Source organism: Reyranella sp., assembly GCF_004297265.1.
Classification (GTDB): Bacteria; Pseudomonadota; Alphaproteobacteria; order Reyranellales; family Reyranellaceae; genus Reyranella.
On record NZ_SCUT01000010.1, the window covers coordinates 1 to 55069 of the forward strand.

The window sequence follows — 55069 nt, forward strand, 5'->3', positions numbered from 1 at the left end:
GTTTGCCATCGCGCCACTGCTGCGCCATCCAGTCGGCCGTCACGCGCGTCGGCATGGGTTTCAACACCAGCACAAGCCGGCCGGTGCCGCGGCCCTCGCCATCAACGAGGCTCTCCTGAGTGCTGTCCAACTCGACCCGCTTCATGGCCTGCCGGATCGCTGCATCGGTAAGACTTGCCATCCTTCTCACCACCCTCACCAAACTGGGAGCGGCAACGAGGGTGCAGGGGTCGGCTACTGGGGGCGGTAGGCCCTCGCATCCCGCGAAAAACCGCTCCCATTTATGCCTCTAACCGACCCCAGTCGACAAGCGATAAGTTCCGTGTTTAAGCGGTTTCTAGCGTGATTGAGCGTGATCAGTCGGGTCGAGTAGGGTGGTTATGGACCAGGATCAACGCGGCGGCATTCAATGCCAGCGCGCGCTTCACCACCTCGCGGGGATAGACCGGCGTGTGGTCGATGGTGCCGCGCTGCTGGACCTCGTCGGCGATCAGCACGTTCTTTCGGTCGAGGAAGAGGATGCGGAACTGCTCAGTCTTCTCGTGTGCCAGGGCGGCGTGGCAATAGTCGATCAGTTGCTGCCAGTTGGTCAGCACCGGCATGTCCTTGACCTTGCGCTCGGCCAGCCGTCGCCCGACCTCGCGCATCGCCTTGAAGTGGACGAGCGTGCGCTGATCGATTTCGAACTCCCGCAACTGCGCCGGCTCGGCGGCGAACACGTCCCCGAGGGTGCCGAATCGTTCCAGGAGCGCCTTGGCCAGCGGTTTGGTGTCGATCCGCTCGATCGAATAGAAGAGCAGCAGCTCCAGCAGCTCGTAGTCGGCCAGCGGCTCGACACCGGCCTTCATCACACGCTCACGCACCCGGCCGCGATGGCCGTGATAGTGCGGCTTCGGGGGCGCCGCCTCGCCGCTGTTGTGGCCGGCCGGGGCCGCCGGCACTGCTTCGAGGGCTGCGGCTAGCCGGGTCGTCGGATCCTCGCCCGCGAAATCCCAGCACTGGTCGAGGCGGTTCCAGGAGCCGCCCGCCTCACGCAGCAGGATGCGGTGAGGGAGCGTGTTGCCGCTCACGCGCCACAAGCCGTCGGTGGATTGCAGGCGGAGACCCTGGGCCAACAGTGTCAGCAGCGCCGCGTCGTCGGGACCGGGGGCGGGAGGGGGCGCCTCGACGGGCTTGAGGTGAGGGCGACTCTTTGCCATGCCGCGCAACCTTGCCGGGTGAGCAAGGCAAAATCGCGGCGCTCGCCGACTTCCGTTGCGTTTGACGGCGCCAATCGTGGACCTGTCCGGTGCGGCTGCCTAGCTCGGAGCGCAGACCTCGCGGACACACGAGCGAAGCCAGCGGTGTGCGGGATCGGCGTCCATCCGCGGGTGCCACAACATGGAAACGGTGAATTCAGTGGTCGGCATGGGGAGTGAAAAGCTGGTCATCCCGTGGCGCAGATTGGCGGTGTGGCGCTCCGGCACGGTAGCTATCAAGTCGGTGTCGCGTGCCAGGGCGAGCGCCGCCGAGAAGTCGCTGACGATCGTGCGGACATGCCGCTTGAGGCCAGCAGGCAGGAAGGGCAGGTCGACGGCGCCGGTTTCCAGGCCGCTTCTCGATACCACGACATGAGGGCTTTTCCGATAGGCGGCGCGGCTCAGGCCGCCGGCGTCGAACGCATGACCCTTCCGCACGACACAGACCAACCGGTCTCTGAACAGCGCCTGGGCGCGCACCTCCGGCCCAAGGGCTTCCTCCACGACGCCGGTTTCCAGGTCGACCAGTCCCTCTCGCAAGGGAGTGCTGTCCTTGTTCGGCTTATGGATGAAGTTCAGTCGCACGCCAGGCGCCTCGATTTCCACCCGCGCCAGGAGACGAGCGCCGAAGTTTTCGATGAAGCCATCGCTCGTCCTGAGCGTGAAGGTTCGTTCGACTGCCGCCAGGTCGATCAGTTCGTCCGGGCGCAGCACGGACTCGACGTCCTCGACTAGGCGGCGGACCCGTTCCTGGAGCGCAATGGCTTTGGGCGTCGCCACCAACCCCCGGCCAGCTCGGACCAGAAGCGGATCGCCGGTGGCTTGCCGCAGGCGCGCCAGGGCTCGGCTGGTTGCCGACGGGCTGAGCCGTAGTCGTCTGGCGGCGCCCGCGACGCTCCCTTCGGACAGGAGGACGTTGAGTGCGACAAGAAGATTGAAATCCACGATCCGCATTTCCCGACCTGGACACGTTCGTAGATATATAGCGTCAAACGCAATGATTGTGTGCAAACCGTGCGCGTTCCGCCTCACCGGACACGCGCATACCCTGTGGTTAGCATCAACCACGGGAAACGGTCATGAGCGTCAATTCACGACAGGACTTCATCGAAGGCATGAGGGCCGCCTGGGGGCCGCTGACCAGTGAACTGGTGGCTGCGAGCCGCGCCCTGGCCCAGCGCTTGTTGCAGGCATCTCCTTCCGAGCCCTGGCTGGCGGAACTGCTCCGGGAGCGTCCGGCGAACCAGGAGCTTTACCGGGACCTCGACCATGGCTTCGTCCTGCTCGCCCACACCGAACACGCCGGTCTCTATCGGCCGCCGCACGATCACGGGCGCAGCTGGGTGATCTACGCCGTTCTGAGCGGGGAGATGGAAATGCGCACTTATGCCCGCGTGGATGATCCGGAGAGGGGCGTGCGGCTGGTTCTGCGCGACAGCACCATCGTTCGTGCCGGTCAAATCCAGGTCTATCTCCCGGGTGACATCCACGACACGCGTTGCCTGACGGACCAGGCCATGCAGTTCCGCTTCACCGAACGCGACCTGCGTGTCGAGGACCTCCAGGAGCATCGCCTGAGGCGTTACCAGCAACGGAACGGCGTATGGACGGTGGAAGCGAAATGATGGCTGTATCCGCGAGATCGTACTGTCGGCGCGGTGGCGGCGACCCAATGTTGTGCCACCGCAAGCCAGGGCGTGTGGGGAAGGGAAATCGCGGCGACTGAAGCTTGTGATACGATGCAGGCATGTCCAACCCAGCGTACCCGGCCAACATCTTCGCCGAGATCGACGCGGCCTCTGCCGCCTTCGCCGAACAGGAACGGATCCCGGGCGTGGCCCTGGGCATCGTGCAGGAGGGCCGCCTCGTCCATACGGTGACGACCGGTCTCGCTGACCGCGAGGGCGGCCGGCCTGTGGAGGCGGGCACCGCCTTCCGCATCGCCTCGATGACCAAGAACATGACGGCGCTGGCGATCCTGTCGCTGCGCGACCGGGGTTGGCTGCAGCTCGACGCGCCGCTGGCGCACTACGTGCCGCAGTTCGGGGCGGTGAAGCCCGCGACCCGTGACAGCGCACTGGTCACCGTGCGCCACTTGCTCACGCATACCGCGGGCTTCGTCACCGACGATCCGTGGGGTGACCGCGTACTCGGCATGTCGCCGGCCGAGCTCGACCGGGTGATCGCCACCGGCCATCTGTTCGCCCGCCCGCCAGGCCTCGCCTTCGAATACAGCAACCTGGGCTACGCGCTGCTGGGGCGCGTACTGACGAACGTGAGCGGCGAGCCCTACCAGGGCTATATGCGCCGCACCTTCCTGGAGCCGCTCGGCATGGCGCACACGACGTTCGATGCGCCGGCCGCCGCGGCGCGCGGCGGCTATGCCTGGGGCTACCGGCTGGACGTGGATCAGGACGGTGGGGAGACCTGGTCGCGCGAGCGCATCGAGCCGGACGGCGAGGTCGGCGCCATGGGCGGCCTCGCGACCACCGTGCTCGACTATGCAAGCTACGTGTCCTTCCTGCTGGGTGCCTGGCCGGCGCGCGACGAGCCGGAGTCCGGCCCGGTCCGCCGCTCGAGCGTGCGCGAGATGGTGCTCTGGCACGCCCCGCCCTTCGTGCCGGAGACGCCGCCCGGCGCCCGCTCGGGACAGCCCAGCGCCTATGGCTACGGCCTCACCCATTCGACCGACGCGCTGCTCGGCATGCGTGTCCATCACGCCGGCGGCCTGCCGGGCTATGGCTCGCACGTGCTGATGCTGCCGGAGCGCGGCTGGGGCGTCTTCGCCTTCGGCAATCGCACCTACGCCCCGATGTCACGCCTGACGCTCGACGTCGCGGAGAGGCTGCACGCCGCTTCGCCGCCGCTTCCCCTTGCGCCGCCGTCGCCGGCGCTCGCGCGGGCCGTCGATGCGATCGTCGTGGCCTATGCTTCCGGGCGCATCGAGGGTGGCGACCGGCCGTTCGCGGTGAACTTCCTGCTCGATGTGCCGGCAGCGCTGCGCGACGCCGAACTCGCATCGCTCAAGCGGCGGCTGGGGGAGGGGCGTCTCGAACGCATCGAGCCGATCCATGCGCTCGCCGGCCGTTTCGTGGTGGCGTGCGCCAAGGGCAGGCTGAACGGCACCGTTACCCTGTCGCCCGAGGCCGACTCAGGCATCCAGAAGCTGGTCCTGACGGCTGCGGAGGCCTGACGGAGTCGCGCGCTTGCCGCGCACCTCGGCCTCCTCGTACTCGGCCGCTGCGATGGCCCGGTCGAGCGCGGCCCGCAGGGCCTTGGCCGATTCGAGCGTGATCTCGACGCCGGCGCGGGCTCCGGCGTCGAGGTGCCTGTTGAAGAAGTCGAGAGTGATGACGTCGCCCAACGGCGCATGGCGGGCGTGGTCGTAGGCGACCACCGCCTGGGTCAGCGGGAACCATTCGTCGCCGCGCTTGGCCATGCCTTCGGCCTCGGTGATCTCGACGATCGAGGTGCACATGGACAGGCTCCTACTTCGCGAGATGGGTCTGGAAGAAGGCCCAGACCTTGCTCCAGCCGTCCATCGCCTGCTCCGGCCGGTAGAGCGGCCGATGCCAGTAGAAGAAGCCGTGGCCGGCGCCGTCGTAGCGATGGAATTCGTACGCCTTGCCGTGCTTCTTCAGCTCGGCCTCGTGCTGGTCCACCTGCTCCGGGCTGGGGGCACGGTCGTCGTTGCCGAAGAGGCCGAGCAGGGGGCAGGAGAGATCCTTCGTCATGTCGATCGGCGCGACCGGCGTCTTGGCGTTGAGCTCCTCCTTGCCCATCACCACGCGGCCGCCCCACAGCTCGACGCAGGCGTCGACGTCCTTCTTCTGGCAGGCATAGATGAAGGCGTGCCGGCCGCCCGAGCAGGATCCGAACAGGCCGACCTTGCCGTTATGCTCGGGCTGCGCGCGCATCCATTTCACCGCGGCCCCGGTGTCCCCTACCATCTGGGCGTCGGCGATGCCGCCATCGGCGCGCACCTTCGCGGCGACGTCGTCGGGATTGCCGTCGCTGCCGCCGCCCTCGCGTTCATAGAGGTTTGCGCAGATGGCGATATAGCCATGATGCGCGAAGCGCCGCGTCGTCTCGATATAGAGTTCGCTCCAGCCGGGCAGGTGATGGATCAGCACGACGCCGGGGAAGGGACCCTTGCCCTCCGGCTTCGCCACGTAGGCGGTGATCGGTGTGCCTTTGTCGCCCTCGAGGGTGACGTTGGAGCAGGTCATGCCACGGTAGAACGACATCGGCTTTCCTTCCCATCGGTGTTGCGTGCGGATGCCGATCTTGGCACGCGCCCAGCACGCCGCGCCAGGCTAGGGAAGCGGGGCGTCGCGTTAGGCCGTCGTTGCCTGCAGTGTCTTTGCCTCGAGGTCGTAAGGCGGCTTGGCGAGTTCCTTCGGTGACAGCGTGAAGAACTCGACACCCGTCTCGGTGATGCCGACCGAGTGCTCGAACTGGGCCGAGAGCTGCTTGTCGCGGGTCACCGCGGTCCAGCCGTCGCTCAGGACCTTCACCTGCCAGGTGCCGGCATTCACCATCGGCTCGACGGTGAAGAACATGCCGGGCTTCAGCACCGGGCCGGTGCCCTTTTTGCCGTAGTGCAGGATGTTCGGCGCATCGTGGAAGATGCGGCCGAGACCATGACCCGAGAAGTCGCGCACGACCGAGAAGCGCTGCGCCTCGACATAGGTCTGGATCGCATGGCCGATGTCGCCGACATGCCCGCCGGGCCTGGCCGCCGCGATGCCGCGCATCATCGCCTCGTAGGTGACATCGCACAGGCGCCGCGCCTTCACGCCGACATCGCCAGCGAAATACATGCGGCTGGTGTCGCCATACCAGCCGTCGAGGATGACGGTGACGTCGATGTTGACGATGTCGCCGTTCTGCAGCCGCTTCTCGCCCGGAATACCATGACACACGACATGGTTGATCGAGGTGCAGATCGATTTCGGGAAGCCGCGATAATTCAGTGGGGCCGGGATCGCCTTGTGATCCAGGATGAACTCGTGGCAGAGCCGGTCGAGCTCCTCCGTCGTGACGCCCGGTTGGACGTAGGGCGTGATGAAGTCGAGAGTCTCGGCCGCCAGCCGGCCGGCCCGGCGCATGCCGGTGAAGCCTTCGGGTCCGTGCAGCTTGATGGTGCGCTCGTCGCGGCGCCAATAGTCGGCGCTGTCGTCGACGATTTCGCGTGAATTGGTCATGGGTCCTATTTGGCATGCGATACCGGCGGTAACAAGGCCGGCACGACCGCTTGGCCGCGTGCTTTGCGTCCGCTACGGTCCTGAAACCAAACGATAATTACGCAGGCCTTGCATGTCAGACCCGGCAAAAATCGTCACCGCCTGCATCCTCGTGATCGGCAACGAGATCCTGAGTGGCCGCACCCGCGATTCCAACATCCAGTATCTCGCCACCGAACTCGGCAAGCTCGGCGTCCGGGTGATGGAAGCCCGTGTCATTCCCGACGTCGAGGCGACCGTCGTGGCGACGGTGAACGAGGTCCGCGCGAAGTTCGATTACGTGTTCACCACGGGCGGCATCGGCCCGACCCACGACGACATCACCGCGGACTGCATCGCCAAGGCATTCGGGGTTGGCATCTCCGAGCATCCGGAGGCCGTGGCCCGCATGACGAAGCACTATGGTGATCCGGCGCTGTTCACGCCGGCCCGCCGGCGCATGGCGCGGGTCCCGCATGGCGGCGTGCTGGTCGACAATCCGGTCTCGGTCGCGCCCGGCTTCCAGATGGAGAACGTCTTCACCTTCGCGGGCATTCCCAAGGTCGCCGAGGCGATGTTCCAGTCGATGAAGCACCGGCTGGTCGGCGGCACGCCGGTCCTCTCACGCACCGTGCGTACCAACCTGCCAGAAGGGATCATCGCCGAGCCGCTGGGCGCCCTGCAGAAGCGCTACGAGGATATCGACATCGGGTCCTACCCGGCTTTCCGCAACGGCAAGCCCAGCGTCTCGCTGGTCCTGCGCGGCACGGATGATGCAAGGCTCGTCCTGGCGGTGGCCGAGCTGATGGCCACCATCCGCGCCATGAACGGCGAGGCCGAGGAGTTCCTGACCTGACGCGCACTGCGCCGCCCCCTCACCCAACCTCTCCCCCTAGCGGGGGAGAGGAGCCTGAGTTTCATGTTCCTCTCCCCCATTCACATGGGGGAGAGGTTAGGTGAGGGGGATCGCCCGGCACGTCACCTCATGGTCCGTGCTGATCGCGCTCACCGTGCCGGTGACGGCATTGATGCTGTGGTTGCATGCGCCGGCCGCGCTGATGCTGGGACCGCTGCTCGCCGGTGTGGCCTTCGCCTCGTGGGGCGGCAAGGTGACCTATCCCGTCCCGGTCTTCGCGGTGGCGCAGGGCATCGTCGGCAGCATGATCGCCAGGATGGTGCCGCTCACGATCGTCGGCGACATCCTGGGGCACTGGGCGTTGTTCACCGTCGGCGTCGTCTCGGTCGTCGCCGTCAGCACGTGGGTCGGCTGGCAGATGACGCGCTGGCAGATGCTGCCCGGCACCACGGCGCTGTGGGGCGTGAGCCCGGGCGCCGCCTCGGTGATGACCTACATGGCCGAGGCCTACGGCGCCGACATGCGCATGGTGGCCTTCATGCAGTATCTGCGCGTCGTCATGGTGGCCGCTGTTGCGGCAGGGGTGGCGCGTTACTTCGGCGGTGCCTCGCAGCATGCGCCGGATGCGATCGTGTGGTTCCCAGAAGTCGCCTGGCTGCCGCTGTTCGAGACGCTGGCGCTGGCGGCGGTGGGCTCATGGCTGGCGCGACGGCTCAACATCCCGGCCGGCGCCTTCCTGGTGCCGCTGGTCGGCGGCATCGTGCTCACGCATATGGGCTGGCTGCGACTCGAACTGCCGACCTGGCTGCTCGCCGGCTGTTACGCGCTGGTCGGCTGGAACGTCGGCCTGCGCTTCACGCGCGCGTTGCTGGTTCACGTGCTGCGTCAGCTGCCCGGCATCCTGCTATGCATCTTCGTCATGCTGGCGATGTGCGGCGGCGTCGCAGCCTTCATGGTGTTCGCCGCCGGCATCGACCCGCTCACCGCCTATCTCGCGACCAGCCCCGGCGGTGCCGATTCAATCGCCATCATCGCGGCCTCGACCGACGTCGACGTGTCGTTCGTGATGGCCATGCAGACGGTTCGCCTGCTCGTCGTGCTGTTCGCGGCGCCTTACCTGACCAAGGTCATCGCCGACCGGATCGGCGACCTCGGAAAGGGCTGACGATCACGTATTCGCCGACCGGTGCACCGTCTTCGTGCGGGTCGCCAGCAGCCTGTCGATGCGGCGGCCATCCATGTCGAGAACCTCGAAGCGCCAGCCACCCACGACGACGGTGTCGCCCTCCTTGGGCAGGCGACGCATGGCGGCCAGCACCATGCCGGCGACGGTGTGGAAGTCGGCGGTGCGCTTGGCTGTGATGCCCAGCAGCTCACAGAGTTCGTCGGCCGGCATGCTGCCCGCGACCAGCCACGACCCGTCGTCGCGCTCCTTGGCCTCCGGTTCGGCCGGGCCTTCGTCGGTCTGGAAGGCGCCGACGATGGCTTCCAGGATGTCGGCCGTCGTGACGATGCCCAGCAGCTCGCCGTATTCGTCCTGCACCAGGACCATGTGGGCGGGTGAGTTCTTCCGCGTGTCGAGCATGTCGAACCCGTCCATCGTGTCGGGCACGACGGGCGCGGGCCTGACGAGGGCACGCGGATCGGCGGTGCCGTCGCGAATGAAGGCGTCCAGGAGGTCGTTCTTGCGGACGACGCCCGCGGCGTCATGATGGCACGTGCGGGCCGGTCGCCCAGCCGCATGACGGCGCTGATCATGCCGCGCTCGCGCGGTTCGATGGCGCCGGAGGATTCGCCCTCGGCGATCAGCGCCTTGATTTCTTCCGCCGTCACCGCGGAGTCACCGCTCTGCCGTCCGCCCAGCAGGCGGAGGATCGCCTTGCCCGACACGTCGAGCAGCCATACGAGCGGGGCGGAAATGCGCGCCAGCATCGCCATGCCGGGCGCCACCGTCGCCGCGACGGCCTCGGCGTTGCGCAGCGCGATCTGCTTCGGCACGAGTTCGCCAACGATCAGCGACAGATAGGTGATGAGGGCGACGACGCTGCCATAGGCCAGCGGTTCGGCGAAGCGCTGGGGCATCCCGGTGTCGGCCAGCACCGTCGTGAGACGCGCGCCCAGCGTCGCGCCGGAGAAGGCGCCGGCGAGGATGCCCACGAGGGTGATGCCGATCTGCACCGTCGAGAGGAAGCGGCCGGGATCCTCCGCCAGGCGCAGTGCCGCGGCGGCGCCGCGCGAGCCGCCCTCGGCCATGGCCTTCAGCCGGCTCCGGCGCGCCGAGACGACGGCCAGTTCGGACATTGCGAGGACACCATTGATGAGGATGAGGACGACCGCGATCAGCAGTTCGAATTAGACCATCGCTTCAGTCTATCTGCGATTCGGGTCCGGACGAAGGTGCGACAGGGCGCGGGTTTTGCAGGGGGACGTGCGGGAAATCGCCCCAAAACCCCTCAATTGAAATCGTGTACCTTCGTTCCATGACCGCTTTGCATGACATGACCGCCGGCGAGTTGCTCGCTGCCTACAAATCCAAGTCGCTGTCGCCCGTCGAGGCCACCGACGCCGTGATCGCCCGCATCGAGGCCTGGGAGCCGAAGCTGAAGGCGCTTTATGCGCCTGATTTCGAAGGCGCGCGCAAGGCCGCCAAGGCGTCCGAGGCGCGCTGGCAGAAGGGGGCGCCGCAGGGTGCGCTGGACGGCGTTCCCATCACCATCAAGGAGAACATTGCCACCAAGGGCGTTCCGGTGCCGCTCGGCACGGCGGCGACCGAGCTGGTGCCCGCCGCCGCCGACGCGCCCGCTGCGGCGCGCGTGCGCGAGGCGGGCGCGATCATCCTCGCCAAGACCACCATGCCAGACTACGGCATGCTCTCCTCGGGCCGCAGCTCCTTCCATCCGCTGACGCGCAACCCGTGGAACCTCGCCTGGAATCCCGGCGGCTCCAGCGCCGGCGCGGGGGCCAGTGCGGCGGCGGGCTATGGCCCGCTGCATCTCGGCACCGACATCGGCGGCTCGGTGCGCCTGCCGGCGAGCTGGAACGGCATCTTCACCCTGAAGCCCAGCCTCGGCCGCGTGCCGGTCGATCCGCCGTTCTTCGGCCGTGCCATCGGGCCGATGACGCGCGCCGTCGCGGACTCATGCCTGCTGATGGCCGAACTTTCCAAGCCCGACTGGCGCGACCACATGAACCTGCCGCCGGCCGACATCGACTGGAACGCCGGGCCGCTCGAACCGAAGGGCCTCAGGATCGGCCTGCACATGGACGCGGGCTGCGGCATGCCGGTCGAGCCGGAAACGAAGGCGGCGATCGAGGCGGCGGCGAAGCTGTTCGCGGCGGCCGGTGCGCATGTCGAGCCCGTCGCGCCGTTCATGACCCCCGCCATGCTCGACCTCCAGGATACCTTCTGGCGGGTGCGGAGCTGGGTCGATTTCTCGGCGCTGAGCCACGCACGCCAGGCGAAGGTGCTGCCCTTCATTGCCGACTGGTGCCGCGCCGGCGCCGATGTTTCGGGGCCCATGGTGATCCGTGGCGTGAACAACTACATGGCCATCCGCGCCGCCACCGTGAAGGCGACGCAGCCGTTCGACTACGTGCTATCGCCGACCTCGCCGGTGCCCACCTTCCCGGCCGAATGGGAGATGCCCTCCAACGACGTGAACCGGGCGATGGACCACATCGGCTTCACCATGCCCTACAACATGAGCGAACAGCCGGCCGCCTCGATCAACTGCGCCTACACGAAGGAAGGCAAACCGATCGGCCTCCAGATCTCGGGCCGCCGCTTCGACGATTCCGGCGTGTTGCGTATCTCTAAGTGGTTCGAGAGCGTGCGCGGCGCGCAGAAGAAGTGGCCGGAGCCGCCGACCCCTTAAGAAGTCCCGTCGTCCTGAGCGCAGCGCCCCCTCGGATGCCTCGGGGCAGGCTCCGTCGCGTAGTCGAAGGACCTCTCTTATGCGTCAACCTGTCGTTTACATCCTTGCAAGCGCGATGGGGCGGGCGCTCTACATTGGGGTCACGACAGACATGTCGCGACGCCTGGAGGAACATCGGCTTGGGCGTGTTGCTCACACGGCGAAGTACAGGATTGATCGCCTGATCTACCTCGAGCCTTTCGAGACGGCTCCCGACGCAATCGCCCGGGAGAAGCAGTTGAAAGGCTGGACCAGGGCGAAGAAGATCGCCCTGATCAATCGCTCGAATCCGGACTGGCGCGATCTCGCCGGCGAGATCGGCGGTTAAGAGAGGTCCTTCGACTTCGCGCCTTCGGCGCCGCGCTCAGGACGACGGGGATGTAGTTGAAGGCACGGCAAAAACCCCTCGGTATCCTGATGCTCGATACGCGGTTTCCGCGGATCGTGGGGGATGTCGGGAATGCGGCGTCGTACGACTTCCCGGTGATCTTCCGGAAGATGGAGGGCATAGGGTCGGCGGACGCGGTGGCGGCGCATCCCGATCGGGCGCGCGTGCTGGCGGCATTGAAGGCGAATGCCGAGGCGCTGGCGGCGGAAGGGGTTGTCGGGCTCGGCACGAGCTGCGGGTTCCTCGCGCTCTATCAGGACGATCTCGCCGCCGTGTCGCCGGTGCCGGTCGCGACGTCGGCGCTGTTGCACATCAAAGGGCTGAAGGACCGCAAGGCCGGCGTGATCACCGCCTCGGCCAAGAACCTGACGCCGGGGCATCTCGCGGCGGTCGGCGCGCCGGTCGATACGCCGGTGATCGGGCTGCCCGAGGGCAGTTCGTTTGCCGGCACCTTCCTGCGCAACGGGCTGACGCTCGATCGCGAGGCGGTCGAGCGCGAGGTCGTCGCCGCGGGACGCGATCTTCTGGAACGGTATCCGGATGTGGATACGGTGGTGCTCGAATGCACCAACCTGCCGCCCTACAAGCCGGCGCTGGAACAGGCGCTCGGCCTGCCGGTGCTGGACGTTCTCGATCTGCTGAAGGACTTCTACCGCGAGGTCAGCGCGCGGCGTTGACCATCATGTCCGGCAGGAAGCTCACCAGGCCCGGAAAGAAGTAGAGCAGCGCCAGGCACAGCACCATGGTGAGGAAGAACGGCAGCGAGACCTTGCCGATCCAGAAGATCGATTTTCCGGTCATGCCCTGCAGCACGAACAGGTTGAAGCCGACCGGCGGCGTGATCTGGGCCATCTCGACGACGATGGTGATGAAGATGCCGAACCAGATCTTGTCGATGCCGGCCTGTTCGATCATCGGCAGCACGATGGCGGCGGTCAGCACGATCATCGAGATGCCGTCGAGGAAGCAGCCGAGGATGATGTAGAGCACGGCCAGCACCAGGATCAGCATGCCGGGCGTCAGACCCATTGCGGCGATGGTCTCGGCGAGGTGGCGCGGCAGGCCGGTGAAGCCCATGGCCAGCTTGAGGAACGAGGCGCCCGCCAGGATCAGCAGGATCATCGAGGTCAGGCGCGTGGCGCCCATCACGCTGTCCCAGAAGTTCCGGAGCGTCAGGCGCCGCTGCCAGAAGGCGATGGCGAAGGAGCCGATCACGCCGAAAGCGGCCGATTCGGTCGCGGTGGCGACTCCCGAATAAATCGATCCCAGCACGAGCAGGATCAGCAGTACGACCGGGATCAGCGAGCTCGATTCGCGCAGCTTTTCCTTGAGCGGCATCGCCGGATCGGGCGGCGGGATCTTCGTCGGATTGAGCAGCGACCAGCCGGCGACATAGGCCATCATCAGGCCGGCCAGCAGGACGCCCGGGATGATGCCGGCCGCAAACAACTTGGCGATTGAGACTTCGGCCTGCACGCCATAGACGATCATGATCAGTGACGGCGGGATCAGCAGGCCGAGCGTGCCGGCGCCCGACAGGCTGCCGATGGCGATGGCGTCGGGATAGCCGCGGCGGCGCAGCTCGGGCACGGTCATCTTGCCGATCGTGGCGCAGGTCGCGGCCGAGGAGCCCGAGACGGCGGCGAAGATGGTGCAGCCGATGATGTTGGTGTGGACCAGCCGGCCGGGCAGGCGGCGCATCCAGGGCGCGAGGCCGCGGAACATCTCCTCCGATATGGCTGTGCGGAACAGCACCTCGCCCATCCAGATGAAGAGCGGCAGCGCCGTCAGCGTCCAGGACGACAGGTCGGAGAAAACGACGGTCGCCATCGCGTCGCCGGCGGGCTTGGCCGGCGCGAACATCCACATGACGGTGATCGACACGCCGATCATGCTCATGCCGATCCAGATGCCGGTACCGAACAGGAAGAAGAGGGCGCAGATCGCGAGCAGCGCGATCTGGGCGTCGATGCTGCCCATCAGCGCTCCAGGTGGGCGGCTTCCTCGCCCGAGGGTTCTTCCATGAGGGGGCCGCCCGTCGCGACCACGACGAGCTGTTCGACAACGGCGATGCACAGGACCACCGCACCGAGCGCCATGCCGACCTGCGGGATCCACAGCGGGATGACGATCAGCCCGGTCGAGACGTCGTTGATGTCGTAGGATTGCCAGCAGAGCTTGACCGAGAACCAGGCGAGATAGCCGGTCAGGAGGCTGCCGAGCACCAGGCACCAGATCTCGGCAAGGCGCCGCGGCATTCCCTGCAGGCGCTGCAGGAACAGCGTCACCCGGATGTGCTCACCGCGGCCGAAGGTCGAGGCGAGCGCCAGGAAGGCCGAGGCGAGCATGGCGTAACCCGCGAACTCGTCCGCCGAGCGCGCCACGTAGGTGATCGGGTTGGGCAGGCCGAAGGTCTGCTCGATCCACAGGCCGACGCCCGGGCCGACCGAGTAGAGGACGAAGACCAGGAGCAGCACCATGAAGATGCCGCCCAGGATCCCCGTCACCTCGTAGAGTGTCTTCAGCGCGGACCGCACGGGAGCGGACGGCCTAGTTCTTGTTGTAGGCGTCGACCACGGCCTTGCCATCGGCGCCGGCCTTCTCGAGCCACTCGGCCGTCAGCTTCTTGCCCAGCTCCTTGTATTCGGCGGCGAGCTTGGGCGAGGGCGGCTGTACCTTCATGCCGTTCTTGGCGAGAGTCTCGAGGAAGCCGGCGGAGAGTCGCTCGGCTTCGGCCCAGCCGGCGGCTTCGGCCTTGGCGGCCTCGGCCAGCACCACTTTCTTGGTCGCGTCGTCGAGCTTGTCGAACGCGGCCTTGTTCAACAGCACGGCATTCTTCGGCAGCCAGGCCTGGGTGTCGTAGAAGTGGGTGAGCTGCTCCCACACCTTGGAGTCGACGCCGGTGGCGCCCGAGGAAATGAACGAATCGACCTTGCCGGTGGCCAGTGCCTGGCTGAGTTCGGCGGCCTGGATGGTGATGGGCTGGGCGCCGGTCAGCTCGGCGATGCGCGAGGTGCCGCGATTGTAGGCGCGGAACTTCATGCCCTTCATGTCCGAGAGCTGGTTCACTTCCTTCTTGGCGTAGAGGCCCTGGGGCGGCCACGGCACGGCGAACAGGACCATCATGCCCTGGGCGGCGGCCTTCTTCTCCAGCACCGGCTTCTGCGCCGCCCACAGCTTCTTCGCTTCGGGGAACGAGCTCGCCAGGAAGGGCACGACGTCGACACCATAGACCGGGTCTTCATTCTCGAAGTTCGAGACCAGGATTTCGCCGATCGGGGCCTGGCCCGTCTGCACGGCACGCTTGATTTCGGGAGCCTTGAACAGCGAGGCGCCGGGATGAACGACGATTTCGAGCTTGCCGCCCGAGCTCGTCTTCACGGCGTCGGCGAACTTCTGGAGATTGACCGTGTGGTAGTTGGTGGCGGGGTAGGCGGCCGGCAGATCCCACTTGGTCTGGGCGAAAGCGGGCGTGGCAAGCAGGGTCGCGGCGGTGGCGAGTAGAAGTCTGCGCTTCATGGTGAAATCTCCCGAAAAGGTCCCCCGGCGCTGATCGTTACAACGGCCTCAACGGGGCAGCAAGCGGCGGTAGAGCGGCTGCAGCAGGGTGGGGATGATATAGATCGGGAACTGCACCGCGGCGATGAACAGGAAGATGTCGGGATCGGCCGTCGCCGGCAGGACCGCCATGAGCAGCGCATTGTGCCTCCCGCCCGAGCAGTAGCCGACCGTTAGCGCACTCCGGCGGTCGAGGAACGGCCAGGTTGCGACCGCCATCACCAGATTGCACAGGAGCATCCCTCCGAAGGAGCCGGCGACGAAGCCCGCGAGCTTCACAGGCTCGGTCAGCGCGCGGGCGACGACGCCATCCATCAGCGGGATGGCAAACACCATCAGCACGACCACCGAGATCCCATCGAGGGTCGGGCCGGCCGCGACGAGGCGAGGCCCCAGCCAGCGACGGATGACGAGCGCCCCGACCAGCGCGATGGCGACGATCATCGCCAGCCTCAGACTGAGGTCGAGCAGGCCGATCTTGAGATCGAAGCCCAGCAGCCACAGCGCCAGCGGCGGCAGCGTGAAGGGCACCAGGAAGTTGGTGAACAGCGAGAGCAGCAGGGCGAGCGAGGAATCGAGGCGCAGGAAGGTGGCCGTCGTCGCTGCCGAAATGATGCCGGGCGCCATGGCGCTGAGGCAGAGCGCGGTGACGAGGCTCGGCCACAGGCCCAGCCCCTGCCAGACCGGCCAGACGACGAGCGGCACCGCGACGAGGTTGAGCACCGCCAGCAGAAGTGCGGGGCCGGGCCGGCGCAGCAGTGCGGAGAGGCGGTCCCAGTCCATCCGCGCCAGGGCCAGCATCAGCAGGATCACGACCAGCGGCAGCAGCAGCGGCCGCGCCGCGGCGGCGAGGTCCTGGAACAGCAGGCCGAGCAAAAGCGAGAAGGGCAGGAAGGTGGTGGCGCGACCTCCCATGCGCTGCATGACCACGAGGAGCGGATTCATTGAAGCCAGCGTAGCACGTGCTAGCCTGCCGCCGATGAACACTCCGCGCGGCGTCTGGCTCGACGATCTCACCCGGCAGGAAGCCATTTCCCGGTTCGACGGCAATACCGTCGTCGTCATTCCGGTCGCGTCAGGCGGTCCGGACCTGCCTCACCTGCCGCTCAAGACGGCGACGGTGATCGCCCGTGCGCTCGGGCAGAAGCTGCTGGAGCGGCTGGCGATCGTCATGGCGGCTGTCGTGGATGCCGATTCCATCCGGCAGAGGAACATGCTGGGCCAAATCCTGGCGGCGCGCCTGGACGGGCTGCGGTCGCTTGGCGCGCGGCGCCTTGCGATTCTCGACGTGGGTCCTTCACACGACACACCGTTCGACATTGCAGGTGATGTGCTGTTTCTGCGCGCCTGCGATCGATCCGACCCAGACGAATACATCACCTCTTGCATGATGGCGCTGGACCCGCGGAGCGTTCGAATGTCGCTGTTGCCCGCCGGCTCGCGCAGCGACGCCTTCGGCGGCGAGCGCGGCATGTCGGGCGAGGTCGATGCCATCGCCGCGGCCCTCGTTTCGAGGTGGCCCAATCTCGGTTGACGGTACGATACCTTACGCTATAGCGCTTGCAGCCATGCCGCTGCACTGGACCGTCGACTCCAAGGAAAAGCTCGTGATCGCGACCGCCGAAGGCGCTGTCACCCGTGCGGAAATCGAGAAATACCTCACGATGATGAACGGCGCCGGCGCCTCGTCTTACCGCAAGCTGTTCGACTGCAGTCGCGGCGATACCGCGATGACCGCGGAGGACATGCTGGCAATCGGGGTCCAGATCCGCGCACGACATGCCAATGTCGGAACGCTGGGACCGCTCGCCATCGTCGTACCTCCAGCCAAGTCCGAACGGGTTTCGCGCGTGCTGGGGATCCTCGCCGCGGCCGACCGCCCCATGCGGATCTTTTCCGATGCAGAAACGGCGCGGCGCTGGATCGGGAGCTTGCCGAAGTAGGCGGCGCAGCGCGCCGTTATCGGCTATGGTTGCGGCTCAAGCGCAAGCAGGAGTTTTCATGAGGTTTTTCGGACTGTCGGCCTTTGCCGCCGTGTCGCTGATCGTCGCCACCGCCGGTGCACAGACGGCGATCCAGGCGGGCGAATGGGAGACGACGGAAAAGACCACGATGGAAGGCGTGCAGCCGATGCCGTCATCATCCAAGAAGATCTGCCTCGCGGCCGACGAGGCCCAGCTCGAGCGCCTGCTGTTCCCGACGCCGGACGAGATCAAGCAGCATGGTTGCAAGTATGAGCCGGGCGCGAAGAAGGCGGGCGTGCTCGCCGCCACCCTGACCTGCCCGCCGAACGACCAGACGCCGGGTGTGACCGCCAAGGCCGAGATCACCTACACACAGACCAGCTATCAGGGGATTGGACAACTCGAGGCGGCCGACAAATCCGGCACGACGGTCAAGGGCAAGAGCGAGCTGAGCGGCAAGCGCCTGGGCGATTGTCCGAAGTAGCGTGGTCGCCGTTCAGGCGCGGTCGCGGCCGAAGAGGCGCGTCAGCCGCAGTTCGAGGGTGCTGCGCACGAACGGTTTCATGATCAGTTCCGTGCCGGGTCCGAGCGGCGCCGCGTTGGGCTGGGCATAGCCAGTCATCAGCACGATGCGTACGCCGGGGCGCACCTGGCGCACGTAATCGGCTACCTGCCAGCCATCGGTACCGCCCGGCAGACCGATATCCGTCATGAGAAGGTCGACCGGATGACCCGCGTCGACGTGACTGCGCGCCGCCATGGCGTCGGCCGCCGTCGCGACGTCGAAGCCGAGCTGACGAAGTGATTCGGCGACGTGCTCGCGGACGCCCTGTTGGTCCTCGACGACCAGCGCATGACGGGCCTTACCGTCGAACTGACCCCCGTCTGGCACCGTGTCGCGGACGATGGCGGTGCCTTCGGGCAGGCGCGGGAAGGACAGGCGCACCGTCGTGCCCTTGCCTTCGGTCGAAACCAGGTCGAGCGATCCGTCCGACTGCGCCATGAAGCCCGCCACTTGGGCGAGGCCGAGACCGGTCCCCTCGCCATGACGCTTGGTCGTGAAGAACGGCTCCATGGCACGCCGCTGCGTCTCCTCCGACATGCCGATGCCGGTGTCGGATACGGTGAGGAGAACGCGATCGCCGCGCGAGAGGGTGCGGATGACCAGCTTGCCGCCGCCCGGCATGGCGTCGCGTGCATTCACCGCGAGGTTCAGCAGCGCATTCTCCAGCTGGTTGGAATCGATCGTGACCAGCGGCAGCTCCTCCTCGAGGTCGATCTCGAGTTCGATGCTCTCGCCGATCGTGCGGTGGAGCATGTCGATCAGGCCGCCGACCAGAACGTTCAGGCTGGCCGGCTTGGGATCGCTGGGCTGGCGGCGGGCGAAGGCCAGCAGGCGGTGCGTCAGTGCTGCGGCCTGGGTCGCCGCCTGCATCACCAGATCGGCGCGGCGATGCTGCGCCTTTTCGTCGGCCGGCAGGGCCTTCTTCAGAGCCTCGGTCGATCCCAGCACGACCGTCAGCATGTTGTTGAAGTCGTGGGCGATGCCGCCGGTGAGCTGGCCGATCGCCTCCATCTTCTGGACCTGCCGCAGGGCAGCCTCGGCCTGCTGGCGCTCCTCGATCTCGGCGCGCAGGCGGCGGTTGGCCTCGGTCAGCGCGCCGGTGCGCAGCGTGACCTCGCGCTCCAGCCAGGCATTGGTGCGCTCCATGGCGTCCTGCTGCGTCTTCTCGACCGTCAGATCGCGCAGCACTAGGATGAATCCCTGGGCCGGGCCGCCGCGCGCCCGCAGCGGCGCCATCACGCAACTCGCCCAGATCGGCCGTCCGTCCTTGCGCAGATGCCATCGGTTGGAAGTCACGGTCGCTTCCGTCGAAGCGCGCCTGCGCTCGGCGTGCGGCACGTCGCCGGCGACGTCCTCGGGCGTGTAGATGCAATCTGCCGACTGGCCCAGCACCTCCACCTCGGCCCAACCCAGTACGCGGTGGGCACCCTCGCTCCAGCTCTGGATGATGCCGTTCTGGTCGACCGTGACGATGGCGTGGTCGACCACGCTCTGCACGATCATGCGGTAGAGCTCGTTGCTCTGTTCCGCCGCCTGTTCGGCGCGCTTCAGGCGCAGCAGGGCACGGATGGTGGCAAGCAGTTCCGAAGGCTCGACCGGCTGGCTGAGATAGGCGTCGGCGCCGCTGTCCAGCCCGACCGCGCGGTCCTGGGGAGCTACGAAGGAGGCCGAGATCTGCAGGACAAGAAGGTGGATGTCCTGCTTCTTGATGAGGCGGCAGACCTCGAAGCCGTTGATGTCGGGCAGCTTGACGTCGAGCAGGACGAGGTCGGGCCGTTCGCGCCGCGCCACCTCCAGCGCCTCGATGCCGGTGCGCGCCTCGATGACCTCGTAGCCGCCCTGGCGCAGCAGCCGCGACTTGATGTATCGGCCGGACTCGTTGTCGTCGACGTTCAGGATCAGCGGCTTCAAGACGAACCGCCTTTCTTCATGGCCTGGACGACGTGGCCGGCGAGGATGGCGCGCGACAGGTTCGACTTCGAGAGGATACCCACGGCGCCGCGCAGCCGCTCGTGGTGCTCGGGTCCGAGCAGCGAGGAAGTGAGGATCAACACCGGAATGTGTGCGGTGGCCGGATCGCCCTTCAGGGAACGGAAGACCTCGAAGCCGGTGAGGCCGGGCAGATGGAGGTCGAGCAGGATGAAATCCGGCATCTCGACCTGCGCCAGCCGCAGGCCTTCGGTGCCGTCCGCCGCCTCGATCAGCGCCCACGGTCCCTCGCTGCGCAGCATGTGCGTGAGGACGTAGCGGGTGCTCTCCTCGTCGTCGACGATCAGCACCTTGCCCACACCCTCGGCCACCACGGCGCTCTCCAGCGACGTGCCGGGTAGCACGGCGGGGATGTCGAGCGTGAAGGTCGAACCCTGGCCGGCCTCGCTCTCGACCGTGATGACGCCACCCATGACACCGGCCAGTTTGCGCGAAAGCGGCAGGCCGAGGCCGGAGCCCTTGGTCCGGGTCTGAAGCGGGTTTCGGATCTGGACGAACTCGTCGAAGATCCGCTCGCGCTCGTCGTCGGGAATCCCGATGCCGCTGTCGCGCACCACGAACTCGACGCGGCCCGGCACAGGCGTGGCGACGGTGACACTCACTTCGCCGCGCTCGGTGTATTTGAGGGCGTTGGAGACGAGATTGCGCAGGATCTGCTGGAGCTTGCCCTCGTCGGTATAGAGAACGAGGCCGCCGGTGAGGTCGCGGAAGACCAGATCCACCTCCGTGCTGGTCTGCAAGGGCTTCATGATGCCGCGCAGGGCGGAGAGCAGCTCGGCCACCTCGACCTTGACCGGGTGCAGGTCGATACGGCCCGCTTCGACCTTGGCGAGGTCGAGCAGGTCGTTGACGAGGCGGGTCAGCGTGTCGGCCGACTGTCGGACATAGGAGAGTTGGCGCTGCTGCTCCTCGTTCAGTGGCCCGTCGGTCTGGTCCGCCAGCATGCGGGTCAGCGCCGTGATGGAGTTGAGCGGCGTGCGCAGTTCATGGCTGACGGCGGAAAGGAACTGGCTCTTGACCTCGCTGGCGCGCTTCAGCTCGTCGGCACGCTGCTCCAGTTCGGCATAGAGCGCCAGGACGCCGCGGTTCGTGCTGTCGAGCTCGGCGTTGAGTTCCGCGAGTTCCGCCCGCGCGGTCTCCAGATCGGCCATCGTCGTGAGCAGGTCGCGGTTCTGAGCCAGAACCTCCTCGACCAGAACCTCCGGGCCCGATCCTGCAAGATCTGCCGCCACCCGCCCGATCGACAGGCCGTCGGCGCCCGAGCCGCGCGGCAGGTACTTGCCGAAGCGCACCAGCGTGCCGCTCGTGCCGCTGTCGATCTCGAATTCGTCCATCAGGCGGCGCGTGCCGATCAGGCCGATGCCCATCCCGGTGGGCGAGACGTAGGTGCCACCCAGGATGCTCTCCAGCCCGGAAATTCCCGGCCCCTGGTCGCGGAAGGTCATGGTGAGTGACTGCGCCGGCGGCTCGCCCAGCAGGGAAAAGGACAGTCCGCCGCCGCCGCCGTAGCTCACGGTGTTGCGCGCCACCTCCGAGACGGCGGTGGCAATCGAGGTCTGCGACTGACGGTCGAATCCCACGAGCCGCGCGATCTGGCGGGCGCGCTGCCGGGCGCGCACGATATCCTGCTCGGTGTCGAGCCGCATGCTGTAGAGCGTGGCCTCGCTCACGGCGCCCGCCTCAGGACCAGTACGGTGGCGTCGTCTCGGCCGCGCGTGCCGTCCCGGTAGAGGACCGCCGCGATCAGGGCCGGGTGCCGCGCCGCCAGACCGGGATATCGGTCGAGCGACCAACTGGTCCCGATCCCGTCGGAATGCAGGATCACCACCAGTCCCTGACCGTCGCATGGATAGACGAACTCCCTGAGCTGCCCCGCGGTGTGGCCCGCGATTCCGTTCATGGAGACGAAACGGCGGACCTGGCCGCCCGCTGCGGCGAGACCGGCGATGTTTCCGAGGCCGCTGAAGGTGAGGGAGGACGCTACGAGATCGACGTTGGCGACGCCGATCGCGGCACCACGCGTTCCCCGCAGGCCGGCATGGATCCGCTGGACCGCCATGACGGGTGACGCGACCAGACCCTTTTGGAACAGCTCGCAGGCGGCGTTGGCCGCCTGCTGGGCCGCGACGCCATGTCCGAGCCCGTCGACGACGAGCAGGGAAACGACGCTTCCCGAGCGCACCACCGAAACTCCGTCGCCGCACACCAGTTCCTCGGGTTTCGGCACGGACACGGAGCCGACGACAGCGAGTTTCTCCACGGGCGCGCGCCGGCCCGGCCAGAGCCGGACATAGATCGCGGTGCCATGGCCCGGTTCCGGTCCGGTCTGGGAGTGGATGTCGAACTCATCCGCCTGCCGGCGGATCGCGCCCAGGCCGACGCCGGCGGAGCCGTAGGTCGAGACGCCGTCGCTCATGCTGTGCGCGATGTCCGCCATGCCGGGCCCGCGGTCGATCGAGATGAGTTCCAGCCCCTTGCGGTCCTCAGCGCTCACCTCGCGCAACAGCAGGTGGCCACCACCGCCATGCCGGGCCACGTTGGTGGCCATCTCCAGCGCGACGAGGGCGGCGCGGCCGATATCCTGCTCGCTGAAGCCGCAGGTTCGCGCCACGCTTTCCACTTCGCGGCGGGCGGCGTTGGCATGGCTCGCGTCGGGCACGGGCAGGAGGCGGTTCATCGCTTCCACCGGGCGATTGTGACCGTCGTGCCGGCACCGACCGTGCTCTGGATATCGAAGTCGTCGACCAGGCGGCGCGCGCCGCCCAGCCCATGGCCGAGCCCGTTGCCGGACGTGAAGCCGTCCGTCAGGGCCTGCTGGATGTCGGGGATGCCCGGGCCGCGATCGCGGAAAACGACGCGCACGCCCCGGCGCTCACCCAGGACGGTCTCGATATCGGCATGACCGCCCTTGCCGTAGTCGAGCGTGTTGCGCGCAAGCTCGCTCGCCGCTGTGATCAGTTTGGTCTGGTCGACCAGCGACAGGCCGATCTCTGTCGCGCGCGCACGGACCTTCTGGCGGACCCGCACGACGTCATCGCCCGAGGTGATCGGCAGGGTGTCAGTCGTCGTCTGCATCGTCCGCCGCCTGGCCCGCGGCCGACACGCCGCCGATGAGGGCAAGTCCACGCTCGGCATTGAGCGCAGTCTTAACCCCGGGCAGGCCGAGGCCGAGTTCGACCAGTGTGATCGCGACCTCGGGACGCATGCCGACGACCACCGTGTCGGCATCGAGAAGGCGGGAGACGTTGGCGATGTTGGCCAGCATGCGGCCAATGAAGCTGTCGACGATCTCGAGCGCCGAGATGTCGATCAGGACGCCGCGGGTGCGATGCTGGACGATCTTCTCGGTGAGATCGTCCTGGAGGCGCGTCGCCAGTTGGTCATGCATGTCGACCTGGATCGTCACGAGGAGCGCCGATCCGATTTTCAGGATGGGAATGCTGTCCATGACGCCGGCCTCAGCCGCGGGCCTCGGCCGGTGGCTCCTGTGGGGCAGAGGGCGATTGCAGCTTCATCTTGCTAACGACACGTCCCGTCCGCCTCAGCGCCAGCGCCAGCGCGTCGGCCAAGGTCGCCTTGGACACAACATTCAGTTCGACGCCTAGTTGCACGATGGTTTGCGCGATCTGCGGGCGAATGCCGCTGATGATGCAGTCCGCACCCATCAGCCGGGCGGCCGAGACCGTCTTCAGGAGATGCTGGGCGGTCAGCGTGTCGACCATGGGCACGCCGGTGATGTCGATGATGGCGATCTCCGCCTCGGTCTGGACGATGGTCTCCAGCAGATTCTGCATCACGACCTGGGTGCGGCCGCTGTCGAGGGTCCCGATGAGCGGCAGCGCGACGATGCCGTCCCAGAGCTTCACCACCGGTGTTGAGAGTTCCTCGATTTCCTTGCCCTGACGGGCGATCAGTTCCTCGCGGGTCTTCTGGTAGGTCTCGACGGTGAACAGGCCGAGCTGGTCGATCAGCTGCGTCACGTTCCAGAGCAGGTCGTAGGCGCCGTCGCCCTTCGCCGTCTTTCGCACCTGCACAAACACGGAACGCTTCAGGGAAAAGATGAAGGTGGCGGTTTCCGTCGGAGAGAAGCCCTGCAAGGCGCGGCTCCGGGAGAAGCTCTGCAATACCTCTCGCACGTCGATATACTCGGCCCCTCGCAGGTCCATGGCATTGCCTTGCGACACGGCCTTGCCGAGGGCGTGCAGGAAGGCCCGGCCCTGGCTCTCGGCTTCCTGCGGCGTCATTCGGGTATCCTTGAGATTCAGGGTCGAAACCCAATCGGCGAGAATCTCGGCTTCGCCGTCCGTAAAGAGGCGCGCCAACGCCTGATCGTAGCTGGTAACGGCCATTTTTCTCCCCCTCGGCTCACGGCTGCGCCTGGCAAAGAGGCGGTGGCCGCAAGGGCAAACGCAAAGCACGGGTTTCGGTTCCGGCCGCGCTGCATTAATCAGGAGAGAGGTAGACGTCTGTACGGTAGGGGACGGAGACCCTCAGCCGGAGTGAGAATCCCGAAACGACGTCATGACCTGCTCGCCGAATCGCCGCATCGAGGCGAGGTTCTGGTCGTGGCTCATTGCGCCGAAGCCGGTCTGGCAGAGCAGGTGCCGGACCCCGACGTCGTGCAGCTCCGCCACCTGCTCGCGCACGCGCTTCGCGGATCCGTAGAGACAGCCGGTGCGCAACAGGAACGGAACCGCCTCGGAATCCGGCACCTTCGGATCGGTCCAGGCATTGAGCGTCGCGGGCTCGGGCGCAAAGTCGGCCGGATTGTGCGCCTCGCGCACATGCATCATATGCTCGCGCGTCTCGACCAGCAGCGCGGCCAGCGCATCCTCCGCCTCGGCGTCGGATTCTCCGACATAGACATTGCGCCACAGTGCGCTCTGGGTGAGCAGCCGTTCCTTGGTCGGCGCATCATGGCCGCCCTCGTCGATGCCGGCGGCGTAGGTTGCCCAGCGCTCTCTGATGCGCTCGACCGGCAAGCGGGCGGTCAGGATCGGCATGCCCAGCCTGCCGCATTCCCGGAACGAGCCGGGCGAGATCACGCTGCGCCACAGCGGCGGGCCAGGCTGCTGCACGGGTCTGGGCCGGATCGCCGGCACATGCAGCTTGTGGAAGCGGCCTTCGTAGTCGAGCGGCGATTCGGTCCAGGCACGCTGCAGGATGTCGACCGTCTCCTCCATGCGCTCGCGGCTGTCGGTGCTGCGCATTCCGTGGCCGACGAATTCGTATTCATTGTAGGCGGTGCCCTTGCCGATGCCGACATCGATGCGGCCCTTGCTGAGATTGTCGAGCAGGGCGAGCTGGACGGCGAGGCGAACCGGATGATGGAAGGGCGTCTGCACTACGGCGAAGCCCAGCCGCACCTTGCTGGTCTTCATCGCCAGCGCTGCTGCGAACATCAACGAGTCGCAGTAGACGCTCTCGCCGGTGAAATAATGCTCGGTCAGCCAGACGTCGGAAAAGCCCAGCCGTTCGGCCTCGCAGGCCTGGGCCACGATGTCGTCGATGCGGGCGGCGTCCTCGTCGGGCGAGGGCGACATTGCAAGGGTAAGCCATCCGAACTGCATTCTACTCTCCGCGTGGTGCCTGCAGTCCTATAGCATGCAGCGCTGTTTCCGCCCGTCTGGCTTCGTCCGGTCGAACGTACTAACAACTGCCGTCGTGGTTTCCGTGCTGAAGAACACTCTCTTGATCCTGATTTCCATCGTGCTTTGCACGGCGGCGGCCGAGGGAATGGTCCGTTGGCTGGACGCGCAGGAGCCGAGCGCCGCGTTGAGGTATCTCGACGGGCTTCCCCTGGCAGAGGGTGTGCAGCGCGCCTGGTTCGGCGAGAACCCGCCGCCGCTGCCGAATCGCCATGCCGTCTCGACCGAAGCCATCGAACTGGTGAGGCGGGTCGAAGCGAGCGGCGTGACAGAAGGCACGCGCCGGTCCGACATGTTCAAGGTGTGGAACAGCGCCTTCGTCGGCCCGGATCCCTGCGCGCATCCTTATCTCAAGGACGCGCCGGGCCAGATCTACGTCTACGATCCGCCCGACGGCAGTCCGTGGCCGCGCTTCCGCTTCCTGCCCGATACGACGACGCCGATCGGACTGGTGACCAACGCTTACGGGTTTCGCGGCGGTCCAGTGCCTCTCGCGCGCGAGCCGAAGACGATCCGCATTGCCTTCATCGGCGCGTCGACGACGGTGGCTTCGCACCACTTCCCCTATTCCTATCCCGAGCATGTCGGCTATTGGCTCAATCGGTGGGCCGCCGCGAAGAAGCTCGATCTTCGCTTCGAGGTCCTGAACGCGGGGCGCGAGAGCATCGGTTCGCCCGACATCGCGGCCATCATGAAGAACGAGGTGGCGCCGCTCGCGCCCGATCTCGTCGTCTACTACGAGGGCGCCAACCAGTTCTATCTGGAGCCGCTCGTGCCCCAGCTTCCTCCCCGTCCCGCCAGGTTACCGGTCGCGACGCCGCCGGCGCCCGGACTGTTCGAACGCATCCTCGAGGATCTGAGTTACAGCTCCGCGCTCGCCAAGAGACTGAAGAACCTGCTCGCCGAACACATGTCGTCCCGGGACTCCAAGCCGGCGCAGGGCGGCAGCGCACCGGGCGCCGATGGGCGCGAGTGGCCCAAGCCGGACTATACGCTGGTCTGGCCGAAGGACGTCGATGAGCAGGACCCCGATCTCGCGCGCAAGGACCTTCCGGTCACGCTGTCGGTCATCCTGGCCGATCTCGGTCGCATCGACGCAACGACGGAGGCGGTGGGCGGGGAACTGGCGCTGGCCTCATTCAAGTGGCTGGTCGAGGACGGGATGATGCTCGATCCCGTGCGCCATCGCTTCATCCTGGAGTATCTCAATTTCGGCTATGCCCCGTTCCGCTACCGGGACCTGGCGCGGCTGGCCCGGTTCCAGAACCGCGTGCTGGAGAAGTATGCGAAGGAACACCGGATCGACTTCCTCGACGTCGCCCGCCTGATGCCGTCCGATCCGGACCTCTTCATCGATGCGATCCACGGCACGACCGAAGGGGTGCGGCTTCGGGCCTGGATCATGCTGCAGCTCCTGGTGCCTGTGGTCGACCGGCATCTGGCCGACGGCACCTGGCCGAAGAAGAGCTTCCCGTCCGTGCCGCCGCCGGCGCCATACAAGCCGCGCGTGGTCACCTTCCGGTGCGAGCGCAAGGCCGGGTGATCCACCCCGGCAGGAAGGTTGCAGTCGCAGGGAGAAAATCCTAGGTTCTCTCGCCACTCGGGGGAGGGAAAATGAAACTGGGATTTCCGGCGATCATGCTGGTCGCCGTGATGTCTGCGGGCGCAGGCTCCGCAGCAGCGCAGCAGACCACGCATGGCTGTGCCTGCCTTCACAACCAGACGCAGGCGCAGATCAGCTATCGCTACAAGTGGGGCGAGGGCGAGTGGAAGACCATGCAACTCAAGCCCGGATACAACAACTGGATCTGCTGGCAGTACCAGAACGGGCAAAAGAGTTCGCCGAACCTGCTCTTCCAGCTCGACGTCGACATGTCCAAGGGCAGCGCCTGGACGACCTACACCATCGGGCGCGTGCAGACCGTGGGCGCGAGCTGTGACGCGGTGGGAGCGGGCGGCCACTACAACGTCAGCTACCGGCCCAACACCAACAACACGTTCATCCAGGTGACGAAGCGCAACTGAGTTCTGCGACGCGATGCGCTCGCGTTGACAGGCCGACACGACGCTCGCACGCTTCCGGCAAAACACCGGAGGAAACGAATGGCGCGCTACGATCGCGTGATCCGCGGCGGCATGATCGTCGACGGCAGCCGTCTGCCGCGCTTTCGCGGCGACATCGGCATCAAGGATGGGCGGATCGCCGAGATCGGCCAGATCTCGGCGAACGATGCCGACGAGGTTATCGACGCCGGCGGTTTGATCGTGGCGCCGGGTTTCGTCGACCTGCACACGCACTACGACGCCCAGCTCTTCTGGGATCCCTACTGCACGCTCTCCTCGTGGCACGGCATCACCTCGGTGGTGATCGGCAATTGCGGCTTCGGCTTCGCGCCGGTGAGGCCGGCCGAGCGCGAGCGCGCCATGATGTCGATGACGCGCGTCGAGGCGATCCCCATGGCCTCGATGCAGCAGGGCATGCCGTGGGACTGGGTGACGTTCCCCGAGTTTCTCGACAGCGTCGACGCCGCGCCCAAGGCGGTGAACGTCCTGCCCTATGTGCCGGTGTCGCCGCTGCTCATCTGGGTGATGGGCTTCGAGGCGGCCAAGGCCGGAAAGATGCCGACGCCGGAGCAGCATGCCGAAATGAAGCGACTGCTCGGCGAGGCGATGGATGCCGGCGCCTGCGGCTGGTCGGCGCAGCGCATGAAACCCACCGGACCGTCGGCGGTGCAGCGCGACTATGACGGCACACCGATGCCCACCGACGTCATGCACGACGAGACCTGCCGCGAGTTCGCGCGTGTGCTGGCCGAGCGCAACGAGGGCTTCATGCAGATGCTGCTGATCTCGGGCGACAATGCGGCCGACCGCGCCTTCTACGAGGAGCTGTCGACCTTGAGCGGCCGGCCCATGATCATGAACGTGATTCAGGCCTTCGATCACCGGCCGGAGATCCATCGCCGCGGACTGGCCTGGCTGAAGAGCTGCCGCGAGCGCGGCATCCGGGTCGTCGGGCAGGGGCTCACCACCGATGCCGGCTTCACCTTCACCTTCGAGGACTGGAATCTGTTCGACGATTCGCAGGACTGGTGCGATGCCACGACCGGCACGCGCGAGGAACGGCTGGCCAAGCTCGCCGATCCGGCGCGCCGCGCACGCTTGCGCGAGAACCTGCCGATCACCGCCACCGGTCCGCTGCCGCAGATCGCCATCGTCGGCCCCAAGCTCGAACGCAACAAGAAGTGGCTCGACCATACGCTGGCCCATGCCGGCGAGAAGATGGGCAAGCATCCGGTCGACGTCATGCTGGACATGGCGGTCGAGGAGAATCTGGAGACCGAGTTCTTTGCCGCGCCGCCCAACGGCAGCATCGAGTACCTCAAGGAGCTGGTCGACGATCCCTATATCCTCTTCGGGGTCTCCGACGGCGGCGCCCACACCAAGTTCCTCACGGCCGGCCGCTATCCGACCGAGACGATCTGCAAGGTGGTGCGCCAGCACGGCATGCTGAGCCTGGAGGACGTGCACTGGCGGCTGTCGGCCCTACCGGCCGAGGTCGCGGGCTTCCGCGGGCGCGGCATGCTGAAGAAAGGCGCTCCCGCCGACATCGTGGTCTACGACTACGATGGGCTGAAGGTCCTGCCCGACGAGATCGCGCACGACCTGCCGGGCGGCGAGTGGCGCCGCGTGCAGCGGGCCTCGGGCTACAAGTACATCCTGGTCAACGGCCAGGTGACGATGCGCGACGACCGCCCGACGAACACGCACTCCGGTCGGCTGCTGCGACACGGAGCCTGATGGCGGCCTGGTTGCGGCTAAACGCTGGACCTGGCGACTACCAGCTCACCCGGAGACCGCCATTGAGGGCGTGGTTCGAGATGCCGCTGCCCACCTCGCCGTCGTAACGGGCATAGAGGGAGACGCCCTGGGCGACGGCGGTGTTGGCGGCGAGGCTCAGCGTGGCAGTGTCGCGCTGCGGGGCGGCGCCGAACACGGTGAAGTTGGTGCCGGGCGCGCCGGCAAAGGCGGCCGTCACCGGCCGGGCCGTGTCGGCGTATTCGTGCGCCCAGCCCAGGCGCATCTGCACGGCGAGCTTCTCGCGGCCCTCCGCGCCGAAGGCGCCGGCGAACTCGGCGCCCAGCACGCTGCGGGCCGAGCCGGTGGTCTGCGCCGCCACGTTGAGGCTGAGCCCAGCGGCGCCGCTCTCGGTGAAACCGTTCTGGCTGTTCGTCATGCCCTGGAAGCGCGCGAAGGGCGTGATCGACAGGGCGGCCGGCTCGTAGATCCCAATGCGGTATCCGGCCTCGACCTGGCCCAGGAACTGGTTGGCCCCGGTGCGGCCCTGGGCGATGCGCGCCGCCAGGTTGGGCAGCACGATCTGGCGCGTCATCTGGTTGTCGTTGTAGCCGTAGCCCGCCAGACCATCCAGGTAGAAGGCGCCCTGGTTGAAGGAGGCGTAGAGGCTGGCCTGGTAGCTGTTGGTGGTGCCCTGGCCGCTGAAGCCGCTGGCCCACTGGTTGCCGCTGCTGAAGCCGACGCTGAAGCCGGCCAGGAAGCGAGGATCGAAGCGATAGTCGATGCCGGTGGCAAAGCCGCCGGCATTGTAGGTCAGCGTCGCGCTGTTGCCGTTGCCGGCAACGCTGCCGGTGCCACCCAGTGCGCTGCCCCAGAGGCTCCACGGGCCGGCCGCGCCGTCGCAGGCGTCGGCGAGGCTTGCCTCGCAGGCCTGTGCGAGGGCCGTGCGCTGGCCGGTGCCGAAGCCGCCGCGGGCGAGGCCCATCTGCTGGCCCAGCGCATTCATGAACAGCAGTCCACCGGCGAGGTTGGCGGTGCCGAATCCCGAGTAGTTCTGGCCGCTGATGGTGTTCATGGCCGCCTGGCCTTGTCCCGAGCTGTAAGTCGCCATGGTGCCGATGACGGTGGCGAGATCGCCGCTTGAACCCGCGACGCTCGCGTCGAGAGCGCGGCCCACGACGGCCTGGTTGGCGGTTGTGGCGCCGGCGCCGAAGCCGCCCGGCTTGACCGTGAGAAAGACGCTGTTGGCGTCGTAGGAGAGCGAGGTTTGCAGGAAGGGGAAGAGGCTGTTGGCACTGGCGAAGGTGCCGGTCACCCCGCCGGTGGCATTGAGGATGGTGTAGGTGGTGCTGGGCGCATAGACGCCGGATGCGCCGGCCAGGGTCACGGTGCCGCCGGCGATGGTAGCGGTTCCCGGCGCTCCGCCCACATTGACGCGATCGGCCTGGCCGGCGCCGCTGGTCTCGACCTGGAAGCTGCTGCCGGCGGCCTGGGTCAACGCGCCGACCACGTTCAGCGTGCCAATGGAGTTGCCCGGCGAGACGATGCCGTTGTTGGTCACGGTGCCGCTGATGGTGCCGTTGCCGCCGAGATTGCCGCCGGCGCCCACGGTGACGTCGCTGGTGATGCTGCCGTTAATGGCCAGGCGCCCGCCGGTGACGTTGGTCGGGCCGGTGTAGGTGTTGGCGCCGGCGAGCGACAACGCCCCCGGCCCCTGCATCGTGAGGCCGCCGGTGCCGGCGAGGATTCCTGCGAAGCTCGTGTTGCTCTGTCCGGCCACCGTGAGGATGCCGCTGCCCAGCTCGATTCTGCCGCCGAGGCCCGAGAGCGACCCGATCGCGAGGTTGTTGCCGTTGAGGTCGAGCGTGCCGCCGTTGACCGCGAGTGGACCGGTCGTGGGCAACGACGCGCCCGGCGCCAGCTGCAGCGTGCCGGCATTCACCATGGTGCCGCCGGCGTAGCTGCTGGCGCCCGACAGGGTGAGGATACCGCTTCCGTGCTTGGCGAGACCGCCCGCGCCGGTCACCGCGGTCCCGAGCGTCAGGTCGAAGCCGTTGGTGTCGAAGGCGCCGCCGCCCGCGCCGAGCGTGACCTGACGTGCCATCGTGAAGTTGGACAATGCCGCGAGCATGCCATTGTTCAGGGTGAGGCCGCCCGACATGTTACCGAGTGCCGCATCGGCATTGATCCTGAGGATCGCGCCGCCGGTGACGGCCGTGCCGCCGGTGTAGGTGTTCGCGCCCGTGAGCGTCAGCCGGCCGCCGGTGAGCGACAGGCTGCCGCCAGCGACATTATAGGAGCCGCCAGCATCGGCTATTGTGCCCGAGAAAGTACCATTGTCGGCATTGGTGACACTGAGGTTCTGGGCTCCCAGGTAAATTTTGCCGGAGCCGTCGAGGTTCCGGATGCTGACGGGGTTCCAGGCGCGCGAGATGTCGAATGTGCCGTCGTTCGTTACGCCGCTGGATGCGGCGATGCTGCCCGGCCCGGCGATGTTGAGCAGGCCGTTCAGGTCAATCTTCGTCCGGCCGGCATAGGTATTGGTGGCGCTCAGCTGGAGCTGGCCGCCGTCCTTGATGTGCACGCCGCCCGTGCCCGAGATCACGCCCGCGAGGCCGAGCGGCACGTTGTTGCCATCGACGATGAGCGGACCGCCGGTGGTCGAGAGGGGGACATCGGTGACGAAGAAGGGCGTGTACGCGATGGCATTGTTGCTGAGGTCGTACATCACCGAGTTCTGCAGGAAGAAGCCGATGCCGAGGATGTTGGAGTTCGAGCCTTCGAAGCTCCCATCATAGGTATTGGGGGTCGCCCCGTTGGTCATCACCGAGGTCGACGGCACGAGGCCGGTCACCGGCGTGTGGCTGTCGGTCCCGGTCGTCGCGGTCGCCGTCAGGGTGACACCGTCTATGACATTGCCCCCGGAGGATACGGCGCTGTTGTCTAGACTGTTCGACAGGGAATTGCTGGGCGTACCCGTGTCGAGAAGCGTACCCTTGGTCGAGCTCACCGCCGGCGTCGTTGTGCCGGGCGGAGCGAGCGAAATCGTGAACTTGGCGCCATATTGCAACGATGCATCGTTGCCGGACGCGGTGCCGATGGGAGCGTACGGATTGTTGAAGAAGCCGGCCGCAGGCATCGGAATGACGCCCGCCTGTCCGGACGTGCCGGGCGGGCCGATCGGCGCGAACTGGCCAAGCATCTGGGGTGTCAGGCCGACCGTGACGCAGGGGCTGCACGGGGTAACCGCCCTGGTCTGGCCGCCGACCGTGACGGTCTGTCCGTTCACCCTTTGAGGCGCGTTGACCGTAGAGGCGGGATTGCTCTGGCCGTTGGCCGCCACGACGTAGCCCTGGGTGATGTCACTCCCTGCCACCATGGTCTGGCCGAGGATGCCCCCCAGCGTGCCTTGGGTGAAGTTTCCGGCACCGAAAACGCCATAGAACGGGCCGAACAGTTCCCTGAAGGGCGGTGGTGCGTTCGGGTTGTTGAAATAGCTGGGAAACGAGAGCGTCTTGTCGCCGTAGTTCAACTGATAAAGCGCGTCCACCGCGTAGCCCGGGTCGGCGGTGAGAACCTGACTGGCGCCGGGGATCGTCAGCGACTGAATCTGTAGCCGGTTGCCGTAGATATTGCCGGTGCTGCAATCGACGCCGCCGCCGTAGCAGTAGAAGACGTTGTTGCCATTGGGATAAGGCGAAGTGGGGACGCTCGTCTGCCCGGCGAAGCCGCCCCAGGTATTGGGATTGAATGCCGCGGCGAACGGGGCCGATCCGGTGTCGAACATGTAGAGTTGCGGCGTGCCGCCGTTGATGCCGACGTTGATGGTCAGTCGATAATAGGCGTTGTCGACGGCCATAAGTCCCAACGGAATGGTGACAGGCGACGATGGCATTTGCGCCTGTGCGGGCTCGGTGACAGCGGCCAGCGCCGCTGCAGCCCACGCCATCCGAAATGTGTAACGAAGCATCGATCCCTCAAGTACGGCGTCGATGCTCCACAAGCCTCGACAACATCCCTTGAGAAAATTTGCAAACTTGAATTGGAAGTGCAACTGGATATGGATCGCGTCTATGGCGCGGGAGGCCTTCCGGGGTGAAGATCACTCGACGACCGTCGTCTCGAAGTCGGCCGGCATGGTGATCTCGATCAGTTCGAGATCATCGCTATGGTCGATCTCCTTGTGCTTCACGCCGGGCGGTTGATAGACGGTCGAGCCGGCAACCAGCTTGTGCTGGCCGTAGCCCTCGTACTCGAAGATCGCCCAGCCCTTCAGCACATAGACGAACTGGAATTCCAGCGCATGGCTGTGGCGCGGCGCGTCGGGATGCTGGCCGGGCACGGCGCGGATGACGTGCGCGCCGACCTTGCCGCCGGTCAGCTCCTTGAGACCCAGCGGCCGGTACTCGAAGAAGGGCCGCAGGCCGTCCTTCTGGAAGGAGTCGGGGCCGAGATGGTTGACGATGCCGGGGCCACCGGTCGCCGTCGCTTCCTTGAGCTTCTCTTCCTCGGCTTCGCCGGTCGTCGGAAAGAGATCGGGCATGCCATCCTCCATCTTGTGTTGGAGGCGAGCATGCCCTGTTAATCGCGTCCGGTCAGCAGCGCGTGACCTCGCGCATCTGCCAGCATTGCGCATCGCCTTCGATCGGGCGGCCCGAGTTGCAATAGTAGACGTCCTTGTCCTTCTGCAGCCAGAGGCCGTTCGGCACCGCCGCCTTGATCTCGTAACCGGCCCTGATCATGGTGATGGCCGATTGGCCCGGCATGGGCGTGTATTGCGTCAGGCACGACGGAGCCTGGCCCGGCGCCTGACCCGGCGCCTGGGCCTGCCCGGGAAGCTGGCCCCCGGTCTGGGCCGGACCCGGCTTCGGACCGGTCGACTGCTGCGAATAGGCAATGGTCCCGGCGGCAACGGACGCCACCACGGCAAGCGCAAGTGCGCCCGCGACGAACCTTTTCATGTCCAGCTCCTCGGTCATCCCCGACTCGAACCGACGGGTCCGGCATCCCCACACCGGCCCACCCACACAGCCGCGGAAGCTAGATATGTTGCAGTGGCGGCGCAACCTTGAAAAATTGCGACACGGTTACCGAGATCGTCAGGGTGCCGAGGATGGAGTGTCGGTTCATCCCGCGACCCGGGCAGACAGTTCGCGGCCTGCGGACTATCGTCGGGGAAGACCGGGGGAGGACGACCCTGCCGAAGATACTGTTCATCGATTCGACGCCCGACATCAACCGTGTGTGGAAGCAGGTCCACGGGCCGGCGGACATTCCGATCGACGTTGGAATGGGCCCCGTCTCCGGGGAGGAAGTGCCCGGCAGGGTCGCGGGCTATGACACGGTCATCAACGATGCGACCTATTTCAGCGAGCCGACGCTCAGGCTCTGCACCGGTCTGAAGCACATCGTCTTCCTCGGCACGGGGGCGGCGAGCTTCGTCGACCTCGCGGCGGCGGAACGGCTCGGCATCAAGGTTTCGACCATCGGCGGCTACGGCGACACCACGGTCGCCGAGCATGCGATGGGCCTGGTGTTCGCCGCAGCCCGCCACATCGCGACGATGCACGGCATCGTGCGCGGGGGCGGGTGGCGGCCGATGCAGGGCATGGAACTCAAGGGCAAGACGCTGGGCGTGGTGGGGCTGGGCGGCATCGGCCGGGAGATGGCGCGCATCGCGCAGGGCGTCGGGCTGAAAGTGATCTCCTACAACCGCTCGCCCGTTTCCGGCGGCGGCGTGCCCATGGTGACGATCGACGAGCTCCTGGCGCAGTCCGACATCGTGAGCCTGCACCTCGCGTTGAACGATGCCACGCGTAGCTTCCTCGACCGCGCGAAGCTGGAGAAGACCCGTCCGGGCGTCCTCATCGTCAATACCGCACGGGCGGGCATCGTCGACGAGCCGGCGCTGGTCGACCTGCTGCGTTCGGGTCGCATCGGTCACTACGCAACCGACGTCTTCGGCAAGGAGCCGACGCCTCCCGACGAACCGCTGCTCCGGCTCGACAATGTCACGCTCACGGCCCATGCCGGCTACAACACCCCCGAAGCCGCGATGACCATGTACCGCCGCGCCATCGATCTCGCGGCAAAGGGTCCCTGATCTCGCGTCCATCGTGCAGATCGCGATGGTGAGGTGTCGGGCGAGCGTCTTCCTTTGGTCATCCGGCCGCTGTAAGCTGCCTCGCTTTCCCGCTCCCGGAGGACCGGAAAGCACATGGCGCACATCAGACTGAATACCCATCCCAGCCAGGGCGGCCAGCCGGCCCCTCCGGTGGTCTGGGGCGCGCGAGATCCTGCGGTCCGCGGGCCGGTCGTTGGTACCGTCGGGCTCACCTCGCGCCGCAACGTCATCGGCGTCCATTCCGGCAGTTACGGCATCTATCGTGCGCTGGCCATCGCAGCTCAGGAGTTGAAGGCCGACCATCGGCCGGACCTCACCAATACCTCGCCGGCCGAGCGCATCGGGCCGTTCGAGAGCTGGTTCGATCCGAAGAAGATCGTGTCGCTCGACCCGTGGGGCCACCTGGTTTCGGAGGTCTTCGCCGACAAGTTGGCGGGGGGGTGGGACATCAGGCCGACCATCGCCATCACCAAGGCGCATGTGAACATGCCGGAGATCATGGAGGCCCTGGCGGCCGGCCGGCTGAAGCCCGACAACGACATCCTGAGCGGCACCGGTGACGTAAAGGTGACCAAGGCCGCGATCGAGCCGGTCTGGTGGCTGCCCGGCATCGCCGAGCGCTTCGGCGTCAAGGAGACGGACCTGCGCCGCACGCTCTTCGAGCAGACCGGGGGCATGTACACCGAGCTGGTGACGCGGCCCGACCTCGAACTGTTCCTGCCGCCGATCGGCGGCGCCACGATCTATTTCTTCGGCGACGTGTCGAAGCTCGGCAAGCCCGAGACGAGGATCGCCTGCCGTCTCCACGACGAATGTAATGGCTCCGACGTGTTCGGCTCCGACATCTGCACCTGCCGGCCCTATCTCGCCCACGGCATCGAGATCTGCATCGACATGGCGCAGCGTGGGGGTGTCGGCGTCGTCATCTACAATCGCAAGGAAGGCCGCGCCCTGGGTGAGGTGACCAAGTTCCTCGTCTACAACGCGCGCAAGCGCCAGCCCGGCGGCGATTCGGCGGCGCAATACTTCAACCGCACCGAATGCGTGGCCGGCGTGCAGGACATGCGGTTCCAGGAGCTGATGCCCGACATCTTCCATTGGCTGGGCATCAGCCGCATCGACCGCTTCGCCTCGATGAGCAACATGAAGTCCGACGCGCTGCGCGAGCAGGGCATCGACATCGTCGAGCAGGTGCCGATCCCTGAGCACCTGATCCCCGCCGATGCGCTGGTCGAGATGGATGCCAAGAAGGCGGCCGGCTATTTCAGCCCCACCAAGCCCGGTTCGAACGAACTGGCGCGGGCCAAGGGACGTGGCCTCGATGAGTGACTCATTCGATGAATGATTCTCTGGCCTACCTGCGCACGCCCGTCGCGATCCGCGAACGGGCGGCGAAGGTCCTCAAGTATGTCGAGGACGGCCAGTCGCAATGGTTCCAGCTCGATCCGAACGGGCTCGAGACGGCCGTGCAGGTGACGCTCGCCGTCGCCCGCGAGCGCTTTCCCGATCCGGCGACGATCCCGTTCCATTCGCGCTGGCGGCATTTCGAGTCGGGTGGCCGCGACCGCTGGAAAGCCCTGGCCGAGCGGCTGAAGGATCTGCCGCCCGAGGAGATCGCGCGGCGCCGCATGGACCTTGCGGTCGTGTCCGTCCTGCTCGATGCCGGCGCCGGCGCGGCCTGGAGCTATCGCGAGGCGGGCACCGGCGAAGCCTATGCGCGCTCCGAGGGGCTGGGCGTGGCCAGCCTGCACATGTTCGCCAACGGCGCCTTCAGCCGCGATGCCAAGGGCGATCCATTGCGGGTCGATGCCGAGCGCCTGGCGCAGCTCACGCCCATGGACATCGCCGTGGGCTTCCAGGTGAAGGCGCACAATCCGCTGCTGGGCCTCGAAGGCAGGGCCGAACTGCTGCGCAGGCTCGGCACTGTCGGACTGGAGCGGCCGGGCGCGCTGTTCGACATCGTGGCGACAAGTGCAAGGGACGGCGAGGTGAAGGCCGAAGCCATCCTGGCCGCCGTACTCGACAGGCTCTCGCCCATCTGGCCCTCGCCGCGCGGCGACGTGTGGGAGCATCCGGTGGTCGGGCTGGTCCCCTTCCACAAGCTTTCGCAATGGATGAGCTATTCGCTGGTCGAGCCGATCGAGGGCGCGGGACTCAAAGTCGTGGCGCTCGATGCGCTGACGGGTCTGCCGGAATATCGCAACGGCGGTCTGCTGGTCGATGCCGGCGCGCTCCAGCCCAGGCAGCGCGTGCTGCTGGAGAAGAGCTTCGCGCCGGGCGACGAGGCGATCGTGGAATGGCGCGCGCTCACCGTGGCGCTGCTCGACCGGATCGCGGAGCATGTCCGCCTGCACCTGGGGATGGACGCGGCGCGCCTGCCGCTGGTGAAGGTGCTGGAAGCCGGCACGTGGTTTGCGGGGCGCCGGCTGGCCGCGGAGCGCCGCCCGGGCGGCGGCCCACCCATCACCGTCGAAAGCGACGGCACGGTGTTCTAGAATTTTGGGGGAGAAGAAGACGATGTCATTGCCGCACTCGATCCATGTCGTGTCGCACCCGCTGGTGCAGCACAAGCTCACCAAGCTGCGCGACAAGGCGACGTCGAGCACGAATTTCCGCCGCCTGCTGCGCGAGATCGGGCTGCTGCTGGGCTACGACGCCACGCGCGACCTGCCGATGGTGCAGGCGCGCATCGAGACGCCGATCGAGGCGATGGACGCGCCGCTGCTCGACGGCAAGAAGCTGGTGGTGGTGCCGATCCTGCGTGCCGGGCTCGGGCTCGCCGAGGGTGTCATCGACCTCGTGCCGCTGGCGAGGGTCGGTCATGTCGGGCTCTATCGGGACCCGCGCACGCTGCAGGCGGTCGAATATTACCTGAAGATCCCGCAGGACATTTCCGACCGTGACGTGATCGTCTGCGACCCGATGCTGGCCACCGCCCATTCGGCCATCGCGGCGGTCGATCGGTTGAAGGAGTCGGGCGCCAAGCGCATCAAGTTCATCTGTGTGCTGGGCTCGGAGCAGGGGGCGCGGGCCTTCGCCGAGGTCCATCCCGACGTGCCGGTCTTCGCGGCAGCCATCGATGCAAAACTCAACGATCACGGGTATATTGTTCCCGGGCTCGGCGATGCGGGCGACCGTCTCTTCGGGACCAAATAACGATAACGGGAGAAACGCCAATGTCTCCGGACCTGAAGTACCTCCTCTTTTCCGTGATCCTGACGTTCGTACAGATGCTGGTGGCGGCCATGGGCGCCAACCAGGCAGTCGGCCTGCCGACGCTGGCGGGCAACCGCGAGGGCCTGCCCGAGATCAAGGGCTGGGCGGGACGCGCCAAGCGCGCCCATCTCAACATGATCGAGAACATGGTGCTGTTCGCGGCGCTGGTGCTGATCGCCGTCGCTGCCGGCAAGGCCAACGCCATGACAGCGATGGGCGCGGCGATCTTCTTCTGGGGCCGGGTCGCCTATGCCGTGATCTACGTCGCGGGCATCGCCTGGCTGCGCACGGCGGCCTGGTTCGTGTCGGTCATCGGCATGGTGCTCATCGCTCTCGAGCTGCTGAAGGCGATGTAACGAAGACTATCAATGGAGCGCGCCACTCCAGTGGCGCTCAAGCTTGTTCAGCAAGTCATGAGCGCCACTGGAGTGGCGCGCTCCATTGAGGCAGCTTTAGTTCTTCCCGTGGCCGTGCGGCATGGCACCCATGGCCTGCACGTCGAGCTGGACGTCGACGCTGCCGGCCTTCTCGAAGACCAGGGTCAGCGGCACCTTGGCGTCCTTGGCGAGCGGCGCCTTCAGCTCCATGAACATGATGTGATAGCTGCCGGGCTTCAGCATCACGGTGGCACCCGGGGGAATCTCGAGACCCTTAGAGAGTTCGCGCATCCGCATCACGTTGCCGTCCATCTGCATCTCGTGGATCTCGACCTTGTCCGAGGCATTGCTGCGCGCGGAGACCAGCCTGTCCGCGACGTTACCCTTGTTGGTGATCGTCATGAACCCGCCGCCGGTCCGCGCCGAGGGCGGGGTGGCGCGGGTCCAGGGTGTCGTGATCTCGATCGAACCGATCTTGTAGTCCTGGGCCATCGCCGGCAGCGCGAGGACGGATACGGCGGCGGCGAGGAAGAGGCGGCGGCGGGTCATGGAATAGTCTCCTGATGGATTGGGTGATGGGATTGGTTCAGCGCTTCTTCTGCGCCTCGAGCCAGGCGCGGACCTCTGCGAGATCGGCAACGCCGGTCAGCACGGTCTCCTTGCCGTCGCGGTCGATCAGCAGGGTGCGCGGCAGTTCGCCCGCCCAGGCGGGATCGATCTCGTAGCGCAGCCGCTCGTTGAAACGGTCGGTGAAGGCCCAGTTCTCGACCTGTCCGAGATCGGCGCGCGACAGCATGTCGGCGACACGCGCGGGATCCTGCGGCACGGGATCGGCGGCCACCATGACGAGTCGCATGTCGGGCCGCTCGGTGCGCAGCTTGCCCCATTCCGGCATCTCGACGAGGCAGGGCGCGCAGGTCAGGCCCCAGAAGTGGATGACGGTCGGCTGGCCGTCATGGGCGGCGCGCAGCTTGGACCAGCTGCCGCGGCCGAATGATTGCAGGTCGGCGGCCTGTGAAGCGGCCGAGGCGAGGCTCAGCATGAGGACGATGAGGAACGTGCGGATCATGGCTGGTCCTCGAGCGGGATCAGGCGGTAGCCGTCGGCCTTGGTGAGCCACGACAGATAGGCGCGGCCGGCGTTGGCTGCGAGCAGGGGGTGGTCGGAGGCGTCCACGGTATCGGCGACGGTGCGCGGATCGCTCCACGTCCGGCCGCTATCGTGGCTCACCTGCCAGCGCACCATCGACTTGGTGCCGTCGAACTCCTTCCACACGACGTGGAGGGCGGTGCCGTTGGCCAGCAGGTAGGGCCGGGCCGGCTGGCGCCTGGGTGTCGACAGCGCGCGCGGCGCGCCGAACGGCGTGTCGCCATTGTCGGCGCGGGCATAGAACAGGCCCTTGCGCGCCGAGCCGTCGGTGAACCAGGCGACATGATAGGAGCCGTCCGGCAGGATGGCGATGCTCGGCCCGTGATGCGGGCAGGCCTCGATCTTCCATTCGTCGGCGCTGACGCGGCGCACCGGGCCCGGAGTTTTCTCGTCCTTGAAGGTGACGACGGCATGGTCGCGGATCGAACCGGGGAAGATGTTGCGGAACACCACGGCGGGCTTGCCGGGGCCGGCGAAGGCGATGCCGAGGCGGCAGCACTCGCAAGTGTTGTCGAGCGCGATCGAGGTCGGGCCGAAGCCCGCCTCGCCGTCTTCCCAGGCATAGGCGAGCGCGGCGCCGGGATAGGGTTTTCCGGCGGCGCGCGCCTTGGCAACGTTGCGCTTGTCCAGCCAGGCCGCGAAGACGCGACCCGTCGAAGGATCGACGGCAGCGGTCTCGAAGCGCTGGCTGGTCTGGTCGGCCGTGATCGGCTGCGGCTTGCTGAAGCTCGCGCCGTTGTCGCGTGAGCGCGCGTAAAAGGCGCGACCGTTGAAGTTGCGATCCTGGAAGATCGCGAAGGTGACAACCAGCCCGCCTTTCGGATCGACGACGATACGCGCCCGTGCGTCGGGGCCCCAGTCGAGATTCATCGGCTCGGGCGTGACGGCAACCGGTTCCGAGAAGGTCTTGCCGAGATCGGTCGAGCGCACGACGACGATCTTGTCGGCCATGGCGCGAACGAGCCACAGCGTGCCGTCCGGCCCGAAGGCCGGTGTCGCGGTGAAGGCTTCCGGCCCGGCGGCGCCGGGTTTGCCGTGCTGGTGCTGATGCTGGGCGGCGGCGGAGGCGGCGACCAGCATCAGCATGGTCAGAGCGAGAAGAGCGCGCATCAGAATTTCACCCTCACGCCGGCGGTGGCAGTCAGCGGCATGCCGAGCTGCGGGATGGCGGACGTGCTGTAAGTGGAGCCCTCGAACGAGGTTCGCGTGTAGCCCTGCGCCAGGTACTGGACGTTCGTCAGGTTCTGGATACTGCCATAGATGTCGACGTCCTTCACGGGGGTCCAACGCAGGCCGAGGTCGATGAGGGTCGCGCCATCGTTCAGCTGCGTGTGATTCGTGTCGTTCCAGTATTGCGGGAAGGACTTCAGCGCGGCCGTCAGCACGAGGGTCTCGATCGGCCGCCATTCGACGCCGGCCGTGAACATGTAGGCCGGCACCTGCCCGAGCTGCACGCCGGTACGCACCAGCGTCGGATTCACCGAACTGGTGAGGTAGGCATTCGTACTGGTGAAGCCGCCGGTCAGCCTGAGCTGCTCGAACGGCTGCCAGGTCGCGATCAGCTCGATACCCTGGAAGGTGGCATTGCCCACGTTCTGGTACTGGCGGACCGTTGTGAAGTTGGCGCCGAGACCGGCCGCGCTGACATAGGGCGCGGCGCAGGCCGGGCTGGTGTTGCAGACCGTGATGTAGTCGATGAAGTTGTTCAGGTTGTTGTTGAAGTAGGTGCCCGACAGGGTGAAGCCCTTCCACTCGAAGTCGAAGCCCACCTCCTGGCCGAAATTGGTCATCGGCTGCAGGTTGGGATTGATCGTCGAGTAGCTCGTGCCGCTGGCGAACACCCGGTACATCTGGTTCATGCCGGGCGCCGAGAAGTTGCGATAGATCGCGGCGCGCAGGGTCAGTTCGTCGCTGGCATAGAACTTCATGCCGATGCGCGGGTCGAAGCTCGCCGCGCTGGCGTTCGGTACGACGTTCAGGCTGCTTGAGTTCGTCGTCAGCACACTGGCATTCATCGCCTGCCAGAAATCGCCGCGAACGCCCACCGTGATGTCGATCGGAATGCCGGTGAAGCGGTAGGTGCCCTGGCCGAAGATGCCCTGGAAGCGGTGCTCGCCGTTCACGATGAACGTCGTCGGATTGGCGGACACGTTGGCATAGAGGTTGTTGTAATCCGTCACCATCGTGCGGCGGGCGTCGACGCCAAACTTGACGTCGCGCAACGGGCCGAAGTTGGCCTCGTAGAAGACCGAGCCGCCAATGTCGGAATTGGGCGCGGCCTCGATCTGGCTGACATACTGGTTGGTGGCGTTGATGTTGTTCAGCCGGTAGGAGCCGCTCCCGACATTGATGGTGCCGAACGAGCCGCCGCTCGCCCAGCCGCTGAAGTTCAGCGACTGCTTCTCGTCGAACTTGTAACTGCCCCCGGCGAGCAGGCGGTAGGTCGACCAGTTATTGTGGGCGAAGGTCCAGACCAGCCCGTCCTCGAAGGTCTGGTTCCAGTACCCCTTGGCGAAGAGCTTGAGGTTCTCGCTGGGTGTCAGGAACACGCTTCCGGCGACGTTGTCGGCCTTGGACGCCGTCGCGACGAGGTTGGCGTTGCGGTACTGGGCGGGCGTCAGGTTGTAGCCCGAGCTCTGGGCATGGTTGTAACTCGCGCCGATCTTGACCTTGTCGTTCACGACGTAGCTTCCGGCCGCTTCCGCCGTGGAGCTGTTGTAGCTGCCGTAACTCGTATCGGCCGAGGCTGCTGTGCTCGTCGGCTCGCGCGTGATGATGTTGATCACGCCGCCCATCGCCATATTGCCCCACAGGCTGGTGGCGCCGCCGCCGCGGATGACCTCGATCCGCTCCACCGAGTTCTTGGGGATGGTGCTCCAGTTCATGGTCCGGAAGTAGGGATCGTTGACCGGTACGCCATCGACCATGATGAGCGTGTTGATGGTCGTGCTGGTGCCGAAGCCGCGGATGTTCACCGGCTGGGCGGTCGGATGGAGCTGGCCGGTCGGGATGTTGGGCAGCCAGACGCCGGGGATGCGGTTCACGATCTGGTCGACGCCGGTCTCGGGCGTGGCCTGGATCTGCTCGCGGGTCATCACGGTCGTGCTGACGTCGAGCTTCTGGAGGTCGGAGCCGCGACCCGCACTGACTGTGATGGGCGGCAGCGAAACAGGCTGCTGGCTTGCGGCGGGCGCCGGATCTCCGGCCGGCGGCGTATCCTGTGCGCGGGCAAGCAACGGAATCAGCCCGAGGGCAGCAAAGGCGGTGGCCGTGGCCACGCGAACGGACAACATGAAGATCTCCCCACGAATGACAAGCGAACGCGACGCACGGCGAGGCGCGTCGCGGGTTCAGGCGTCAGACGGGAGAGGGTGGACCGCGCGGTCGGTGGGGCCCGTCGCGGATGCCGACGGGGGCCAGCGCCTCGTCGTTCGCCGCAAAGACGATCGTCTCGGCAACAGGCTCGACGAGCAGGAAGGCGGTGGCGGATGGTTCGCTCAGGACCGGCGCATGCGCGAGGCCCATGCAGCATTCGTGGATCTTGCCCGCCGGCTGGCCGGGTGCCTGCGCGCCGTCTTCGCCGGCTGAGGGCAGGCAGAAGACGCCCCAGGTGCGTGCCGCGGCTTCGGGCCCGCCATCGCGCATCAGGACGGCGTGGGCCAGCGGCTGGAGGAAGTTGAGCGTGATCGCAAACAGCGCCACAGCGAAAGCCGCCGCGCGCCAGCCCCGGTCGGGTCGTTTGCGAATCATGACTGAATTACGCATGAAAGGAGGCGGGGTGGAAGGGGACAGCGTGTCGCTTTATGGTCCGGCGGCATCTTCTCGGGGGAGAAACCATATGGAACGTAATGGCATGCCGCGCGTCATCGCGGCATTCCTGGACAGCGGCATCGGCTGGTTCCTGGCCCGGCTGGTGTTGACCTTCGTCTTCTGGAGCGCGGGTCTGGCGCATCTGATCGGCTTCCAGCACAGCGTCGCCGAACTCAAGACGCTGGGCCTGGAGCCGGCCGGCTTCCTCAACGTCGTGCTGATCGCCACGCTTTTGATCGGCTCTCTGCTGATCCTGCTGGATCGATGGCTGTGGCTGGGCTGCGGTATCCTGAGCGGCTTTCTCGTGGTTGCCATCGTGCTCGCCCATCCCTTCTGGACGATGGAGGAACCCGCCCGGACGCCGCACTTTCGCGTCGCCATGGAGCATATCTCGCTGATTGGCGGCTTCATGGTCTGCGCCGTCGCGGGACGGCTGCGCGATTTGCGGCGGTAGCTAATCCAACAGTGCCGTCAGCCGCTTGTCCCGCGTCTTGCGCGCGAAAGTGTGCAGTAGCCACATCGCGCCGCTCTGGAAACCGTGCAGGGTGCGGCGCCCGTCGCGCAGTTCTTCGAGGAAGGCAGGAAAGGGCACTTCGTGCGTCACGATGACCTCGCCGTCATCGAGTCGGGGCTCGGAGACCTTGCGCGCATCCAGAGCCACGAAACAGTACACGCGGTTGTCGAGCCGCGGCGCATTGGCGAAGAAAGCCCCGAGAGGGTGCCATTCCTCGCTGGCGAAGCCGGTCTCTTCCAGCAGCTCGCGCTTGGCCTGTTCGACCGGCTCGCCCGGCCCGTCCTGGACGCCGCACGGCAGCTCGATCACGATCTCTTTCGCACCGTGCCGATACTCCTCGACCAGGACGATGTTGCCGTCGTGGGTGATCGCAAGGGCGGTGACCCAGTCGGGTTGCTCGATGACGTGGAAAGGCGTGAGCACGCGGCCGTTTGGCAGCTCGACCGTGTCGGAACGCAGCGCCAGCCAGCGGTCGCGGTAATTATACTTCGATGCGAGCACCTTCCAGGGCGCGACGGTCATGCGGTCATCCGCCATGTCAGACCGCCGTCCAGCCGCCGTCGACCACCAGCTCGGCGCCGGTGACGTAGGAGGATTCGTCCGACGCCAGGAACAGGATGGCATTGGCCACTTCGTCGACCTCTCCGGCGCGGCCGAGCGGTACGCCCTTCAGGGTCTTGGCGCGCTCCACCGGATCGGCGGTGCGGCCCGACGTGCGCATCGGCGGCATCAGCCCCGGATGCACCGAGTTCACGCGGATGCCTTCCCGGCCATGCTGCGCTGCAGCAGCCTTGGTCATCAGCCGAACGGCTCCCTTGGAAGCGTTATAGCCGACATGGATGTAGGACTGGCCGACGATGCCCGAGATCGACGACAGGTTGATCACCGAGCCCGGGCCGCCGGTCTTGCGGATGGCGGCGATGCCGTACTTCATGCCGAGGAAGACGCCGGTCGAGTTGATGTCCATCAACCTGTGCCACAGTGCCGTGTCGTAGAGATCCTCGGCCGCCGACCCCGAGATGCCGGCGTTGTTCACCAGCACGTTGAGACCGCCATGGGAGGCGACCGTCCCGTCGACGGCGGCCTGCCACTCCTCTTCCTTTGTGACGTCGAGATGCATATAGGTCGCCGTGCCGCCGGCCTTGCTGATCTCCGCGACGACCGCCTCGCCGTCCGTGTCGAGCACGTCCGCCACGATCACGGCCCTTGCACCCTCGCGGGCGAAAAGGCGCGCGGTGGCTGCACCCATACCGCTTGCCGCGCCGGTCACCAGCGCCACCTTGCCCTTCATCCTCATCGTGTGTCTCCTCAGGCGAGCTTGAGGCCGACGATGCCGGCCACGATGAGCGCGATCGAGACGATTCGGATCGTCGAGGCGGTATCGCCGAACGCGAGGATGCCCACCGTGAAGGCGCCCACGGCACCGATACCAGTCCAGATTGCGTAGGCAGTGCCCATCGGGATGGTGCGTTGTGCCCACATAAGCAGCGCCCCGCTCACGACGATGGCAACTGCGGCGAAGAGGAGCCATCCAGGCCGGATTCCCTCGTCCGTCCAGCCGAGCTTCAGCCCCACGGGCCAGCCGATTTCGCAAAGTCCCGCCAGGAAAAGAGATATCCAAGCCATCCAATGTCCCCCCCGGAGCAAGTGCTGTCGTTGACTGCAGCGTTACAGCCTGTAACGATTGAGGATTGCACGCATCTTGCAGCATAGCGAGGGCGGCACCGGGAAGGGCATCGATCTTGGGAGTATTGAAATGAACGAACGTGAACTGCGTGGCCTCATCGGCAAGGTGAAGGCCGGGAAGCTTTCGCGACGTGGTTTCGTGCAGGCGATGATGGCCGTGGGCATCGGCGCGCCGGCCGCGGGCCAGATCCTCATGCATTCCGGCGTGGCGATGGCGCAGAGCCCCTCGACCTACAAGCCGACCAAGCGGGGCGGCGGCGGCCCGCTGAAGCTGCTGTGGTGGCAGGGTCCGACGCTCCTTAACCCGCACTTCGCGGTCGGCACCAAGGACCAGGACGGTTCGCGCCTGTTCTACGAGCCGCTGGCGGCGTGGGATGGCGAGGGCAATCTGAAGCCCAAGCTGGCGGCCGAGATCCCGACCAAGGAGAATGGCGGGCTTTCCGCCGACGGCCTGTCGGTGACCTGGAAGCTGAAGCAGGGCGTCACCTGGCACGACGGCAAGCCCTTCACGGCCGACGACGTCGTGTTCAACTGGGAATATGCCAAGGATCCGGCGACGGCGGCCTACACGATCGCGTCCTACCAGGACGTGATGGTCGAAAAGGTCGACCAGTACACCGTCAAGGTGAAGTTCAAGAAGGCGACGCCGTTCTGGGCCGATGCCTTCGTCGGCACGCGCGGCATGCTGATCCCGAAGCACCTGTTCGCGGACTTCATCGGCGCCAAGTCGCGCGACGCCCCCACCAACCTGAAGCCGGTCGGCACCGGCCCCTACATGTTCAAGGATTTCAAGCCGGGCGATCTGGTCACGGGTGTCGCAAACCCGAACTACCACCAGGCCAACAAGCCCTATTTTGACTCGGTCGAAATGAAGGGCGGTGGCGATGCCGTCTCGGCGGCGCGCGCCGTGCTGCAGACCGGCGAGTTCGATTTCGCCTGGAACCTGCAGGTCGAGGACGAGATCCTCACGCGCCTGGAGAAGGGTGGCAAGGGCAAGGTCTCGGTCACGCCGGGCGGCAACATCGAGTTCCTGCTCATGAACACGACCGACCCGTGGACGGAAGTCGACGGCGAGCGGTCGAGCCTGAAGACCAAGCACCCGACGCTCAGCGATCCCGAAGTGCGCAAGGCGATTGCGCTCCTGGTCGACAACAAGTCGATCCAGGATCACATCTACGGCCGCACCGGTCCGGCGACCCGCAACTTCCTCTATGGTCCGCCGCGCTTCGATTCGAAGAACAATCCGATCGAGTTCAACGTCGACAAGGCCAACGACATCCTCGAGAAGGCCGGCTGGAAGAAGGGCGCCGACGGCATCCGCGCCAAGGACGGCAAGAAGCTGAAGTTCGTCTACCAGACCTCGATCAACCAGCCCCGCCAGAAGACGCAGGCGATCATCAAGCAGGCGGCCCAGAAGGCCGGTATCGACATCGAGCTGAAATCGGTGACGGCATCGGTCTTCTTCTCGTCCGACGTGGCCAATCCGGACACCTACACGAAGTTCTACACCGACCTCGAGATGTACACGACGACCATGGGCCAGCCCGACCCGGGCACGCACATGCTGCAGTTCGTCTCGACGGAGGCGGCCACCAAGGCCAACAAGTGGCAGGGCCGCAACATCACCCGCTGGCAGAGCCCCGAGGCCGACAAGCTCTACCGCGAGACCGAAGCGGAACTCGATCCCGTCAAACGGGCTGCGTTGTTCATCAAGTTGAACGACCTCGCCATCCAGAATCAGATCGTGATGGGCATCGTGCAGCGACCGACGGTCTCGGCGATGACGGCGAAGCTCAACGCCCAGATCAGCGGCTGGGACAATAACACCTCGGACCTCAGCGACTGGTTCAAGGACGCGTAAGTCCTAAGACGCCCTCCCCGCCATCCGCGGGGAGGGCTTTCCTTTTTGCAGGTCCATCGCGTGAGCAGGCAGTACGTAATCCGGAAGCTCCTGATCATGATCCCGAGTCTGCTCGGGATCAGCATCGTGCTCTTCGCCCTCCTGGCCCTCGCGCCGGGAGATCCGTTCGACGAATTGGCGACAAACCCGGCGGTTCCGCCCGAGGTGCGCGCCGCATTGCGCGCCAAGTTCGGTCTCGATGACCCGATCTGGATGCGTTACTGGCACTGGCTGATCGCCCTGCTGCAGGGCGACTGGGGATTCTCCTTCGTCAGCCGCATGGACGTGAGCACGCTGATCCTGCAGCGGCTGCCCGTGACCCTGGTCGTCATCGGCGCCTCGCAGATCCTGGCCATTGCGATCGCCATTCCGGTCGGCGTTCTGGCGGCGACCCGGCCCTATTCCCTGTTCGACCAGATCGCCAACACCTTCGCCTTCATCGGCTTCTCGCTGCCGACCTTCTTCACAGGCCTGGTGCTGATCCTGGTCTTCTCGATCCAGCTCGACTGGCTGCCCTTCGTCTACCGCGCCGACATCAGCGCGACCGGCTGGGAGTTCTACTGGGAGCACATCAAGCAGTCGATCATGCCGGTGACGGTGCTGGGGTTGTTCCAGGGGGCGGCGCTGGTGCGTTTCGTGCGATCCTCGGTGCTCGACGTCATCCGCCTCGATTACGTCACCACGGCGCGCTCCAAGGGCATCGGCGAGCGCAAGGTCATCACCCGGCACGTGGTGCGCACCGCGCTGATCCCGGTCGTGACCCTGGTCGCGCTGCAGATGCCCATCGTCTTCAGCGGTGCGGTCGTCACGGAGCAGATCTTCCGCGTCCCCGGCATCGGCTCGCTGCTGATCACCTCCATGCTCTCCAACGACACGCCCGTCGTCATGGGCGTCACCTTCGTCTCGGCCTGCCTGGTCGTCTTCTTCAACCTCATTGCAGACATCCTCTATGGCTGGCTCGACCCCCGCATCGCTTTCCGCTAGCGCTCCCGCCGCGGCGCCCGCCGCGCGCAAGGCGCAGCGCTTCTCGCCCTGGCACGAGGCCTGGCGCCGCTTCCGGCGGCACAAGATGGCCCTGTTCTCGGCCGTTGCGCTGTTCCTGATCGTGTTCGGCGTGCTGGCCGGCCCGTTCCTCTGGCCGGTGGCGATCAACGAGATCGACTTCGCGGCCAAGCTGCAGGGGCCGTCCTGGGCCCATCCGCTGGGCACCGACGATCTCGGCCAGGACCTGCTCGCGCGGCTGATCTACGGCGGCCGCATCTCGATCGCGGTGGGCGTCGCGGCCATGGTCGTCGCGATCTTCTTCGGCCTGCTGGTCGGCGCCATCGCCGGCATGTCGAGCGGCCGGGTCGATGCGGCGCTGATGTGGGTCACCGACCTCTTCCTGTCGCTGCCGCAGCTGCCGCTGCTGCTGCTGGTGATCTACCTGTTCCGCGAGCCGGTGAAGGGCGTGCTGGGCGTCGAGGGCGGTGCCTTCGTGCTGATCGTCGCCGTCATCGGCGGCACGCGCTGGATGTCGGCGGCACGCCTCGTGCGCGCGCAATTCCTTTCCTTGCGCGAGAAAGAATTCGTCGAGGCGGCGCGGGCGCTGGGCGCCTCGAAGTTGCGCCAGGTGGTCCAGCACATCCTGCCCAACGCGCTGGGGCCGGTGATCGTGGTCGCGACCATCGACATCGCCGCCGCCATCATCGCGGAATCGACCCTGTCGTTCCTCGGCCTCGGCTTCCCGTCCGACGTGCCGACCTGGGGCAGCGTGCTGCGCGACGCCAAGGACTATCTCGACATCGCGCCGCACTGGGCGCTGTTCCCCGGCTCACTGATCTTCATCACCGTGCTGGCGATCAATTTCATCGGCGACGGACTGCGCGACGCGCTCGATCCGCGGCGTGTTCTCTAGGGCGGGTGTAGCGTGGCCGAACCTCTGCTGGACATTCGCGGTCTCAAGACCTGGTTCAAGACCGACGACGGCATGGTGCGTGCCGTCGACGGCGTCGACCTGCACATCGACCGGGGCGAGACGCTGGGCGTGGTGGGCGAATCGGGCTGCGGCAAGACCGTCACCGCGCGCTCGGTGCTGAAGCTGATCGATATGCCGCCCGGCCGCTTCGAGGCCGGCCAGATCCTGTGGCAGGGAAGGGACCTGATTCCGCTTTCCATGGAGGAGATGGACAAGATCCGCGCCAAGGAGATCGCCATCATTTTCCAGGAGCCGATGACCTCGCTCAATCCGGTCTACACGGTGGGCGACCAGATCGCCGAGGTGATCGCGCTGCACCAGAAGCTGTCGCGCAAGCAGGCGATCGCCGGTGCTGCGGAGATGCTTCGGCTGGTCAATATTCCCAACCCGCAGCGCCGCGTGCATGACTATCCGCACCAGTTCTCGGGCGGCATGCGCCAGAGGGTCATGATCGCCATGGCGCTTTCCTGCCAACCCAAGCTGCTGATTGCCGACGAGCCGACCACCGCCCTCGACGTCACCATCCAGGCGCAGATCCTGGAACTGATGCAGGAGATGAAGGAGCGGTTCGGCATGGCCATCATGCTGATCACCCACGCGATGGGCGTCGTCGCCGAGACCTGCCAGAGGGTGACGGTGATGTATGCCGGCAACGTCGTCGAGGAGGCGTCGGTGGAGGCGCTGTTCGGCGATCCGCGACATCCCTACACGCAAGGGCTCATCCGCTCCATCCCGCGTGTCGATCGCTCGGCCGAGAAGAAGCAGCGACTGGAGGCCATCGCCGGCACCGTGCCGAACCTGCTCGAGCCGCCGCCGGGTTGCCGCTTCGCCGCACGCTGCAAGTTTGCCATGGATGTCTGCACCCAGGCCGTGCCGCCCCTCAAGGAAGTCGGGCCCGGCCATTACGTGAGGTGCGTGCTGTGAGCGCGCCGGTGAGTGCTCCGACCGCCGCTTCGGCCGCGGATACCGCCAAGCCGCTCCTGTCGGTGCGCGACCTGCGCAAGCATTTCGCGATTCGAGGCGGCATCCTCTCGCGCGTCGTCGACAAGGTGCACGCCGTCGACGGCGTCAGCTTCGACATCGAGGCCGGCGAGACCTTGGGTGTCGTGGGAGAATCGGGCTGCGGCAAGTCGACGACCGGCCGCTGCATCCTGCGCCTGATTGAGCCCAGCTCGGGCGAGGTCTGGTTCCAGGGCGCCGATGTCATGAAGATGAACCATGCTCAGCTGCAGGCGATGCGGCGCGACATGCAGATCATCTTCCAGGACCCGTACGCCTCGCTGAACCCGCGCCTCACGATCGGCGCCATCATCGGCGAGGCGCTGACCATCCATAAGCTGGTGAACTCGCGGCAGGCGCTGGAAGATCGCGTCGTGCAGCTCCTCGAGACGGTGGGACTGCGGCCCGACCACATGCGCCGCTTCCCGCACGAATTCTCGGGTGGCCAGCGTCAGCGCATCGGCATCGCCCGCGCGCTCGCAGTCGAACCCAAGCTGCTGATCTGCGACGAGCCGGTCTCGGCGCTCGACGTGTCGATCCAGGCGCAGGTCATCAACCTGCTGGAAGACCTGCAGGAGCAGTTCGGCCTCACCTACCTGTTCATCGCCCACGATCTCAGCGTGGTGGAGCACATCTCGACGCGCATCGCGGTGATGTATCTCGGCCGCGTCGTCGAGATTGCGCCGGCGGCGGAACTCTACGACAAGCCGATCCATCCCTATTCGGAAGCACTGCTCTCGGCCGTGCCGATCCCAGACCCGACGGTGAAGCGCAAGCGCATCATGCTGGAAGGCGACGTGCCCAACCCGATCCGCCCGCCGTCCGGCTGCCACTTCCACACCCGCTGCCCGATCGCGCGCCCCGACTGCAGCCAGCGCTCCCCGGTCCTCGAGGAGAAGCGCCCGGGTCATTGGGCGGCCTGTCACTACCGGGATTAGTGGCGCGGCATGAATGCCGATCGCTTTCGCTGCTCCTAGACCCTCCAGGGGACGACGGCTAGAAGTTTGGCCCCCAAACAGCCGAGGATCCCATGTCAGAGGACAGCAAGAAGGCGGCGAGTGCGATCCTCACTGAGAATGAGGAAGCGCTTTTCCAGATCATGAAGATCGTCATTGCGACCGTTGCGGCGGGCGACGCGGTGAAAGGAAAGCAGCTGGACGAACAACTCACCTATCTGAAGAACGCCTTCTACTCGAACGGGAAGAAGAAGGCGGCGATCATGGCGGAGTCGATCAGGATCGCGGCATTCGCATCAAGCCGCGATGCCGCCCGCTTGGCGAGCCTGCGGGGAAGCCCGAAGGGAACCGCTTAGTCTTCCCGTTTCCGCCGTTGACTGAGCTTTCGGCACCTATGGTGCCCCCGGCCGGACTCGAACCGGCACGATCCTTTCGGATCAAGCGATTTTAAGTCCTCCCGCCGTGGTGCCGGGAGAGGGGCTCGAACCCTCACGTTTCAAGGAAACCAGGGGTTTTAAGCCCCATGCGTCTACCAGTTCCGCCATCCCGGCTGTCACGGATGGCGCGATCTGTCACGCCATCTGTCACACGACAGGCACCCTAGCAGCGCCCGCGGACGAAGTCCCGTGGTGGGCAAAAGTACCACCATTGCTGCCGGGGTCACTGACCCATTCCACTTAGGAGACCCTATGGAGATCGTGAACGATCCTGTAGCGCGCCAGCTCGCCCTCGAAGGCGAGATGTTCCGCGCCAGCGCTGAGAAACTGCGCGCCGAGATCGCCAAGGCCAAGAGCCGTGGCGCCGAAGACGAGACCCCCTACTCGGCCCGCCTGATGGTGGGCAAGGTCGAGGCGGTCGCCAACGGCATCCGAGAGTTCATCGCGCCGTTCGAGGCTGGTCAGCCTGTCCGCAAGGCCATCGCCATCAAGTTCATCCGGCTGTTGGAGCCCGAGGTGGGCGCCGCGCTGGCCCTGAAAGGTATCCTGGCCGGCATCACCAAGCGCCGCACGTTCCAGCGCTGCGCCATCATCATCGGCCGCATGGTCGAGGACGAGCTGATGTGGCGGGCGTTCGAGGGCCAGAAACCCGAGGAGGCCAAGATCACCGAGCGCAAGCTGTCCTCCAGCGGCAGCTACAGGCACCGGAAGCGTGTGGCCGGTGTTATGGCCGGCAGGGCCGGTGTCGATCGCGTCGAGATGACCGAGACCGAGCGCCTCAACGTCGGCTCGAAGCTCTTGGAGATCGCCATAGAGACCACCGGCATCGTAGAGCTGCACAGTGTCGTCATGGGCTCCGCGAGCCTAGCCGATGCAAGCTCTACGGTCCCGCACTCATCGAGCCGGCGCACCTCCAGGGATCGCATGTATTACATCATGCCGAAGCCCGAGACCCTCGACTGGATCGAGCGGTTCACCGGCTGGTACGCCGCGGTGTCCCCCGAGTGGTGGCCCACGGTGATCCCGCCGAAGCCGTGGACTGGGCCTTCGAGCGGAGGCTACTACACGCGAATCCCGAGACCGATCACGCTCGTCAAGAACGCCCGCAAGGCTTACGTGACGGAGCTGGAGAACGTCGACATGCCGGACGTCTATACTGCGGTCAACGCGGTGCAGGAGACCGCCTACAAGGTCGACGAGTGGGTGCTCGACGTGATCGAGAAGGTGTGGGCGAACAACCTCCACATCGCCAAGGTCGTGAAGCGCGAGCCAGACGATCTCCCGCCCAAGCCGGCCGACATCGACACGAACGAGGAGGCTCGCAAGGAGTGGCGCAAGGCGGCGGCGATGGTCTACGCCGGCAACGTGAAGCTCCTGTCGAAGCGCGTCCAGCTCGACCAGGGCCTCAAGATGGCCCGCAGGTTCGCCTCCGAGCCAGCGATCTACTTTCCGCACCAGTACGACTTCCGCGGACGCCTCTACGCGATCCCGCTGCTCTCGTACCAGGGGCCGGACTGGATGAAGGGGCTCCTTCGGTTCGCCGAGGGCAAGCCGATCAACGACGTCGAGGCTGCTGGCTTCCTGATGATCCAAGGGGCGAACCTTTGGGGCGAGGACAAGGGCTCGCTCGACGACCGTATGGCCTGGGTTGAGGCTCACGAGGAGCAGATCAAGCGCGCCGGCACCGACCCGCTGGCGGACTACTGGTGGGCCGACGCGGACAAGCCGTGGCAGTTTCTTCAGTGGTGCCGGGAGTGGGCGCAGTTCATCGAGCATGGCTACGGCTTCGTGTCGTCGTTCATCTGCTCGGCTGACGGCACCTGCAACGGGCTACAGCACTTCTCTGCAATGCTGCGCGACGACGTAGGTGGCTGCGCGGTGAACCTGTGCCCCAGTGACAAGCCAAACGACATCTACGCCAAGGTCGCGGAGGTGGTGACAGCCAAATTGCGTCTAATTGCCTCCCGTTCGGGAGGGGTTACGAAGGACGTGCCTCCTCGGTCCGCGCAAGAGTGGGCGAAGGTCTGGCTGGAGTTCGGCGTCAACCGGAAGACGACCAAGCGCTCGGTCATGGTGCTACCCTACGGCGGCACGCAGTATTCGACCCGAGAGTTCATCGAAGATGCGATCCGCGATCGACTGGCTGATGGAGACCCAAATCCGTTCGCCTGCCGAGTGAAAGACGCCAACGGCGCCTGGAACGACAGCAACGGCATGTTCGCCGCGTCTCTCTTCCTGGCCCCGCTGGTGTGGGAAAGCATCGGTGAGGTCGTCATTGCGGCCCGTACGGCGATGGGCTGGCTGAAGAAGGCGGCGTCGCTGGTGGCCCAGGAGGGTCTCCCGGTGACGTGGCAGACGCCGGACGGCTTCCCTGTCCAGCAAGCCTACTACGACACCGCCCAGCGGCGCGTGAAGCTGGGGCTCGCCGGGACCGAAGTGAAGCTGATGATCCGCGAGGAGCTGCCGACGATCTCTAAGCGGCGGCAGGAACAGGGCGTGAGCCCGAACTTCGTACACTCGTGCGACGGCACGGCCCTGCGCCAGTACGTCGTCCTGGGGAAGGAGAACGGGATCAACTCGTTCGCGCTCGTCCATGACAGCTTCGGCTCCCTGGCGGCGGACTACAGCATGATGCAGGCGTGCCTGCGTGAGGCGTTCGTGGACCTCTACCAGAACCACGACGTCCTCGAAGACCTTCGCTCTAACATCGCTCCGATCCTGTCGGGCGAGCGTAAGGGTGAGCTGCCGGTGGTGCCCACCAAGGGCGCCCTGGACCTCGAAGCGGTGAAGAAGAGCGACTT

General features: G+C 66.4%; 53 protein-coding genes, 1 tRNA gene and 2 pseudogenes (1 of these 56 cut by a window edge). 26 read left to right on the forward strand and 30 right to left on the reverse strand.

Annotated elements, in window-relative coordinates; genetic code table 11:
- From EPO41_RS03565 to EPO41_RS03575, 3 genes and pseudogenes are all read right to left on the reverse strand, one after another.
- Nucleotides 1-181, reverse strand: a pseudogene (locus tag EPO41_RS03565) (site-specific integrase); the annotation flags it as partial.
- Nucleotides 182-356: 175 nt separating this feature from the next.
- Nucleotides 357-1199 carry a DNA repair protein RadC gene (gene radC, locus EPO41_RS03570; protein WP_296320521.1) on the reverse strand — a complete coding sequence of 281 codons (843 nt, stop codon included), beginning with the start codon at nucleotides 1197-1199 and terminating at the stop codon, nucleotides 357-359.
- Between the two features lie 99 nt (nucleotides 1200-1298).
- Nucleotides 1299-2192, reverse strand: a complete 894-nt coding sequence (locus EPO41_RS03575) for a LysR family transcriptional regulator (protein WP_296320524.1) — start codon at nucleotides 2190-2192, stop codon at nucleotides 1299-1301.
- Between the two features lie 125 nt (nucleotides 2193-2317).
- Here EPO41_RS03575 and EPO41_RS03580 point away from each other — a divergent pair, with 125 nt between their 5' ends.
- Both EPO41_RS03580 and EPO41_RS03585 read left to right on the forward strand, forming a co-directional pair.
- On the forward strand, nucleotides 2318-2863 hold the full coding sequence (locus EPO41_RS03580) for a hypothetical protein (RefSeq protein WP_296320526.1): 546 nt from the start codon (nucleotides 2318-2320) through the stop codon (nucleotides 2861-2863).
- Between the two features lie 122 nt (nucleotides 2864-2985).
- Nucleotides 2986-4431 (forward strand): serine hydrolase domain-containing protein, encoded by a 1446-nt coding sequence (locus EPO41_RS03585; protein WP_296320528.1) that lies wholly within the window; start codon nucleotides 2986-2988, stop codon nucleotides 4429-4431.
- On the opposite strand, the gene EPO41_RS03590 is transcribed toward EPO41_RS03585, so the two are convergent.
- The 3 genes from EPO41_RS03590 to map form a co-directional block, all read right to left on the reverse strand.
- The gene (locus EPO41_RS03590) at nucleotides 4390-4716 is read right to left on the reverse strand and encodes a DUF6295 family protein (protein ID WP_296320531.1); all 327 of its coding nucleotides are present in this window, start codon (nucleotides 4714-4716) and stop codon (nucleotides 4390-4392) included. The two genes, EPO41_RS03585 and EPO41_RS03590, sit on opposite strands and share 42 nt — an antisense overlap.
- A gap of 10 nt (nucleotides 4717-4726) precedes the next feature.
- Complete coding sequence (locus EPO41_RS03595; protein ID WP_296320534.1) at nucleotides 4727-5485, reverse strand: dienelactone hydrolase family protein; 759 nt, start codon at nucleotides 5483-5485, stop codon at nucleotides 4727-4729.
- 90 nt (nucleotides 5486-5575) lie between these two features.
- Nucleotides 5576-6445: a type I methionyl aminopeptidase gene (gene map / locus EPO41_RS03600; protein ID WP_296320536.1), complete on the reverse strand. Its 870-nt coding sequence runs from the start codon at nucleotides 6443-6445 to the stop codon at nucleotides 5576-5578.
- 112 nt (nucleotides 6446-6557) lie between these two features.
- Here map and EPO41_RS03605 point away from each other — a divergent pair, with 112 nt between their 5' ends.
- Complete coding sequence (locus EPO41_RS03605) at nucleotides 6558-7319, forward strand: molybdopterin-binding protein (protein ID WP_296320539.1); 762 nt, start codon at nucleotides 6558-6560, stop codon at nucleotides 7317-7319.
- A 100-nt stretch (nucleotides 7320-7419) separates the two neighbouring features.
- Entirely contained in the window at nucleotides 7420-8484 is a 1065-nt protein-coding gene (locus tag EPO41_RS03610; RefSeq protein ID WP_296320542.1) for an AbrB family transcriptional regulator, read from the forward strand.
- A gap of 3 nt (nucleotides 8485-8487) precedes the next feature.
- Here EPO41_RS03610 and EPO41_RS03615 read toward each other — a convergent pair.
- Nucleotides 8488-9620, reverse strand: a pseudogene (locus tag EPO41_RS03615) (hemolysin family protein).
- A 179-nt stretch (nucleotides 9621-9799) separates the two neighbouring features.
- Between EPO41_RS03615 and EPO41_RS03620 the strand changes: the two are divergent.
- The 3 genes from EPO41_RS03620 (at nucleotide 9800) to EPO41_RS03630 (ending at nucleotide 12298) form a co-directional block, all read left to right on the forward strand.
- Complete coding sequence (locus EPO41_RS03620) at nucleotides 9800-11194, forward strand: amidase (protein ID WP_296320546.1); 1395 nt, start codon at nucleotides 9800-9802, stop codon at nucleotides 11192-11194.
- Nucleotides 11195-11273: 79 nt separating this feature from the next.
- Nucleotides 11274-11561: a GIY-YIG nuclease family protein gene (locus EPO41_RS03625; RefSeq protein WP_296320549.1), complete on the forward strand. Its 288-nt coding sequence runs from the start codon at nucleotides 11274-11276 to the stop codon at nucleotides 11559-11561.
- Nucleotides 11562-11617: 56 nt separating this feature from the next.
- Nucleotides 11618-12298, forward strand: coding sequence for an aspartate/glutamate racemase family protein (locus tag EPO41_RS03630; RefSeq protein WP_296320551.1), 681 nt, complete (start codon nucleotides 11618-11620; stop codon nucleotides 12296-12298).
- On the opposite strand, the gene EPO41_RS03635 is transcribed toward EPO41_RS03630, so the two are convergent.
- The 4 genes from EPO41_RS03635 to EPO41_RS03650 are packed head-to-tail and all read right to left on the reverse strand — an operon-like array spanning nucleotide 12282 to nucleotide 16124.
- Nucleotides 12282-13601 (reverse strand): TRAP transporter large permease subunit, encoded by a 1320-nt coding sequence (locus EPO41_RS03635; RefSeq protein WP_296320555.1) that lies wholly within the window; start codon nucleotides 13599-13601, stop codon nucleotides 12282-12284. The two genes, EPO41_RS03630 and EPO41_RS03635, sit on opposite strands and share 17 nt — an antisense overlap.
- Nucleotides 13601-14158: a TRAP transporter small permease gene (locus tag EPO41_RS03640; RefSeq protein ID WP_296320558.1), complete on the reverse strand. Its 558-nt coding sequence runs from the start codon at nucleotides 14156-14158 to the stop codon at nucleotides 13601-13603. The genes EPO41_RS03635 and EPO41_RS03640 overlap by 1 nt, the downstream gene beginning before the upstream one ends.
- Nucleotides 14159-14171: 13 nt before the next feature.
- Nucleotides 14172-15140 (reverse strand): TRAP transporter substrate-binding protein, encoded by a 969-nt coding sequence (locus EPO41_RS03645; protein ID WP_296320561.1) that lies wholly within the window; start codon nucleotides 15138-15140, stop codon nucleotides 14172-14174.
- A gap of 48 nt (nucleotides 15141-15188) precedes the next feature.
- Nucleotides 15189-16124 (reverse strand): hypothetical protein, encoded by a 936-nt coding sequence (locus EPO41_RS03650; RefSeq protein WP_296320563.1) that lies wholly within the window; start codon nucleotides 16122-16124, stop codon nucleotides 15189-15191.
- On the opposite strand from EPO41_RS03650, the gene EPO41_RS03655 reads away from it, so the two are divergent.
- Genes EPO41_RS03655 through EPO41_RS03665 form a run of 3 tightly spaced genes read left to right on the forward strand, consistent with a single transcriptional unit; the run spans nucleotide 16102 to nucleotide 17627 of the window.
- Nucleotides 16102-16713, forward strand: a complete 612-nt coding sequence (locus EPO41_RS03655; RefSeq protein ID WP_296320566.1) for a hypothetical protein — start codon at nucleotides 16102-16104, stop codon at nucleotides 16711-16713. The two genes, EPO41_RS03650 and EPO41_RS03655, sit on opposite strands and share 23 nt — an antisense overlap.
- Before the next feature lie 34 nt (nucleotides 16714-16747).
- A complete protein-coding gene (locus EPO41_RS03660) occupies nucleotides 16748-17122 on the forward strand; it encodes a hypothetical protein (protein WP_296320569.1) in 375 nt (124 codons plus the stop codon).
- A 58-nt stretch (nucleotides 17123-17180) separates the two neighbouring features.
- Nucleotides 17181-17627 carry a DUF3617 family protein gene (locus tag EPO41_RS03665; RefSeq protein WP_296320571.1) on the forward strand — a complete coding sequence of 149 codons (447 nt, stop codon included), beginning with the start codon at nucleotides 17181-17183 and terminating at the stop codon, nucleotides 17625-17627.
- Between the two features lie 12 nt (nucleotides 17628-17639).
- Here EPO41_RS03665 and EPO41_RS03670 read toward each other — a convergent pair whose 3' ends face one another.
- From EPO41_RS03670 to EPO41_RS03700, 7 genes are all read right to left on the reverse strand, one after another.
- Entirely contained in the window at nucleotides 17640-19619 is a 1980-nt protein-coding gene (locus tag EPO41_RS03670) for a response regulator (RefSeq protein WP_296320574.1), read from the reverse strand.
- On the reverse strand, nucleotides 19616-21367 hold the full coding sequence (locus EPO41_RS03675) for an ATP-binding protein (RefSeq protein WP_296320576.1): 1752 nt from the start codon (nucleotides 21365-21367) through the stop codon (nucleotides 19616-19618). Before EPO41_RS03675 ends, EPO41_RS03670 begins: the two co-directional genes overlap by 4 nt.
- Nucleotides 21364-22374: an ATP-binding SpoIIE family protein phosphatase gene (locus EPO41_RS03680; RefSeq protein WP_296320579.1), complete on the reverse strand. Its 1011-nt coding sequence runs from the start codon at nucleotides 22372-22374 to the stop codon at nucleotides 21364-21366. The genes EPO41_RS03675 and EPO41_RS03680 overlap by 4 nt, the downstream gene beginning before the upstream one ends.
- Entirely contained in the window at nucleotides 22371-22772 is a 402-nt protein-coding gene (locus tag EPO41_RS03685; protein ID WP_296320581.1) for an ATP-binding protein, read from the reverse strand. Before EPO41_RS03685 ends, EPO41_RS03680 begins: the two co-directional genes overlap by 4 nt.
- Nucleotides 22756-23145 carry an STAS domain-containing protein gene (locus EPO41_RS03690; RefSeq protein ID WP_296320583.1) on the reverse strand — a complete coding sequence of 130 codons (390 nt, stop codon included), beginning with the start codon at nucleotides 23143-23145 and terminating at the stop codon, nucleotides 22756-22758. The genes EPO41_RS03685 and EPO41_RS03690 overlap by 17 nt, the downstream gene beginning before the upstream one ends.
- 10 nt (nucleotides 23146-23155) lie before the next feature.
- A complete protein-coding gene (locus EPO41_RS03695) occupies nucleotides 23156-24046 on the reverse strand; it encodes an STAS domain-containing protein (RefSeq protein WP_296320586.1) in 891 nt (296 codons plus the stop codon).
- 141 nt (nucleotides 24047-24187) lie between these two features.
- A complete protein-coding gene (locus tag EPO41_RS03700; RefSeq protein ID WP_296320588.1) occupies nucleotides 24188-25267 on the reverse strand; it encodes an LLM class flavin-dependent oxidoreductase in 1080 nt (359 codons plus the stop codon).
- A 121-nt stretch (nucleotides 25268-25388) separates the two neighbouring features.
- On the opposite strand from EPO41_RS03700, the gene EPO41_RS03705 reads away from it, so the two are divergent.
- The 3 genes from EPO41_RS03705 (at nucleotide 25389) to EPO41_RS03715 (ending at nucleotide 29146) form a co-directional block, all read left to right on the forward strand.
- Nucleotides 25389-26888: a hypothetical protein gene (locus EPO41_RS03705; RefSeq protein ID WP_296320590.1), complete on the forward strand. Its 1500-nt coding sequence runs from the start codon at nucleotides 25389-25391 to the stop codon at nucleotides 26886-26888.
- Between the two features lie 71 nt (nucleotides 26889-26959).
- Nucleotides 26960-27370, forward strand: a complete 411-nt coding sequence (locus tag EPO41_RS03710; RefSeq protein WP_296320596.1) for a hypothetical protein — start codon at nucleotides 26960-26962, stop codon at nucleotides 27368-27370.
- 78 nt (nucleotides 27371-27448) lie between these two features.
- Entirely contained in the window at nucleotides 27449-29146 is a 1698-nt protein-coding gene (locus EPO41_RS03715) for an amidohydrolase family protein (RefSeq protein WP_296320599.1), read from the forward strand.
- A gap of 37 nt (nucleotides 29147-29183) precedes the next feature.
- Here EPO41_RS03715 and EPO41_RS03720 read toward each other — a convergent pair whose 3' ends face one another.
- From EPO41_RS03720 to EPO41_RS03730, 3 genes are all read right to left on the reverse strand, one after another.
- Nucleotides 29184-33092, reverse strand: coding sequence for an autotransporter domain-containing protein (locus EPO41_RS03720; protein ID WP_296320602.1), 3909 nt, complete (start codon nucleotides 33090-33092; stop codon nucleotides 29184-29186).
- A 153-nt stretch (nucleotides 33093-33245) separates the two neighbouring features.
- Nucleotides 33246-33686 (reverse strand): cupin domain-containing protein, encoded by a 441-nt coding sequence (locus tag EPO41_RS03725; RefSeq protein ID WP_296320604.1) that lies wholly within the window; start codon nucleotides 33684-33686, stop codon nucleotides 33246-33248.
- A 52-nt stretch (nucleotides 33687-33738) separates the two neighbouring features.
- Nucleotides 33739-34104 (reverse strand): hypothetical protein, encoded by a 366-nt coding sequence (locus EPO41_RS03730; RefSeq protein WP_296320608.1) that lies wholly within the window; start codon nucleotides 34102-34104, stop codon nucleotides 33739-33741.
- Between the two features lie 152 nt (nucleotides 34105-34256).
- Between EPO41_RS03730 and EPO41_RS03735 the strand changes: the two genes are divergently transcribed.
- The 5 genes from EPO41_RS03735 (at nucleotide 34257) to EPO41_RS03755 (ending at nucleotide 38839) form a co-directional block, all read left to right on the forward strand.
- Nucleotides 34257-35246 (forward strand): NAD(P)-dependent oxidoreductase, encoded by a 990-nt coding sequence (locus EPO41_RS03735; protein ID WP_296320610.1) that lies wholly within the window; start codon nucleotides 34257-34259, stop codon nucleotides 35244-35246.
- 114 nt (nucleotides 35247-35360) lie between these two features.
- A complete protein-coding gene (locus EPO41_RS03740) occupies nucleotides 35361-36596 on the forward strand; it encodes a GTP cyclohydrolase II (protein ID WP_296320613.1) in 1236 nt (411 codons plus the stop codon).
- An 8-nt stretch (nucleotides 36597-36604) separates the two neighbouring features.
- Nucleotides 36605-37762, forward strand: a complete 1158-nt coding sequence (locus tag EPO41_RS03745) for a URC4/urg3 family protein (protein WP_296320616.1) — start codon at nucleotides 36605-36607, stop codon at nucleotides 37760-37762.
- A gap of 22 nt (nucleotides 37763-37784) precedes the next feature.
- A complete protein-coding gene (gene upp / locus EPO41_RS03750) occupies nucleotides 37785-38423 on the forward strand; it encodes a uracil phosphoribosyltransferase (protein WP_296320619.1) in 639 nt (212 codons plus the stop codon).
- A 20-nt stretch (nucleotides 38424-38443) separates the two neighbouring features.
- A complete protein-coding gene (locus EPO41_RS03755) occupies nucleotides 38444-38839 on the forward strand; it encodes an MAPEG family protein (protein ID WP_296320622.1) in 396 nt (131 codons plus the stop codon).
- 96 nt (nucleotides 38840-38935) lie between these two features.
- On the opposite strand, the gene EPO41_RS03760 is transcribed toward EPO41_RS03755, so the two are convergent.
- From EPO41_RS03760 to EPO41_RS03780, 5 genes are all read right to left on the reverse strand, one after another.
- Nucleotides 38936-39409, reverse strand: coding sequence for a copper chaperone PCu(A)C (locus tag EPO41_RS03760; RefSeq protein WP_296320625.1), 474 nt, complete (start codon nucleotides 39407-39409; stop codon nucleotides 38936-38938).
- Nucleotides 39410-39446: 37 nt separating this feature from the next.
- Complete coding sequence (locus tag EPO41_RS03765; RefSeq protein ID WP_296320628.1) at nucleotides 39447-39929, reverse strand: TlpA disulfide reductase family protein; 483 nt, start codon at nucleotides 39927-39929, stop codon at nucleotides 39447-39449.
- Nucleotides 39926-41119 (reverse strand): sialidase family protein, encoded by a 1194-nt coding sequence (locus EPO41_RS03770; RefSeq protein WP_296320630.1) that lies wholly within the window; start codon nucleotides 41117-41119, stop codon nucleotides 39926-39928. The genes EPO41_RS03765 and EPO41_RS03770 overlap by 4 nt, the downstream gene beginning before the upstream one ends.
- Nucleotides 41119-43302 (reverse strand): TonB-dependent receptor, encoded by a 2184-nt coding sequence (locus EPO41_RS03775; RefSeq protein WP_296320633.1) that lies wholly within the window; start codon nucleotides 43300-43302, stop codon nucleotides 41119-41121. The genes EPO41_RS03770 and EPO41_RS03775 overlap by 1 nt, the downstream gene beginning before the upstream one ends.
- Nucleotides 43303-43366: 64 nt before the next feature.
- Complete coding sequence (locus EPO41_RS03780; RefSeq protein ID WP_296320635.1) at nucleotides 43367-43759, reverse strand: DUF2946 family protein; 393 nt, start codon at nucleotides 43757-43759, stop codon at nucleotides 43367-43369.
- Nucleotides 43760-43847: 88 nt separating this feature from the next.
- Here EPO41_RS03780 and EPO41_RS03785 point away from each other — a divergent pair, with 88 nt between their 5' ends.
- Nucleotides 43848-44273, forward strand: a complete 426-nt coding sequence (locus EPO41_RS03785; RefSeq protein WP_296320638.1) for a DoxX family protein — start codon at nucleotides 43848-43850, stop codon at nucleotides 44271-44273.
- Here EPO41_RS03785 and EPO41_RS03790 read toward each other — a convergent pair whose 3' ends face one another.
- From EPO41_RS03790 to EPO41_RS03800, 3 genes are read right to left on the reverse strand one after another with little or no spacing between them, the layout of a single operon-like run.
- The gene (locus EPO41_RS03790) at nucleotides 44274-44855 is read right to left on the reverse strand and encodes an NUDIX hydrolase (RefSeq protein WP_296320642.1); all 582 of its coding nucleotides are present in this window, start codon (nucleotides 44853-44855) and stop codon (nucleotides 44274-44276) included.
- 16 nt (nucleotides 44856-44871) lie between these two features.
- Nucleotides 44872-45630, reverse strand: coding sequence for a glucose 1-dehydrogenase (locus EPO41_RS03795; RefSeq protein ID WP_296320645.1), 759 nt, complete (start codon nucleotides 45628-45630; stop codon nucleotides 44872-44874).
- Between the two features lie 11 nt (nucleotides 45631-45641).
- Nucleotides 45642-45959, reverse strand: coding sequence for a multidrug efflux SMR transporter (locus tag EPO41_RS03800; RefSeq protein WP_295141141.1), 318 nt, complete (start codon nucleotides 45957-45959; stop codon nucleotides 45642-45644).
- Between the two features lie 130 nt (nucleotides 45960-46089).
- Here EPO41_RS03800 and EPO41_RS03805 point away from each other — a divergent pair, with 130 nt between their 5' ends.
- The 6 genes from EPO41_RS03805 to EPO41_RS03830 all read left to right on the forward strand — a co-directional run bounded on the left by EPO41_RS03805 (nucleotide 46090) and on the right by EPO41_RS03830 (nucleotide 52187).
- Complete coding sequence (locus EPO41_RS03805) at nucleotides 46090-47880, forward strand: peptide ABC transporter substrate-binding protein (RefSeq protein ID WP_296320650.1); 1791 nt, start codon at nucleotides 46090-46092, stop codon at nucleotides 47878-47880.
- Nucleotides 47881-47940: 60 nt separating this feature from the next.
- Nucleotides 47941-48903, forward strand: coding sequence for an ABC transporter permease (locus EPO41_RS03810; RefSeq protein WP_296320653.1), 963 nt, complete (start codon nucleotides 47941-47943; stop codon nucleotides 48901-48903).
- Entirely contained in the window at nucleotides 48869-49816 is a 948-nt protein-coding gene (locus EPO41_RS03815) for an ABC transporter permease (RefSeq protein ID WP_296320655.1), read from the forward strand. The genes EPO41_RS03810 and EPO41_RS03815 overlap by 35 nt, the downstream gene beginning before the upstream one ends.
- 72 nt (nucleotides 49817-49888) lie before the next feature.
- Nucleotides 49889-50800: an ABC transporter ATP-binding protein gene (locus EPO41_RS03820; protein ID WP_296321169.1), complete on the forward strand. Its 912-nt coding sequence runs from the start codon at nucleotides 49889-49891 to the stop codon at nucleotides 50798-50800.
- Nucleotides 50801-50808: 8 nt separating this feature from the next.
- Entirely contained in the window at nucleotides 50809-51813 is a 1005-nt protein-coding gene (locus EPO41_RS03825) for a dipeptide ABC transporter ATP-binding protein (protein WP_296320657.1), read from the forward strand.
- Between the two features lie 92 nt (nucleotides 51814-51905).
- Nucleotides 51906-52187 carry a hypothetical protein gene (locus EPO41_RS03830; RefSeq protein WP_296320659.1) on the forward strand — a complete coding sequence of 94 codons (282 nt, stop codon included), beginning with the start codon at nucleotides 51906-51908 and terminating at the stop codon, nucleotides 52185-52187.
- Nucleotides 52188-52294: 107 nt separating this feature from the next.
- Here the strand turns inward: EPO41_RS03830 and EPO41_RS03835 are convergent.
- Nucleotides 52295-52382, reverse strand: a tRNA-Leu gene (locus tag EPO41_RS03835).
- A 138-nt stretch (nucleotides 52383-52520) separates the two neighbouring features.
- Between EPO41_RS03835 and EPO41_RS03840 the strand changes: the two genes are divergently transcribed.
- Nucleotides 52521-55069: the 5' portion of a DNA-directed RNA polymerase gene (locus EPO41_RS03840; protein WP_296320661.1), read on the forward strand. The gene runs 13 nt beyond the window's last position; the window shows 2549 of its 2562 coding nt (coding positions 1-2549); the start codon lies at nucleotides 52521-52523; its stop codon lies beyond the right edge, outside the window.

Coding starts and splice junctions, on each gene's coding strand:
- EPO41_RS03755 (WP_296320622.1), top strand. CDS start 38,444: ATGTCTCCGGACCTGAAGTACCTCCTCTTTTCCGTGATCCTGACGTTC.
- EPO41_RS03730 (WP_296320608.1), bottom strand. CDS start 34,104: ATGAAAAGGTTCGTCGCGGGCGCACTTGCGCTTGCCGTGGTGGCGTCC.
- EPO41_RS03695 (WP_296320586.1), bottom strand. CDS start 24,046: ATGGCCGTTACCAGCTACGATCAGGCGTTGGCGCGCCTCTTTACGGAC.
- EPO41_RS03710 (WP_296320596.1), top strand. CDS start 26,960: ATGAAACTGGGATTTCCGGCGATCATGCTGGTCGCCGTGATGTCTGCG.
- EPO41_RS03665 (WP_296320571.1), top strand. CDS start 17,181: ATGAGGTTTTTCGGACTGTCGGCCTTTGCCGCCGTGTCGCTGATCGTC.
- EPO41_RS03680 (WP_296320579.1), bottom strand. CDS start 22,374: ATGAACCGCCTCCTGCCCGTGCCCGACGCGAGCCATGCCAACGCCGCC.
- EPO41_RS03715 (WP_296320599.1), top strand. CDS start 27,449: ATGGCGCGCTACGATCGCGTGATCCGCGGCGGCATGATCGTCGACGGC.
- EPO41_RS03800 (WP_295141141.1), bottom strand. CDS start 45,959: ATGGCTTGGATATCTCTTTTCCTGGCGGGACTTTGCGAAATCGGCTGG.
- EPO41_RS03765 (WP_296320628.1), bottom strand. CDS start 39,929: ATGATCCGCACGTTCCTCATCGTCCTCATGCTGAGCCTCGCCTCGGCC.
- EPO41_RS03635 (WP_296320555.1), bottom strand. CDS start 13,601: ATGGGCAGCATCGACGCCCAGATCGCGCTGCTCGCGATCTGCGCCCTC.
- EPO41_RS03795 (WP_296320645.1), bottom strand. CDS start 45,630: ATGAGGATGAAGGGCAAGGTGGCGCTGGTGACCGGCGCGGCAAGCGGT.
- EPO41_RS03820 (WP_296321169.1), top strand. CDS start 49,889: ATGGTGCGTGCCGTCGACGGCGTCGACCTGCACATCGACCGGGGCGAG.
- EPO41_RS03780 (WP_296320635.1), bottom strand. CDS start 43,759: ATGATTCGCAAACGACCCGACCGGGGCTGGCGCGCGGCGGCTTTCGCT.
- EPO41_RS03620 (WP_296320546.1), top strand. CDS start 9,800: ATGACCGCTTTGCATGACATGACCGCCGGCGAGTTGCTCGCTGCCTAC.
- EPO41_RS03595 (WP_296320534.1), bottom strand. CDS start 5,485: ATGTCGTTCTACCGTGGCATGACCTGCTCCAACGTCACCCTCGAGGGC.
- EPO41_RS03655 (WP_296320566.1), top strand. CDS start 16,102: ATGACCACGAGGAGCGGATTCATTGAAGCCAGCGTAGCACGTGCTAGC.
- EPO41_RS03650 (WP_296320563.1), bottom strand. CDS start 16,124: ATGAATCCGCTCCTCGTGGTCATGCAGCGCATGGGAGGTCGCGCCACC.
- EPO41_RS03740 (WP_296320613.1), top strand. CDS start 35,361: ATGGCGCACATCAGACTGAATACCCATCCCAGCCAGGGCGGCCAGCCG.
- EPO41_RS03760 (WP_296320625.1), bottom strand. CDS start 39,409: ATGACCCGCCGCCGCCTCTTCCTCGCCGCCGCCGTATCCGTCCTCGCG.
- EPO41_RS03700 (WP_296320588.1), bottom strand. CDS start 25,267: ATGCAGTTCGGATGGCTTACCCTTGCAATGTCGCCCTCGCCCGACGAG.
- EPO41_RS03590 (WP_296320531.1), bottom strand. CDS start 4,716: ATGTGCACCTCGATCGTCGAGATCACCGAGGCCGAAGGCATGGCCAAG.
- EPO41_RS03580 (WP_296320526.1), top strand. CDS start 2,318: ATGAGCGTCAATTCACGACAGGACTTCATCGAAGGCATGAGGGCCGCC.
- upp (WP_296320619.1), top strand. CDS start 37,785: ATGTCATTGCCGCACTCGATCCATGTCGTGTCGCACCCGCTGGTGCAG.
- EPO41_RS03775 (WP_296320633.1), bottom strand. CDS start 43,302: ATGTTGTCCGTTCGCGTGGCCACGGCCACCGCCTTTGCTGCCCTCGGG.
- map (WP_296320536.1), bottom strand. CDS start 6,445: ATGACCAATTCACGCGAAATCGTCGACGACAGCGCCGACTATTGGCGC.
- EPO41_RS03725 (WP_296320604.1), bottom strand. CDS start 33,686: ATGCCCGATCTCTTTCCGACGACCGGCGAAGCCGAGGAAGAGAAGCTC.
- EPO41_RS03685 (WP_296320581.1), bottom strand. CDS start 22,772: ATGCAGACGACGACTGACACCCTGCCGATCACCTCGGGCGATGACGTC.
- EPO41_RS03575 (WP_296320524.1), bottom strand. CDS start 2,192: ATGCGGATCGTGGATTTCAATCTTCTTGTCGCACTCAACGTCCTCCTG.
- EPO41_RS03770 (WP_296320630.1), bottom strand. CDS start 41,119: ATGCGCGCTCTTCTCGCTCTGACCATGCTGATGCTGGTCGCCGCCTCC.
- EPO41_RS03790 (WP_296320642.1), bottom strand. CDS start 44,855: ATGACCGTCGCGCCCTGGAAGGTGCTCGCATCGAAGTATAATTACCGC.
- radC (WP_296320521.1), bottom strand. CDS start 1,199: ATGGCAAAGAGTCGCCCTCACCTCAAGCCCGTCGAGGCGCCCCCTCCC.
- EPO41_RS03785 (WP_296320638.1), top strand. CDS start 43,848: ATGGAACGTAATGGCATGCCGCGCGTCATCGCGGCATTCCTGGACAGC.
- EPO41_RS03830 (WP_296320659.1), top strand. CDS start 51,906: ATGTCAGAGGACAGCAAGAAGGCGGCGAGTGCGATCCTCACTGAGAAT.
- EPO41_RS03735 (WP_296320610.1), top strand. CDS start 34,257: ATGGAGTGTCGGTTCATCCCGCGACCCGGGCAGACAGTTCGCGGCCTG.
- EPO41_RS03645 (WP_296320561.1), bottom strand. CDS start 15,140: ATGAAGCGCAGACTTCTACTCGCCACCGCCGCGACCCTGCTTGCCACG.
- EPO41_RS03720 (WP_296320602.1), bottom strand. CDS start 33,092: ATGGCGTGGGCTGCAGCGGCGCTGGCCGCTGTCACCGAGCCCGCACAG.
- EPO41_RS03660 (WP_296320569.1), top strand. CDS start 16,748: ATGCCGCTGCACTGGACCGTCGACTCCAAGGAAAAGCTCGTGATCGCG.
- EPO41_RS03605 (WP_296320539.1), top strand. CDS start 6,558: ATGTCAGACCCGGCAAAAATCGTCACCGCCTGCATCCTCGTGATCGGC.
- EPO41_RS03805 (WP_296320650.1), top strand. CDS start 46,090: ATGAACGAACGTGAACTGCGTGGCCTCATCGGCAAGGTGAAGGCCGGG.
- EPO41_RS03690 (WP_296320583.1), bottom strand. CDS start 23,145: ATGGACAGCATTCCCATCCTGAAAATCGGATCGGCGCTCCTCGTGACG.
- EPO41_RS03745 (WP_296320616.1), top strand. CDS start 36,605: ATGAATGATTCTCTGGCCTACCTGCGCACGCCCGTCGCGATCCGCGAA.
- EPO41_RS03815 (WP_296320655.1), top strand. CDS start 48,869: ATGGCTGGCTCGACCCCCGCATCGCTTTCCGCTAGCGCTCCCGCCGCG.
- EPO41_RS03585 (WP_296320528.1), top strand. CDS start 2,986: ATGTCCAACCCAGCGTACCCGGCCAACATCTTCGCCGAGATCGACGCG.
- EPO41_RS03625 (WP_296320549.1), top strand. CDS start 11,274: ATGCGTCAACCTGTCGTTTACATCCTTGCAAGCGCGATGGGGCGGGCG.